The 57,280-nt window shown below is 56.4% G+C and carries 54 protein-coding genes, 1 tRNA gene and 1 pseudogene (2 of these 56 cut by a window edge); 28 read left to right on the plus strand and 28 right to left on the minus strand.

All coding sequences use genetic code 11. The annotated features are described in order from the left end of the window. Together R8G34_18900 and R8G34_18905 are read left to right on the plus strand one after the other, a co-directional pair. A protein-coding gene (locus R8G34_18900; protein ID MDW3224922.1) for a hypothetical protein crosses the window boundary here: on the plus strand, positions 1-568 show its final stretch. Its footprint begins 686 nt before the window's first position; only the last 568 of its 1,254 coding nucleotides appear in the window; its start codon lies beyond the left edge, outside the window; the stop codon is at positions 566-568. Positions 569-575: 7 nt separating this feature from the next. After that, the gene (locus R8G34_18905; GenBank protein MDW3224923.1) at positions 576-911 is read left to right on the plus strand and encodes an EamA family transporter; all 336 of its coding nucleotides are present in this window, start codon (positions 576-578) and stop codon (positions 909-911) included. 1,669 nt (positions 912-2,580) lie between these two features. Here the strand turns inward: R8G34_18905 and R8G34_18910 are convergent. The 4 genes from R8G34_18910 to R8G34_18925 all read right to left on the minus strand — a co-directional run bounded on the left by R8G34_18910 (position 2,581) and on the right by R8G34_18925 (position 7,093). After that, positions 2,581-4,173 carry an amidohydrolase family protein gene (locus R8G34_18910; protein ID MDW3224924.1) on the minus strand — a complete coding sequence of 531 codons (1,593 nt, stop codon included), beginning with the start codon at positions 4,171-4,173 and terminating at the stop codon, positions 2,581-2,583. Positions 4,174-4,195: 22 nt separating this feature from the next. After that, positions 4,196-5,485: a TRAP transporter large permease gene (locus R8G34_18915; protein ID MDW3224925.1), complete on the minus strand. Its 1,290-nt coding sequence runs from the start codon at positions 5,483-5,485 to the stop codon at positions 4,196-4,198. A 3-nt stretch (positions 5,486-5,488) separates the two neighbouring features. After that, positions 5,489-6,013 carry a TRAP transporter small permease gene (locus tag R8G34_18920; protein ID MDW3224926.1) on the minus strand — a complete coding sequence of 175 codons (525 nt, stop codon included), beginning with the start codon at positions 6,011-6,013 and terminating at the stop codon, positions 5,489-5,491. A gap of 87 nt (positions 6,014-6,100) precedes the next feature. Continuing rightward, entirely contained in the window at positions 6,101-7,093 is a 993-nt protein-coding gene (locus R8G34_18925) for a TRAP transporter substrate-binding protein (GenBank protein MDW3224927.1), read from the minus strand. A 115-nt stretch (positions 7,094-7,208) separates the two neighbouring features. On the opposite strand from R8G34_18925, the gene R8G34_18930 reads away from it, so the two are divergent. After that, positions 7,209-8,117: a LysR family transcriptional regulator gene (locus R8G34_18930; GenBank protein MDW3224928.1), complete on the plus strand. Its 909-nt coding sequence runs from the start codon at positions 7,209-7,211 to the stop codon at positions 8,115-8,117. A 611-nt stretch (positions 8,118-8,728) separates the two neighbouring features. Here the strand turns inward: R8G34_18930 and R8G34_18935 are convergent. From R8G34_18935 to R8G34_18945, 3 genes are all read right to left on the minus strand, one after another. After that, a complete protein-coding gene (locus tag R8G34_18935) occupies positions 8,729-11,128 on the minus strand; it encodes an arylsulfatase (protein MDW3224929.1) in 2,400 nt (799 codons plus the stop codon). Positions 11,129-11,146: 18 nt separating this feature from the next. Then, positions 11,147-12,103, minus strand: coding sequence for a transporter (locus R8G34_18940; GenBank protein ID MDW3224930.1), 957 nt, complete (start codon positions 12,101-12,103; stop codon positions 11,147-11,149). A 242-nt stretch (positions 12,104-12,345) separates the two neighbouring features. Next, complete coding sequence (locus R8G34_18945; protein MDW3224931.1) at positions 12,346-12,492, minus strand: hypothetical protein; 147 nt, start codon at positions 12,490-12,492, stop codon at positions 12,346-12,348. Positions 12,493-12,627: 135 nt separating this feature from the next. On the opposite strand from R8G34_18945, the gene R8G34_18950 reads away from it, so the two are divergent. Then, positions 12,628-13,029, plus strand: a complete 402-nt coding sequence (locus R8G34_18950; protein MDW3224932.1) for a hypothetical protein — start codon at positions 12,628-12,630, stop codon at positions 13,027-13,029. 119 nt (positions 13,030-13,148) lie between these two features. Here R8G34_18950 and R8G34_18955 read toward each other — a convergent pair whose 3' ends face one another. The 5 genes and pseudogenes from R8G34_18955 to R8G34_18975 all read right to left on the minus strand — a co-directional run bounded on the left by R8G34_18955 (position 13,149) and on the right by R8G34_18975 (position 18,670). Beyond that, on the minus strand, positions 13,149-13,310 hold the full coding sequence (locus tag R8G34_18955; protein MDW3224933.1) for a hypothetical protein: 162 nt from the start codon (positions 13,308-13,310) through the stop codon (positions 13,149-13,151). A gap of 1,315 nt (positions 13,311-14,625) precedes the next feature. Next, the gene (locus tag R8G34_18960; GenBank protein ID MDW3224934.1) at positions 14,626-15,858 is read right to left on the minus strand and encodes a lytic murein transglycosylase; all 1,233 of its coding nucleotides are present in this window, start codon (positions 15,856-15,858) and stop codon (positions 14,626-14,628) included. A gap of 721 nt (positions 15,859-16,579) precedes the next feature. Beyond that, positions 16,580-17,071: pseudogene (locus tag R8G34_18965) on the minus strand (transposase). Between the two features lie 312 nt (positions 17,072-17,383). Continuing rightward, positions 17,384-17,458 (minus strand) — tRNA-Gln (locus R8G34_18970). Positions 17,459-17,677: 219 nt separating this feature from the next. Next, a complete protein-coding gene (locus R8G34_18975) occupies positions 17,678-18,670 on the minus strand; it encodes an NADPH:quinone reductase (protein MDW3224935.1) in 993 nt (330 codons plus the stop codon). 96 nt (positions 18,671-18,766) lie between these two features. Here R8G34_18975 and R8G34_18980 point away from each other — a divergent pair, with 96 nt between their 5' ends. Continuing rightward, on the plus strand, positions 18,767-19,672 hold the full coding sequence (locus R8G34_18980; GenBank protein MDW3224936.1) for a haloalkane dehalogenase: 906 nt from the start codon (positions 18,767-18,769) through the stop codon (positions 19,670-19,672). A gap of 18 nt (positions 19,673-19,690) precedes the next feature. Here the strand turns inward: R8G34_18980 and R8G34_18985 are convergent, their stop codons facing one another. Continuing rightward, entirely contained in the window at positions 19,691-20,194 is a 504-nt protein-coding gene (locus tag R8G34_18985; protein ID MDW3224937.1) for an SH3 domain-containing protein, read from the minus strand. A 118-nt stretch (positions 20,195-20,312) separates the two neighbouring features. Here R8G34_18985 and R8G34_18990 point away from each other — a divergent pair, with 118 nt between their 5' ends. The 4 genes from R8G34_18990 (at position 20,313) to R8G34_19005 (ending at position 27,209) form a co-directional block, all read left to right on the plus strand. Then, positions 20,313-21,299: a D-glycerate dehydrogenase gene (locus R8G34_18990; GenBank protein ID MDW3224938.1), complete on the plus strand. Its 987-nt coding sequence runs from the start codon at positions 20,313-20,315 to the stop codon at positions 21,297-21,299. Between the two features lie 25 nt (positions 21,300-21,324). Further along, positions 21,325-23,103: a gamma-glutamyltransferase gene (ggt, locus tag R8G34_18995; protein MDW3224939.1), complete on the plus strand. Its 1,779-nt coding sequence runs from the start codon at positions 21,325-21,327 to the stop codon at positions 23,101-23,103. A gap of 24 nt (positions 23,104-23,127) precedes the next feature. Continuing rightward, on the plus strand, positions 23,128-24,522 hold the full coding sequence (locus R8G34_19000; protein MDW3224940.1) for an FAD-linked oxidase C-terminal domain-containing protein: 1,395 nt from the start codon (positions 23,128-23,130) through the stop codon (positions 24,520-24,522). A gap of 194 nt (positions 24,523-24,716) precedes the next feature. Then, positions 24,717-27,209: an FAD-dependent oxidoreductase gene (locus R8G34_19005; GenBank protein ID MDW3224941.1), complete on the plus strand. Its 2,493-nt coding sequence runs from the start codon at positions 24,717-24,719 to the stop codon at positions 27,207-27,209. On the opposite strand, the gene R8G34_19010 is transcribed toward R8G34_19005, so the two are convergent. Genes R8G34_19010 through R8G34_19020 form a run of 3 tightly spaced genes read right to left on the minus strand, consistent with a single transcriptional unit; the run spans position 27,206 to position 29,858 of the window. Beyond that, positions 27,206-27,856, minus strand: coding sequence for a DUF938 domain-containing protein (locus R8G34_19010; protein ID MDW3224942.1), 651 nt, complete (start codon positions 27,854-27,856; stop codon positions 27,206-27,208). The two genes, R8G34_19005 and R8G34_19010, sit on opposite strands and share 4 nt — an antisense overlap. After that, complete coding sequence (locus tag R8G34_19015; GenBank protein MDW3224943.1) at positions 27,853-28,923, minus strand: FAD-binding oxidoreductase; 1,071 nt, start codon at positions 28,921-28,923, stop codon at positions 27,853-27,855. Before R8G34_19015 ends, R8G34_19010 begins: the two co-directional genes overlap by 4 nt. Further along, a complete protein-coding gene (locus R8G34_19020; GenBank protein MDW3224944.1) occupies positions 28,923-29,858 on the minus strand; it encodes an aldo/keto reductase in 936 nt (311 codons plus the stop codon). The genes R8G34_19015 and R8G34_19020 overlap by 1 nt, the downstream gene beginning before the upstream one ends. 75 nt (positions 29,859-29,933) lie before the next feature. On the opposite strand from R8G34_19020, the gene R8G34_19025 reads away from it, so the two are divergent. Further along, positions 29,934-30,320, plus strand: coding sequence for an ectoine synthase (locus tag R8G34_19025; GenBank protein MDW3224945.1), 387 nt, complete (start codon positions 29,934-29,936; stop codon positions 30,318-30,320). Here the strand turns inward: R8G34_19025 and R8G34_19030 are convergent. The 5 genes from R8G34_19030 to R8G34_19050 all read right to left on the minus strand — a co-directional run bounded on the left by R8G34_19030 (position 30,305) and on the right by R8G34_19050 (position 34,152). Next, positions 30,305-30,592 (minus strand): hypothetical protein, encoded by a 288-nt coding sequence (locus tag R8G34_19030; protein ID MDW3224946.1) that lies wholly within the window; start codon positions 30,590-30,592, stop codon positions 30,305-30,307. The genes R8G34_19025 and R8G34_19030 overlap by 16 nt on opposite strands. Beyond that, positions 30,589-31,197, minus strand: coding sequence for a glycerol-3-phosphate 1-O-acyltransferase PlsY (gene plsY, locus R8G34_19035; GenBank protein MDW3224947.1), 609 nt, complete (start codon positions 31,195-31,197; stop codon positions 30,589-30,591). The genes R8G34_19030 and plsY overlap by 4 nt, the downstream gene beginning before the upstream one ends. Beyond that, a complete protein-coding gene (pyrC, locus tag R8G34_19040) occupies positions 31,197-32,480 on the minus strand; it encodes a dihydroorotase (GenBank protein ID MDW3224948.1) in 1,284 nt (427 codons plus the stop codon). The genes plsY and pyrC overlap by 1 nt, the downstream gene beginning before the upstream one ends. A 185-nt stretch (positions 32,481-32,665) precedes the next feature. Continuing rightward, positions 32,666-33,208, minus strand: coding sequence for a hypothetical protein (locus tag R8G34_19045; protein ID MDW3224949.1), 543 nt, complete (start codon positions 33,206-33,208; stop codon positions 32,666-32,668). Next, positions 33,205-34,152: an aspartate carbamoyltransferase catalytic subunit gene (locus R8G34_19050; protein ID MDW3224950.1), complete on the minus strand. Its 948-nt coding sequence runs from the start codon at positions 34,150-34,152 to the stop codon at positions 33,205-33,207. The genes R8G34_19045 and R8G34_19050 overlap by 4 nt, the downstream gene beginning before the upstream one ends. Before the next feature lie 117 nt (positions 34,153-34,269). On the opposite strand from R8G34_19050, the gene R8G34_19055 reads away from it, so the two are divergent. The 5 genes from R8G34_19055 (at position 34,270) to R8G34_19075 (ending at position 41,386) form a co-directional block, all read left to right on the plus strand. Beyond that, entirely contained in the window at positions 34,270-35,049 is a 780-nt protein-coding gene (locus tag R8G34_19055) for a uracil-DNA glycosylase (protein ID MDW3224951.1), read from the plus strand. Beyond that, positions 35,042-35,653: a LysE family translocator gene (locus R8G34_19060; protein ID MDW3224952.1), complete on the plus strand. Its 612-nt coding sequence runs from the start codon at positions 35,042-35,044 to the stop codon at positions 35,651-35,653. Before R8G34_19055 ends, R8G34_19060 begins: the two co-directional genes overlap by 8 nt. Position 35,654: 1 nt before the next feature. After that, positions 35,655-36,197 carry a molybdenum cofactor biosynthesis protein B gene (gene moaB, locus R8G34_19065; GenBank protein MDW3224953.1) on the plus strand — a complete coding sequence of 181 codons (543 nt, stop codon included), beginning with the start codon at positions 35,655-35,657 and terminating at the stop codon, positions 36,195-36,197. Positions 36,198-36,289: 92 nt separating this feature from the next. Beyond that, positions 36,290-37,747 carry an HlyD family efflux transporter periplasmic adaptor subunit gene (locus R8G34_19070; GenBank protein ID MDW3224954.1) on the plus strand — a complete coding sequence of 486 codons (1,458 nt, stop codon included), beginning with the start codon at positions 36,290-36,292 and terminating at the stop codon, positions 37,745-37,747. A 6-nt stretch (positions 37,748-37,753) separates the two neighbouring features. Beyond that, a complete protein-coding gene (locus R8G34_19075; GenBank protein MDW3224955.1) occupies positions 37,754-41,386 on the plus strand; it encodes an efflux RND transporter permease subunit in 3,633 nt (1,210 codons plus the stop codon). Here R8G34_19075 and R8G34_19080 read toward each other — a convergent pair. Then, a complete protein-coding gene (locus R8G34_19080; protein MDW3224956.1) occupies positions 41,383-42,189 on the minus strand; it encodes a protein-disulfide reductase DsbD family protein in 807 nt (268 codons plus the stop codon). The two genes, R8G34_19075 and R8G34_19080, sit on opposite strands and share 4 nt — an antisense overlap. Positions 42,190-42,307: 118 nt before the next feature. On the opposite strand from R8G34_19080, the gene R8G34_19085 reads away from it, so the two are divergent. Continuing rightward, positions 42,308-42,892, plus strand: a complete 585-nt coding sequence (locus R8G34_19085; protein ID MDW3224957.1) for a YqgE/AlgH family protein — start codon at positions 42,308-42,310, stop codon at positions 42,890-42,892. Positions 42,893-42,922: 30 nt separating this feature from the next. Here R8G34_19085 and R8G34_19090 read toward each other — a convergent pair whose 3' ends face one another. Next, positions 42,923-43,894 (minus strand): L-threonylcarbamoyladenylate synthase, encoded by a 972-nt coding sequence (locus tag R8G34_19090; GenBank protein ID MDW3224958.1) that lies wholly within the window; start codon positions 43,892-43,894, stop codon positions 42,923-42,925. Positions 43,895-44,020: 126 nt separating this feature from the next. Here R8G34_19090 and R8G34_19095 point away from each other — a divergent pair, with 126 nt between their 5' ends. The 5 genes from R8G34_19095 to R8G34_19115 all read left to right on the plus strand — a co-directional run bounded on the left by R8G34_19095 (position 44,021) and on the right by R8G34_19115 (position 48,103). Then, complete coding sequence (locus R8G34_19095) at positions 44,021-45,736, plus strand: acyl-CoA dehydrogenase (GenBank protein ID MDW3224959.1); 1,716 nt, start codon at positions 44,021-44,023, stop codon at positions 45,734-45,736. Beyond that, on the plus strand, positions 45,736-46,782 hold the full coding sequence (locus tag R8G34_19100) for an MBL fold metallo-hydrolase (protein MDW3224960.1): 1,047 nt from the start codon (positions 45,736-45,738) through the stop codon (positions 46,780-46,782). Before R8G34_19095 ends, R8G34_19100 begins: the two co-directional genes overlap by 1 nt. 3 nt (positions 46,783-46,785) lie before the next feature. Beyond that, the gene (locus tag R8G34_19105; GenBank protein ID MDW3224961.1) at positions 46,786-47,247 is read left to right on the plus strand and encodes a DUF6173 family protein; all 462 of its coding nucleotides are present in this window, start codon (positions 46,786-46,788) and stop codon (positions 47,245-47,247) included. A 99-nt stretch (positions 47,248-47,346) separates the two neighbouring features. Further along, positions 47,347-47,481 carry an aa3-type cytochrome c oxidase subunit IV gene (locus R8G34_19110; protein MDW3224962.1) on the plus strand — a complete coding sequence of 45 codons (135 nt, stop codon included), beginning with the start codon at positions 47,347-47,349 and terminating at the stop codon, positions 47,479-47,481. Positions 47,482-47,506: 25 nt separating this feature from the next. Next, a complete protein-coding gene (locus R8G34_19115; protein MDW3224963.1) occupies positions 47,507-48,103 on the plus strand; it encodes a hypothetical protein in 597 nt (198 codons plus the stop codon). Positions 48,104-48,113: 10 nt separating this feature from the next. Here R8G34_19115 and R8G34_19120 read toward each other — a convergent pair whose 3' ends face one another. Further along, positions 48,114-48,440 carry an AzlD domain-containing protein gene (locus tag R8G34_19120; GenBank protein ID MDW3224964.1) on the minus strand — a complete coding sequence of 109 codons (327 nt, stop codon included), beginning with the start codon at positions 48,438-48,440 and terminating at the stop codon, positions 48,114-48,116. Then, complete coding sequence (locus R8G34_19125) at positions 48,433-49,167, minus strand: AzlC family ABC transporter permease (GenBank protein ID MDW3224965.1); 735 nt, start codon at positions 49,165-49,167, stop codon at positions 48,433-48,435. Before R8G34_19125 ends, R8G34_19120 begins: the two co-directional genes overlap by 8 nt. 48 nt (positions 49,168-49,215) lie before the next feature. Here R8G34_19125 and R8G34_19130 point away from each other — a divergent pair, with 48 nt between their 5' ends. The 5 genes from R8G34_19130 to R8G34_19150 all read left to right on the plus strand — a co-directional run bounded on the left by R8G34_19130 (position 49,216) and on the right by R8G34_19150 (position 53,842). Next, the gene (locus R8G34_19130; GenBank protein ID MDW3224966.1) at positions 49,216-50,103 is read left to right on the plus strand and encodes a formate dehydrogenase accessory sulfurtransferase FdhD; all 888 of its coding nucleotides are present in this window, start codon (positions 49,216-49,218) and stop codon (positions 50,101-50,103) included. Beyond that, a complete protein-coding gene (gene mobA / locus R8G34_19135; GenBank protein MDW3224967.1) occupies positions 50,100-50,708 on the plus strand; it encodes a molybdenum cofactor guanylyltransferase MobA in 609 nt (202 codons plus the stop codon). Before R8G34_19130 ends, mobA begins: the two co-directional genes overlap by 4 nt. After that, positions 50,705-51,196 (plus strand): molybdopterin-guanine dinucleotide biosynthesis protein B, encoded by a 492-nt coding sequence (gene mobB, locus R8G34_19140; GenBank protein MDW3224968.1) that lies wholly within the window; start codon positions 50,705-50,707, stop codon positions 51,194-51,196. Before mobA ends, mobB begins: the two co-directional genes overlap by 4 nt. A 20-nt stretch (positions 51,197-51,216) precedes the next feature. Further along, positions 51,217-53,265: a molybdopterin-binding protein gene (locus R8G34_19145; protein ID MDW3224969.1), complete on the plus strand. Its 2,049-nt coding sequence runs from the start codon at positions 51,217-51,219 to the stop codon at positions 53,263-53,265. Between the two features lie 73 nt (positions 53,266-53,338). Then, positions 53,339-53,842 carry an aggregation factor core gene (locus tag R8G34_19150; GenBank protein ID MDW3224970.1) on the plus strand — a complete coding sequence of 168 codons (504 nt, stop codon included), beginning with the start codon at positions 53,339-53,341 and terminating at the stop codon, positions 53,840-53,842. A gap of 2 nt (positions 53,843-53,844) precedes the next feature. Here the strand turns inward: R8G34_19150 and R8G34_19155 are convergent, their stop codons facing one another. From R8G34_19155 to R8G34_19165, 3 genes are all read right to left on the minus strand, one after another. Further along, a complete protein-coding gene (locus tag R8G34_19155) occupies positions 53,845-54,885 on the minus strand; it encodes a hypothetical protein (protein ID MDW3224971.1) in 1,041 nt (346 codons plus the stop codon). Between the two features lie 14 nt (positions 54,886-54,899). Continuing rightward, positions 54,900-55,370, minus strand: a complete 471-nt coding sequence (greA, locus tag R8G34_19160; GenBank protein MDW3224972.1) for a transcription elongation factor GreA — start codon at positions 55,368-55,370, stop codon at positions 54,900-54,902. 127 nt (positions 55,371-55,497) lie between these two features. Beyond that, positions 55,498-55,878 (minus strand): VOC family protein, encoded by a 381-nt coding sequence (locus tag R8G34_19165; protein ID MDW3224973.1) that lies wholly within the window; start codon positions 55,876-55,878, stop codon positions 55,498-55,500. 77 nt (positions 55,879-55,955) lie between these two features. Here R8G34_19165 and soxR point away from each other — a divergent pair, with 77 nt between their 5' ends. After that, a complete protein-coding gene (gene soxR / locus R8G34_19170) occupies positions 55,956-56,411 on the plus strand; it encodes a redox-sensitive transcriptional activator SoxR (protein ID MDW3224974.1) in 456 nt (151 codons plus the stop codon). Between the two features lie 152 nt (positions 56,412-56,563). After that, positions 56,564-57,280, plus strand: partial view of an electron transfer flavoprotein-ubiquinone oxidoreductase gene (locus R8G34_19175; protein MDW3224975.1) — the beginning only. Its footprint extends 933 nt past the window's final position; only the first 717 of its 1,650 coding nucleotides appear in the window; its start codon is at positions 56,564-56,566; its stop codon lies beyond the right edge, outside the window.

Consider the following 57,280-nt stretch of genomic DNA (forward strand, 5'->3'; position numbering starts at 1 on the left):
CAATGGCGGTAATGACCGCATTGCGCGACCAGTGATGCAAATGTTTGGCGCAGAAGAAAAGCCCAATCTGCCGACGGCCATGATCATTCAACTGGTTGACGCCTTATCGAGCACAGTGCCCTCCGGTGATCTGACTGGACCCTGTTATCATCCCGATGACTGGAACGCGTACCGTTTCATGCAATGCTTTCATGCTCAGCCGTTTCCGGGAATGAATATGCATGATTTACCGTCCAATTTAGAGGCAACCCGGGACTGGCTTGTCGCTTTCAATCGTGCTGAACGCCGTTCCACCGAAAGCACATACCCTGACCTTGGCCATGGGACCGGCGTTGATGGCGCGTTGACGGACGATACCATTGTTGTCAGACGCGATCATCGCGCAGATTCCATCGAGGGGAGCGCTCATGTCGCCGCGCTTACGATTGTAGGCGGTGGTCACGCGGTACCAGGTGCGCAGGGCAACTATGCACCCTGCGGGCTAACCCGGAGTTGCGACATTGATGCGCTGGAAGTGATACTTCAGTTCTGGCGGGCACATGCCGGCCTTCGAAATCTTTGGCCGTGAGGTTAAAATGTCAAACGTTCTGTTTGGAGTCAGTTTCACTTTTGCGACGGCGCTTATTGTCATTGTCGGCGACTATGCGTTGAAACTCGCCGCTGATGGCAGCAAAGGTATGAAATCATGGCAGATGGGATTTGGCGTATTGATGTATGCGTTCTCAGCACTCTTTTGGTTCTATGCCATCAAACATGTGACCTTGGCACAGGCAGGGGTCGCCTTCTCGATGATTACCCTTCTTGCGCTGTGTGTAATGGGCGCATTGGTTTTTGGCGAAACTCTTTCCGCAAGAGATTATTGCGGAATAGCCTGCGCCCTTTTGGCTATGGTCTTGATACTTAATGGATGAGCACCGATGCATGCGACCTGCACCACGAAAGGGCAGGTTGCGCTTTGGCATGGCGTAACGTGATTGCACCTCTACCTCTCCAGGCCTTGTTCCAGAGGTACTGCAATTAGCTCGATCTACAGGTAACGCCCTCTACCGCAAAGATAGTAGACCAAAATGGACTGTCGTTTCTAAAACCGGAGAATCCAGTAAATCCACAGCCGATCGCTTGTACCGGTGTGTGCTGCCGGAGTGACAGAACTAACACATCTGACCGGGAGGGAAGCGTTGGCTGTTTTGGATCTGTGGGGATTGCGGATAATCGATGGACAGAACCAATTGCTGCGATTGGACAGCCCGCGCAACGTCTTTGGGTTTCTGCAGGTGGTTTGGCCAAGGCGGATTTCTGCCTGCGGGTACAGACCAAATGTAGCGCAGGGTTCGTTGAGGTGCCCGTACGGATTGGTCCCGCGGCAGCCCTGGAAAGGGTCGGGTGTTTGTGTCCTATCCTGCAGCGGCCTTCCGAAACTGTGCACGGCCTGTCGGTGTTAAAACGTGCGGAAGGAATTTGGCGACGGCTAATTCTCCAGAGCTTTTCGGGTAAACCAGATGAAGAGGTGGAAGGTCGCGTTCGATTGTCGTGGCCTGCGAGTTTATTGCAACAGGTGCGGCGTGCGAGGCGTTGATCGTCGCGCTTGGTGCAAGCCTCGACTGCGCGTTACACCTTTGACGTTGTGCGCCAACGGGATCTTCTTCGCGGCAGGCTGATATTGCGTGTGCTGCTTCATCTCCGGACGCGGGGCGGGTCATCGCGCTAAAGGAACCCGGCACCGTTTGGCAGTGTTGAAGTGTGGCGCGCTCTTCCTCTCGCGTCGCGCAATCCGGCGCGTGCCCCGGAAACCGCGTCAAGTCGCGCATCGCCCGCACATACGTCGCATCGGTTATGAGCAGCAGTCCCTGGGTCCGTATACCTTCACGAAAGCGGGGGCGCCGATCAGGACCACATTGATCCGGCATTAAAACCTGCGGTCCTCAGATTGAAAGGGTCCCAAGCGTCCAACATGTCAGTCAGGTCGCAAATCACCGATCTCACGTTAGCAGAGGCCACACATCGAGCGCATCAATAGCGCAAATCGTCTTTGTCCGCATAGCTGACGTCCACCGACACTTTCATTGTTAATCGCTTTCTGCGCCGCATTACCACAAGGCCGATTTGAGACCAGCGTAGAGGCGTCAGACTCTCACTGCGCAGTTCAGCGCATTGTTAGTCATCACCGACCCAAAAAATGAGCTGCGCCGCAGTCAAGAAGCCGGATGTTCGCCTTTCGAGCGGACTGTGACGAACTTGCAAACCAAACCTGAACGCAGATTCTTGGCGGGCCACGAAGGCTCAAAACAGCGCTCTAAATGCAACGGGTGTTGGTCATTTTGCATTTGCCAAAAGTTTCGCCACATACCCGAAGCGAGCGCTCATTTGCATCCAACACCAAACGCAGTGTCATTCGATGGAACTGGCGGCAACACAATGTGCGTTGGACATCGCTGATGTAATTTTATCGCTCAGTAATGTCTGAACGCCATGTGCAGCAACCCAGATTACGGATGGAAAAAACCTTCTTCCTGCTTAACGGCCTTTGCCTTCGGAGCGATGCCTTCAGGTTCTTCTGGTTTGTGTGAGCCATTGAACTTGTCATTTTGACCGAAGTACTTTGCCACCATTGCCCTCGGTACGGACTCCGTCCAACATTGAGAAAACACCGTTGACCATCACATGTGCAATCCCCGTAGCAAAGCGGCGCGGTTCCTCGATGTTGCAATGGCTTTCAATTTGTTCAGCGTCAAAGACTGTAATGTCTGCCCAAGCGTTCTTTTTCAAGACACCACGATCGCTGACACCCAGACGGGACGCTGGAAGAGATGTCAGGCGACGCACGCCTTCTTGCAGCGAAATCACGTTATGGTCGCGGACGTAATGTTGCAGGAAGCGCGCGGCCCAGCCATAGCCGGAGAGTGATCCGATATGGTGCTTTAGACAGCCCTCCGGCGCCAGGGCCAGCGTGTCAGAGATGATTGCGCAATCCGGTTGCGAAATGGCCAGACGGATCTGATCCTCGGAAAAACTTTGGGACGTCCACATCAGATGGGCCATGTTCTCGCCTTCCTCAATCAGCAGATCGAACGCGGCGTCATAAGGATCAACACCGCGGCGGCGTCCGATCTCGGCAAACGTGAGGCCAACGAGGTCGGGATTCTGTTCCGATTGCATCAACACAATCTTGTCCCAGCCGTCGTCCAGAACAAGCCGCCACATGGGGCGACGATTGGCCTTTATCTTTGCGCGGGTGGTTTTGTCCTTCAAGCGCTTGATAACAGCCCCTACGCCGCCTTCTTGGGCCCATTGCGGCATAATCGCCATGATGCGCGTGTGCGACCAATCGTGCGGGATCACATCATAGGCGATGTCGCAACCGTGGGAATTGGCACTGTCCACCAACTCGATGGCATGCTCCATCGCCCAGTCCGGAGCGCCGTGTTTGGGTTGGATATGGCTGATCTGGAGTCGCGCACCGGCGGCCCGGGCACAGGAGATTGCCTCTCCGAAGCCGATGTCATAGTGGACGTCGCGATTGCGCACATGGGTCGCATAAAGAACGTCGTGCTTGGCGGCCACGCTAACCAATTCAGTGATCTGATCAGGCGAGGCCAGACTGCCGGGCCAGTATTCCAGCCCTGTTGAAAAGCCATAGGCGCCCTGATCAATGCTTTCTGCGACTAGGTCCTTCATCTGGTCAAGCTCATCGTCATCCGCCGCCCGCAGAGCATCGCCCAAAACGGCACGATGCACTGTCCCGTGCCCCACGAAGGCTGCAACGTTCACGCCCAATTGCATCCTGTCCAGATGGTCAAGGTAGTCCCCGAAGCTAGTCCAATCGACGTCGACCATGCCTTCGGTAAATCCGGGTGACATGATCTTGGCGTCCTCGAGTCGCCGCGCGGGTGCCGACGAAAACCCGCACTGGCCGATCACTTCGGTGGTAACACCCTGATGGACCTGGCTTTGGGCGCGCCCGTCTGCCATGAGGGTAAAATCGGAATGTGTGTGTAAATCGATGAAACCAGGCGCGACTGCCAGTCCCGCAAGCTCCAGCCGGTGGTCGACCACCGCGTCGCTCAGGTCGCCAATCTCGAAGATGCGACCGTCCCTGATTCCTATGTCGGCCTGCACCGGATCGGCGCCTGTACCATCGTAAACCGTTCCGCCTGAGAGAATTGTATCGCGCATAAGTGCCTCCGTTTGGTATGGGTCAGCGAGGTGGCCCGTAGACAAGGTTGGGCAGCCAAGTGACGAAGTCCGGGAAGAAAATCAGCGCCAGAAGGCCGATGCAGTAGGCAATAATGAAGGGTAAAACCGCAACGGAAACTGCCTCGATTGAAATGTTTGAGATACGCGCAGCCACATTCAAATTACCGCCCAGAGGTGGCGTCAAAAAGCCGATCTCGCATGTGATGACCGTAAAGACGCCGAACATCACGGGATCCACCCCAATTGAGGTCACCAGCGGCAGAAAAACAGCAGTGAACAGAATGATCTGCGCCAGACTTTCCATGAAAGTACCGATGATAATATAGAAAATGCCGATGAGAATGAGGACGGTAATTGGATTGGTCGTGATATTCGTTATCGCCGACTCTACCGCTGCGGGCACATCATAAAAGGCTGAAAGCTGCCCGAATGCGAGCGTGGGTGTCAGCAAGATCAGCAGACCGGTCATCAGCGCAGTGAACCGTAGCGCCTCGATGATCTTGCGAGAGTTCAACTCTCGGTGGATCACAAGACCGATGAACAGTGCGTAAAAGACAGCCACAGCGGCCGCCTCGGTTGGGGTGAATGCGCCTGAATAAATGCCACCCAATATCAAGACGGGTGCACCGATGGCCCATTTCCCATCCCAGGCCGCTTTACGAGCAGGGCCCCAGGAGAAAGCCGTTCCCGAGCCACCATAGCCCCGGCGTCGCGCGATGATGTATACCGTGATCATCAGCAGGGCGGTGATCAGGAATCCGGGTAGAAAGCCCGCCAGAAAAAGCCGAGGGATCGAGGTTTCCGACACCAGACCGTAAATGATCATCAGGTTCGAGGGCGGGATCAGGCTGCCCAAAGCTCCGGCCGCCGCAGCGATGGCCGCCGCAAAAGGCGTTTTGTAGCCGTCTTTTTCCATCGCCGGGATGGTGATTGAACCGATCGCTGCGGTCGTGGCCGGTCCGGAACCTGAGAGCGCGGCAAAGAGCATACAGGCAAATACGGTCACAAGGCCAAGGCTGCCGCGATAGGCTCCGACAAGTGATGTGGCCACACTGATCAATCGCGACCCCATGCCCCCGGTTTCCATCAGCCTTCCGGCCAGCACAAACAAGGGGATGGTCAGAAGCGGAAACGGTGTCAGCGAGGTATATCCCGTCTGCGCCATGAGCGTGTAGGGGATGTCGATCAGAAAGAGCGCCAGAAACGTCGTCAGGCCAACAGCGGCAAACAGGGGCGCCCCGATCAGGGTCAGACCAGTGAAGACAACAGCGAGAAGAGCCAGATCACTCACGGCTCAGATTTCCCCCAGATCGTCATGTTCGGCACGCATTCCAGGGATGCCAATTCGCCCTTTGACGACCCAATTCACATATACCTGAAGCAACCGTGCCAAGATCAGCGCATAGCCGATCACAAGGATCGATTGCGGGTAGAACTCGTCTATTCCCAGACTCGGCGTGCGGGAGGTGTAGCGCGCCAAAACCCCCAAATACTCCCATGAAACAAGTAACATCATCACGCAGTATGCTGCCGCGCAGGCGTCCGCGATCAACACGAATACGAAGGTAATCTTGCGTGGAAACAACATGATACCTGCCATGATGCGAATATGAAACCGCTCCCGCACGCAGAGTGAGGCTCCCATATAGACCGCCCAGACCATTCCAATCGCAGCGACTTCTTCGCTCCATTGCAGGGCCGTCGCAAAGACGTATCGCATGATGACCTGAAGAAAGACTGCCATGGCCACGATGCTGAGCGCCAAACAACATATGGCCTCCTCGAAATGCGCTTCGAGCAAGGCAAAGGTGCGTCGCATGGTGCGTCTCCGGTCCAAAATGGGGGCGTAGATCGGCATGGCGTATAAACTTGGGTACTACACGCCATGCCTGAGGGGCTTTAACTGCTATTCTGCAGCTGCGGTGATCCGCTCCAGCAAATCAACGAATTCGTCGCCACGTTCTTCGGCAAACTTCTGCTGCACGGTTTTGGCAGCGTCGATGAAATCGGTGCGATCAGGGCGCGTCATGGACATGCCACCTTCACTAGACAGCCAGCCCCGAACGTTCTCGATCCGGCTGATCATATGCTCTGTGTGGAATTTTCCTGCCTCGGTCGCAGCACGTTCGACAGCCACGCGCTGTTCATCGGTCAGGTTGCTCATGAAGCGGTCCGAGGCAAACATTGGTGCAAAGCCTGCAAAGTGATCGAGAACAGTCAGATACGGTGCAAATTCATAGAACTTCATTTCCTGAATAACGTTTGTTCCATTGTCGCCGCCGTCGATGGTTCCGGTTTGCAATGCAGTCGGTGTTTCCGACCAGGCCAGCGGCACAGGTTCTGCGCCGAATGCTTCGAATGTAGCCAGCATCACTTCGTTCTTCGGGACGCGAATTTTCAATCCGTCCATATCAGCCATTGTCTCGATCGGCCGCTCGGAGTTGAAAAAATCGCGGTAGCTCGGTCCCCCAAAGCTCAACAGGTGGACACCGGTATCGGCCTGAAGCTTTTGCTTGATAAAGTCGCCCACTGGGCCCTCAGCAACGGCGACCTGATGATCGGTGCTTTGGAATGTGTAAGGCAAAACAAAAACATCCATCAATGACCAGTGCGGCGAGACGTTGTTCTGGCTGACAAAGTAGCCGTCGACCGTGCCAAGCTGCATTGCTTTGAACGCATCGTCCTCTGAGGCGATTTGTCCGCAGCAACGCAGTTTCACTTCAACTGAACCATTGGTGTAGTCATCGACCAACTCTGCGAACTTCGTCGCGAAGACACCGTAGTCGCTTTCCAAGGGTGTTGACCAACCCAAATTCATGGTCGCGTCTTGCGCCCAGGCGTGTCCGCTGATCGCGGTCGCCAGGAAGGCGGCAAGTATTGCGCTATTGGATTTTTTCATCTGTTGTCTCCCTGTAATTTTTCTTGCTCAAGTTTAAAGCTTCCCCATTGATCTGCATAATGTAAACTTTGGTGTAGTTTGATGCTTTTTAGGCATCACTGGGGGAGTGCGCTCAATGCAGATGAAGACCGGCCTTCGCCGCTTGCGGTACTTTCACAAAGTTGCCGAAACGCTGAACTTTCGGCGCGCTGCCGCTGAACTCAATATTACCCAACCCGCCCTCAGCCGCGCAATTACAATTTTAGAACAAGACCTTGGCGTCAGTCTTCTCAATCGTTCCAACACAAAAGTGTCTCTCAGCCGCGCCGGACGGACTTTCGTTGTAGAATGCGACAGAGTTCTCAACACGCTTAATCATGCGGTCGAGGAAACCCGACGGGTTGCACGGGGTGAAATCGGATCTTTGGCAATCGGCTATACCGACACGGCCATTGTCGGCGTGATCCCCGATATTATCGAAACCTTTTGCCAGGCCGTGCCGGGTGTTACCATTTCATTGCGCCAGATGCCGACCTGCGCTCAGATTCAGATGTTGCGCGGTGGCCAGCTGGATGTCGGCCTTATGACAGGCCCCACTGACAAGGATATGTTCTCAACTGTGCCGGTGCAGCGTGACCGATTGGTTGCGCTGGTTCCCAAAGTCCACAAATTTGCCGGGCTGGGCAGTCTGCGATTGGTTGAACTCGCGCCGGAACCATTTGTTTTGGGGGATCCGAGTGACTGGGTCGTTTACAATCAAGCGCTGCTGCAAATCTGCGAGGACGCCGGGTTTGCGCCGCGTATTGTTCAGACGGCACCGGAGGTTCAGGCAATCATCGGGCTCGTCAGTTGCGGGCTTGGCGTGACTATCATGCCCGAGAGTCATGCGCTGTTCTTGAACACCCGAACCGTGGCCCTGGAAATCGAAGATACGATCCCGCCGATGCTGACCGAAGCTGTCTGGATTGAAGGTCGTGATCACCCTGCACTTGCGCGCTTTGCTGCACATTTGCGCGGTTATGACTTAGATGCCGCGCCGGTTTAAGAGGGTCGCTACGCAAAGTTCGTCCTTCTGTAACCGTCGCTGGATGTGTTCAGGGTGGATGACAGCCAATTTTGCGATCCTGTATGATCGCTTCCAGAAAACCAGGTCACGGTGATGCGACACCTTTATCGAATGGTGTAAGACGCAAGGGCCAATTTGTTGCGCCTGCATCTGGCCAGCCTTGTCTCGTGTGGTTGGGGTCTGTTTTGCATGTAGGTAACGTGTTGGAGTGCGCAGTTGGCTAATGCATTCCTGTGAGAGTTCATCGCCGCGAAGATGTCCGGAGGGCCTAAACCGTCACATGCCGCTTTTCGCATTGAATGTTGCAAAGCGCCGCAGACTGTCATTGGGCTGCCAAAAGGCAGCAGTTACCGCACGTTTTTTGGCATTGACGAATGCCGCAGCACAGCTTTGGCAAAGGCCGCCTTGCAAGACGGCGTCAAATCCGAAACTGGCGAATGATTGCTGCGCTGGCGTAAAGAGCGACTGCCACTCGGATCGTCACCAAGGCATCTTTGTGCGCGCGCTGCGCGGCGTCATAAAACGCCAGCTTGGTCCAACTCCTTCAGCCCTGGGGTAACGCTTCTCCTGTTACTTGTGTCACGATCCATCTAGTTTTCCAACGCAGCACCTTGTGACACTTGAACCGAATGAATTGTGCCGTCAAACGCGAAGGGGCGGGTTTCCTCATAAAACAAGGACACGGGCGAGCCCAAGTCGCGGCCAACGTCAAAGCTCTCTGTTGCGGTGAAGGCAGCCGGAACAGTTTCTGGCACCTGTCCCGTCGCTGCGACCTCGCCATCAACTGAAATAACGACATCCGCTGGAGCGCCGGGGCGCGCAATGGTCGTGTCAACAACGATTTCACGTCGTCCGGCGGCAATAGGCGCTGACTGAAGCTGTGTGTTCTGAATAATCAGCATATTGTATTCATAGGTCAAAACACCATCGTCGAGATAGACCGACAGTCCCCCACCAGAGCCGCCAACGGCATAGAGCACCCCATTCGCGGCATCGCCAAACTCCGCATCGATGGTTACGCGCGTTGACTGACGGCCAATACCCGGCGCTGCGAATTCTGGCATACGCTTGGTCTCGGGGCCGAAGGTCCAGTTGTCATAGGCGGTCGCGATGCGATCTTCGGGGTGGATACGCAGCCAGTTGCCTGCACCAATGGGAAAATCATTGTTGTCTTTCGCCAACTCCAGAAACCGCGCTTTCATCTCTTCCAGTTTGTCTGGCATAGTGGAGGCAAGGTCGTTTGCCTGACTGAAATCTTCTGCGATGTTGTAAAGTTCCCAAACATCCGCATCAGAATCCCAATCCTTGATTGTTGTTGCTGATGTGGCGGAGTCCCACGGGGTAAATGGGCCAAATGTGCCTGCGAACCATCCATCCAGATAAATCCCGCGACTGCCGTTGTTGTCAAAGAACTGTTCAACCTTTTGGGGTGTCGCATTTGCATCGTCAAAAGTGTAGGCAAAGCTCACGCCATCCATCTTCATCTGTGGATATCCGTTCACGGCTTCGGGCAATGGAATGTCCAAAATGTCGTAAATTGTAGGTGCGATATCGACCACGTGGTGAAATTGGTTGCGTTTTTCGGTGTCGTGGTCAATCCGCCCGGGCCAACTGATCACCATGGGGTTGCGCGTTCCTCCGAAATACGCGCCCATCAGTTTGGTGCCTTTGAAGGGAGTGCCCCCGGCCCACGCCCACCCCGCATGATACATATTGTCTGTGCGAGGACCACCTAGCACTTCGATGCCACCGATACGGTCAAGTGCATCCAATTGTTGTTCGATTGTGTTTGGAATGTTGTTTTGGGCCAAGAGTTCGCTTATCGACCCATGCTGCCCTTCTGCAGAAGAGCCATTGTCGCCAAAAATATAGAAAATCAACGTGTTGTCGCGCAAACCGCGTGTATCCAGCCCATCGATCAACCGTCCCACCTCGGTGTCCGTATGTTCGACGAACCCCGCAAAGATTTCCATCAACCGGGTTTGGAAGTCATGCTGGTCTTCGGGAATCTCATCCCACCCCTGCAAGGTTGCGTCGCGTTGGGTCAACTGCGTGCCTTCCGGGATTACGCCCATCTCCAACTGACGCTCAAAAGTGGCTTGCCTGTAAGCGTCCCATCCTTCATCAAACCGGCCGTCGTATTTATCGGCCCACTCTGGAAAAATGTGATGCGGCCCGTGTACGCCACCCGGCGCCCAATACATGAAGAAAGGCTGATCCGGATCAAAAGCCTGTTTGTCGTCCAGCCAGCCAAGCGCGTCGTCCACCAGATCGGTGGTCAGATGATAGGTGTCATCCCCAACAGGGGGTTCCACGGCATCTAGGTTGCGCGTCAATCTGGGCTCCCATTGCGATGTCTCACCGCCAAGAAAGCCGTAGAAGTATTCAAATCCGTAGCCAGTAGGCCAGCGATCTTTTGGGCCGATTGAAGTTGTCTCGATCGCAGGTGTGTTGTGCCATTTGCCGAAGGCAGCGGTGTGATACCCGTACTCTTTCAAAACCTCTGCGACAGTGGCCGCTTCTTTTGGGATGACGCCTGTATAGCCGTCAAAAGCCACGGCGCGTTCAGCGATGGTGCCGGAACCCACTCTCGTGTGGTTTCTACCGGTGAGAAGGGACGCCCGTGTGGGTGAGCAGATCGATGTGGTATGGAATTGCGTGAACGCGATCCCTTCTGCAGCAAGCGCGTCAAGCGTGGGTGTGCTGACGCCGCCTCCGAAGGTTGACGAAATCCCGAACCCGACATCATCCAGCAGAACGATCAGAATGTTCGGGGCGTCTTCGGGCAACCGTTGCATGGGATCGGGCCAGATCATTGTGCTGTCCTGCAAACGCCGTTCGGCCACACCGGCCATGGGTTCGGACGGGAAAGGCAAGATGGTGCCGTCTTCGGGTCGCTCGGAGGATTGCGCCAAGGCTGGACAAGCCAATTGGGTGCCGAAAAGCATAAGGGCTGAAACAAGGGTCAGGTTGCGTTTTGCTGAGGTCACGAAGACGTCTCCCATTCGTCAAAAAGCATACGTTAGAGATAGCATATAAAGGTCGCCGGACAAACGATTTGAGGCATCAATATCAAACAGAGCTTTGGCTATGATACCGATGGATTTATCGCCGACCGGTACATTCCATTGGACAACTGGCCCAAGCCCATAGCTCCAGGCTTTGATATCTGAAGCGCTGATTGGGCCGAAAACCGTGCCATTGTCCGCTTCGACTTGGCTGTAGAAGTATCCGCTTAGACCTGCCGTAAAAGACTTGGAAAAGTGCTGTGCGACGGTCCAGTCCAGATGCACCTCATCTCCGCTGCGATAGCCGGTGTCCGAATTTCTCTGATTGCTCAGATACCCGGCATTGGCAGACACTTCAAAGCCTGTCTGGGGGTCGAAATAGGTGTAACTTCCGCCGATTTCACCGGTCCAGTAATTGCGACTGGTGTTCAGCGCATTGTTAGCATCGAACGTGCCCGTTGGAGCATAAGCAGCCAGCTTGAATGTAAAGTGCTGTTTCTCACCTGCCCAATTCAACAAGAGCGGAGCAACAAACGCGTCTGAGAAACCGGAGATTGACGTGCCCCGCGTAAATCCGTTCGGACCCGTCACGACGGTGCCTGAAATGTCTGCGTCCAGCGCATAGGTCAAAGCGAGGGATGCGCCGTATCTCCCTCCCAAAATCTCATAGTCGGTTAGCCACGACAGTTTTGTTGTATTCAACGTCACCTTTTGCGAGGCCTCGCCGACCGCAACACCATTTCGGACGTGTGCGCCAACGTTGTAGTCATACGACCAAACATCGTTGCGAAGGTAAAACCCAGCAGGCCCAAAGACACCCAGCAAGAATTCGTTCTGCGTCCCGGGGACATAGTGGCTGCCGCCACCTTCGCCAGCCAGGGCAATCCCGGGCCAGAGAAGAAGTGCCAACGTCGCGTTACGGATCCGACGCTTAGATATGCATTCGAGTTCAGCCATTACTTAATACTCAGTCCAAGATCCTTGGGCGGAAACCGCGCAAAAGCCGCGGCATGTGCGTCAAGCTCTGCGCCGAGAAACGCTGTCCAGGCTTTCATACGATGACCAACCAGATATTCCTTTTTCGGATCAGCATACAAATTAAAGAGCGACGGAGCCAGCCCGCTCGGCACAACTGTTGCCATTTCGATCTACAAGAATTTTTCCTGCACGAAAGTCGCGCGCAAATGCGCTTCTTACGCTCACATCCGCACGGCTGCGAGCGTTGAGCCCAGCGAGAAATGCACCTGTTCGCGTTTGCTTTCGCCTTGATCTGTCAGCAGGTAGGGCATTTGATCAATGTCGTCCCAATAGCGGTCATCAGGCAGGGTCGTGGCGTGAAGGGCCACCAAGCGCGAGGGACGTGTCAAACGGAGCCAGCAGATCAAACAGTCCGTCAGAGATCTGCACCGGTTTGATCATGCCCCGCCAGTACGCGATGCCCGGAACGCGCCACCACCTTCCCAAGTGGTGCCCGTGGCCGCGTGAAACAGAGTTTGGCCACTGTCGGGCCAGCTGTCCATTTGTGGGCCATTATCAGACGTTATAGCGATAAAGGTGTTATCAAGTTCGCCCCCTGTGTCGAGCGCATCAACAATCTCGCCGATGTGGATGTCGATTTCGATGACATTGTCCTTTTAGGGGAATTTCGATCCACTGGTCCTAGGAAATGCTTCAGCCGTACAGTTATCCGCATGGACCTTAATGAAAGCGTGGCTGCTGCAAAACGGCTTGTCGCCCTCGGCCAATTCGCGGATCCGCTGGATGGTATAGCCTTTCAACTTCGCATCTCCCTGGTCCATCTGTTCTGGGGACGTAATGGTGTCGACCTTTTGCCTCGTGCCATCAGCCAAGCCATAGATCAGGTCCCGATCAGCATGGAGTAATATCCTGGATCGGACAACAGTCCAGCGACGGCCAGCTCTCCCTCCCACGGGGTCACCTTGATCTCGTTGCCAGCCAGAATGGACCGCGTCAGGTCCGTGCAAAATGGAAGCCGCCCCGTTTAGACCGCCGCCTTTGTAGATGTGCAAGTGTATTGCGGACAGGTTGATGTGAGCTTGACGCCCTCAGCTGCCAGCGCATCTATTTCAGGCGTTGCGGCCCCAATCGCGAGGCCCCCACCAACAGCACCGGGATCGTCATAGCCCAAATCATCAATGATCAAGATCAGGCTGTTGGGCCGTTGCCCTGTGCGCGCTGTGAAATCAACAAGTTTTGCATCGCCGTTGTTTCTTGATCCGGGCGCGCAATGCAAGGTTGGCGACTATTCGTGCTCGTTTCCGCCCGGCTCAGCTAAGAAACTGCAGCAAGTTCCTGCTGAGACACAACTTGGAGCGGACATAGCACTAGAGTAGTAGCCAGAATTACCGGGCGCATTTTTGTCTTCAAAAGAGTTTCGCTTGATGAACGCGGTTGACGCACACCATCTGGACGTCTGCCGCTGCATTTAGAAGCATAGTTTAGAAGTATAGTGTTGCTTTGTCAGGCCATTTCACTCTTTGCGATTATCACCCTAAGAACACATCGCGATAACCTCGCAATCATTCAAGAACACCGCCTTTCGCAACGGCGTTTGATCGCGTTGTTTACCGTATCAAGCGTCGGACGAGATGAAGAACGCGACCCGATTTCAGTCGCTTCAACGGGCAAATGGTCAAGCGAAATTGGTGACAAATTAGCTCACTGGACTTGAATTTGATTTTATTGCGATCCACGCAGTCGACGACCCTCAACCACACATAGTCTGTCACCAACTTTGGACGGGATGAATGGTTCGGTGCCGCCGTAAAACCGGGGAAAACACTGTTTTTGACCCGTTCGACCCTGATCTAAGCTAGCGCCCCGCCTGTATTGCGGTCCTGATGCGCGGCAACTGACGATCTTGTTGGCGAAAGTATCCCGCACAACCGCGACGCGGGCGCCCGCCTGCCAGGTCGGGACATAGGTGACGCACACCCGCTCTCCGAGGGGCGATTTGCATCGCCATAACCGCCCGGAATGGCCGGTTCACACGCGCCGCCGGGCGAACTTCGGTTATGTCCATTGCCCGGCAGACCCTACAGAGTTCCCGATGCTCCTTGATATAGTCGATCCTTTCCGAAACCGACGGTCGCGCTCTGCCGCGCGGCGCGGCAGTCCCCGCCTGCGGCGATGAGAGCGGGAGCAAAATATGCCTTTGCCACGGGCAACGCAGTGCTGCTTTTCTGAGCCTCTCGTGACGAGTCATGGCTGAATCATATGACCGAGTTCCAAGGCAAGCAGTTCAAATCTGTGACGCTGGGCAAGGACGTCCGTTTGTTGCAGACGTTGATCGGTCTCAATACGCCGGATTATTATAATGGGCCTGCCTATGTGTTCGGTCGCCGCCATCGCCCATGCGGTGCGCCATGTTGCAATTCCAGAGAAAGGCCGCCAGTGAAAGGTCACATGGGCAACGCAGACTGTTTCAGCAATTTGTGTGGTGACAAGGTGAAGCGAGTTTACTTTAAAGCCATGCTATTATTCGGGAAACAAGTTGCGCGTTGGCCCTTGGTTTCCTGCCAAAGCCCGATTGAACGTCTGGTTTTGTAACCGGGCAAGCCGTCCACGCCACCAACGTCGTGACCTTGTTGCACTAGTGTCTTTTGCATCGCCGCGATGTCGGAGCGGTACAATTTGCCAACAGCGCCCCATTTTGCTGAGAAATCCCCCACGCCATATTGGATGCGGTCCCCAACGTGCCCAACAAACAGAGCGTAGAGATCACTCATGTTATAATCCTTGAGCACGTAAAAATTTGGCGTGACAATGAAGGCAGGTCCATTGCGACCCGCGGGCATCAGTAGGTAACCCTCACCGCGCCTTTCATGTTCTGGGAATGGTTTCCCCGAAACACGGGTGATCCCCATGTCGACCCATGCAGAAATGCGCCGCCCTTGATCTGGTCCTTCGAGTGTACAGGAGACAGTTTCAGGAACGGTGACCTCGAAGCCCCAATCGCGTCCAGTAAACCAGCCATGTTGATCAAGATATGTCCCTATTGAAGCAATCGTATCAGCTTCCGATGTCCAGATGTCTGCGCGCCCGTCGCCGTCCCCATCGGAGGCATATTTCAAAAAGTTTGATGGCATGAACTGTGGCTGCCCCAGAGCACCGGCCCAACTGCTTTTCATTGCCCCCTTGGGGGCGTGCCCGGCTTGTGCGATTTCAAGAGCTGCGATCAATTCGCCTTCGAAGTAGTCTTTCCGCGTGCTCATGAAGGCCTTGGTACCAAGAACTTCAAAGACGTCATGCGGAATGGCTACTCTACCATAACCGCTCTCGCGCCCCCAGATTGCCAGGATGATGCGGCCGGGAACGCCTGTTCTGGTTTCAACGGATTTGAGGGTGCTGGCGTGTTTTCGTGCCATCTGTCGACCAACGGATGTCGCCCCATTCACAGAACTACGATTGAAGTACTTGCCGGGAGAGCCAAATTCAGCCTGTCGCTGTTTTTTTGGCACTTTGGCTTTTGACCCGGGTGGCACCAGATCTGGCAGCTTCCAGTTCAGGGTAACCGCTGAGAATGCCGCGTTGAACGTATCCGCCGAGACGCCGTTTGATCTGGCTTGGGGCCAGACCGTTTGCACAAGCCATGTCTGAAATTGTTTTTCTATGGCAGCTTTGCTCTGCGCGTGCGTTTGTGTCGCAGCCACGAGGGAGAGAACGATCAGAAACGTGGTAAAGGTTTTCATGCAAGATTTCTCATTTCGTGAGGGCAGGGCCCTTGCTGCAATTCGGGTCGGTTTTTGGCCGTCCGCATCTGAAAGAACCAACTGGCCGGATCATTAGATGAACTTTTCTGAGCATAAGCGTTTCGGAAAACATGCCAACACCGTAGAATTAAAACCAAAGCACCTTAAGCAATTTTTTTGCTGTTTGGCGACGCTGGGCAAGGGGAATTTACCTGAAGGACCGTACGTCCCGAAGATTGAAATTGCCGACTACAATCGATGTGAAGCCCGCGAGACAATTTTTTAAACGGTCCAGCGGCTTGTGGTGAATTCTTTTTTTGGATCGCTGTCTGCGTTGGTCGGGAGAGCAGCACTGTGTTGGCCAACGGGTGGCATTTCGGTTTTTTTGTAACTGGTTGGCCTGCGCCTGGTCCTCGACGGCGGACTGAAGTTGCTTGGGTATCGTCCAAAAGGTGCCACCGGTGGGGTTGGCCTTGTTACGATTCCAGTTGGATTGGTGTTGCTGATTTGGCCTGAAGGCATCGCATGCTTTGTTGTTACGCTTTTGGGCGGTTTGGACCTGTCAACTTGGAGGCAGTCTAGATGCTTAAATCCGAAACCTAACCGTCTTGGATTTTGGCTTAACACAGTTTTACTGCGGTGTCTTGAGTGCGACGACCGCGTCAACTCTATTGATCGCATCACTTCTTATCCTGTTTGCGGGAGCTTATGCACGAGAGGGGCGCTTGTCATTCACTTGCCAGCCTGCGTCCCTCAGCAAAGCAGTAACCCGGCGATAGCCATATCGACCATAGGGGCGCTTCGACTCAATCATATCCGCCATCGGGCGTTCTTCATCAGCACGACCTTTCGGCAAACGCCGCTGCGTGGATCGATGTTGCCCCAGAACGCGGCAAACCCGTCGCTCAGAAAACCTTGAACCGACCGCGTACATGATCAATGCAAGCCCGCCTACGCGAAGGGCTCAGATGTTTCCCCGGGCGGCTTCCGACAAAATCAGCTTGTCTAACGTCAAGTCTGATACGGCGCGCCGTACTCGCTTGTTTTCTTTCTGCAGACGCTTCAGTTCCTTGAGTTGTTCCATGCCCATTCCACCGTACTTCTTCTGCCAGCGGTAGGAGGTTTGTCCAGTCACACTGATCTGTCTGATCGCATCGATCCGGGGTATGCCTTGCCCCATCAGAACTTCAACCTGCCGTAACTTCACGACAATCTATTCGTGCTTGGGTCTCTTAATCACCATTATTGCTCCTCCGATTACCTAACTATAGGGGCGGACCAATCCAAAGGGGAGGCTCAAAAGCAATGTCGGATGGCAACACAATGATTCAATACGGACGGAATGAATGTGACCTGTCCGTCTCATTTCCAATTCGGTCCGCATTTCGCAAACAAAAAAGGAATGACGGACTAAACGACTCGCGCAGTTTACCGCTCAAAACGCGTCAAAACTGTTACGAAAACATGCTACGAACCCAGTATATTGAGTTCTGTAAGGCATTGTTTTTTATATAAAAATTCTATTTGGCTGGGATGGTAGGATTCGAACCTACGATCTACTGTACCAAAAACAGTTGCCCTACCGCTAGGCCACATCCCAACTACACGCTAACTAAGCCTGTCAGTGCAAACGTGCAATACCCGTTTTTGACAAAAACTGTGGATTTTCCGTTAATGAATATGGATTAGCTTTGTCCTGACACGCGACCGGCCCCCGATTTGGAGTGGGATCCGGGTCTTACTGGTTTTTTTGCACGATGACTGCTACCGCCGCACGCAATCCTGCTTTCCCAACAGCCAAAAAAACTCGCCGCGAGTACTACCGGGTCACCTCAATCAAAATCGCGCCATTGCGCCCGCCCGCTTCGACCAACCTATGTGCTTTGGCAGTTTGTGCCAGCGGGAAAATCGCCTCAATTGGGCAGTCCAATGCCTTGTCTTCAAGTGCGCTGTGCAAACGCTCTATTGCGGCCATGCGCTCAATCTTAGTGAGCAGGTATATAAGCACAATATCGATAGAAACTGCTTTGAAAAGAAGCGGATAGAAGGGCAACACAGGTGTCATGTTTTGGGCCGATCCGAAAGCTGAAATGATACCATTGGGTGCGATGACCGCCGTATCCGTTTCAATGTTCTTACCAAACTCTACTTCGATGATGCGTTCCAAGAATTCTCCGCCATTTGCCTCCAGGATTCGATCTGCCAGATCAGGGGCGGTATAATCCAAGACTGCATCGGCACCCGCTTTTTTGCATCGCTCGACACCGGCTCCCTGTGCAGTGGCAATAACGCGTGCGCCGCCCCACTTGGCCAATTGAACAGCGAGGTACCCCACAGTTCCCGCACCACCCTGCACTAGAACGGTTTTGCCCGAAATGTCGCCGCTGCCGAAAACGGTATGGGCTGCGGTCAAACCGGGGATGCCCAAAACAGCGCCGGTCTCAAGATCAGTGTTATCCGGCAGTTGCACGGCCTGCTCGGATGGCAGCACAATGTGAGTCGCAGCCGTTCCCGACGCGCGGTGCCACTGGCCATTCCAGATCCAAACCCTTTGGCCGATGCGTGCAGGATCGACATCATTCCCCACCGAGGTAATCAAACCTGAGCCATCGCTGTGCGGTATGATCTGTGGGTATGCTGGTTTGGTTACACCCGGGCGAGACCCTGCGCGGGCTTTGACATCAGATGGGTTAACGCCTGAAAAAACAAGCTCGACACAGACCTCGCCAGCGCCCGGTTTCGCGGTATCATGTTCCGTGAGCGACAATACATCATTCGCCGCGCCAAATCGATCATAGCTTATTGCACGCATGGTTTGCCCTCTTGGTGTTGGAACTGTCGTGCTATCCTAGGGGCAAGAATTCGGAATGCCATGGCATATTCGGAAAACGAGGAGAGACCTATAAAAGTGTTGCGAACGCCGGACACATGTTTTCAAGGTCTGTGCGATTTTTCCTTCGCGCCGCATTATATCAACATTGATGACACCGAAGGCGGTACGCTGCGTGTTCATTACCTTGATGAAGGGCCGACCACGGGGGCACCGGTCCTTCTGATGCATGGTGAACCCACATGCTCCTATCTCTATCGTCACATGATACCAATACTAGCGGCCAAGAGACACCGTATCCTGGCGCCAGATCTGATTGGGTTTGGTCGATCCGATAAACCGGCCCTGCGTATGGATTATAACTATCAACGCCATGTGGATTGGATGTCTGCCGTATTGGAACAGCTGGATTTGCGAGACATAACTCTTGTCTGTCAGGATTGGGGGGGCCTGATCGGACTGAGACTGCTGGCGCGCATGCCGCACCGGTTCGCCCGTTTGGTGGTCGCGAACACGGCCCTGCCAACGGGAGATCATACGCTCGGGCAAGCCTTTGCAGACTGGCGCAGTAATTCGCAGCAAGTGCCAGTGTTTCGCGCAGGAAAAATTGTGCAAGGTGGCACGCAGACCGATCTCACCGCAGAAGAAATGGCAGCTTATGATGCGCCTTTTCCCAACGAGACGTATCAAGCGGGCGCACGGCAGTTTCCGATGTTGGTGCCCAGTACGCCTGATGATCCGGCGGCGGAAGCAAATCGTCTTGCTTGGGATGTATTGCGAAGGCTCGATTTGCCGGTTTTGACGCTGTTTGGCGCGCAAGACAAAATCATGAAGGGGATAGATCGCATTTTTCAGCGCGAGATGCCCGGCGCTTCAGGTCAACCGCATCAAATCCTGGAGGATGCAGGGCACTTCTTGCAGGAAGACGCAGGCGCCAAGATGTCCCGCTTGATCGACCAGTTTGTGCGCGTTACCGGTGTGTAAACCTGTGCATCGGAGGGCTCAATCGCGGATTTCTGTCACAGCGACTCCCCACAATCGTGATTTCGGGGCCCAGCCGCGATAGCCGCCTGACTTCAACTGGCACCATTCCGGGCCGCATTTTCCCAACCGGGCGATCACACCACGTTCGAGGGCTGCCGTGACAGGGGCTTCTGGATCCGGGCGCATGCGAATCTGCAGCATGTCCTTTTCCACAATTACGGTGCGCACGCCCGATAGAAGTGAATAGTGCACCCATCCCCCCTGTCCCTCGCGGTCTTCCACACGCCGCCAATGGCCGTGCTCGGCGGTGATTTGCAAAGGCATATCACGATGCTTGAACACCCAGTCAATCCTGTGTGTCAGGGAGGGGCCGCGCCGGACATTGCCCTCCGAAGCTTTCATCGAGACATAACGCGGTAGCGGCAAATTGGTAACCGGACCGATATCACGCGCAATACCGGTTGTTGCAATTCCCACAATCGCCAAGGCGCCGCTCAGGACGGAAAGAAAGGTTCTTGTCATACAACTGCCCGTTATTCGTATTTTGCCCATTTGAATGCGCGAGGTTCTTGTGCCGCGTCGTCTTCTCGGCCACCATGCCATGAAAACGGTGCGCACGCCAAGTCCGGGGAGGTCGAAGATGCCAAAGCCAAAGCTAAGTGTTGTCGTAACGCGACGGTTGCCAGAAGCTGTGGAGACAAGGCTTTCCGAGCTCTTTGACGTATCCTTGCGTGATGATGACAACCCCATGAGCCGTTCTGATCTGGCGACAGCAATGAAATCTGCTGATGTTCTTGTGCCCACAGTAACGGATGAGATCGATTCCGCCCTGATCGGTCAGGCAGGGGATCGATTGAAACTGATCGCGAATTACGGGGCTGGCGTGGATCATATTGATGTGGCCACGGCACGCCAGCGTGGCATTCTGGTGTCCAACACGCCCGGTGTTCTGACCGATGACACCGCCGATATGACCATGGCACTATTGCTGGCGGTCTTGCGCCGCATTCCCGAAGGGTTGAGCGCGATGCAGTCGGATGCATGGGAGGGTTGGGCACCCACGGCATTTCTGGGCGGTCGCATTGGTGGACGGCGGCTTGGTATTCTGGGTATGGGGCGTATTGGCCAGGCGGTGGCGCGCCGCGCATCGGCTTTTGGGATGCAGGTGCACTATCACAACCGCCGCCGTTTGCGTCCGGAAATTGAAGAAGAGCTTGAAGCGACTTATTGGGAAAGCCTCGATCAGATGGTCGCCCGCATGGACGTCATTTCAGTTAATTGTCCGGCGACACCCTCCACTTTTCATTTGATGAATGCGCGTCGTTTGAAGCTGTTGAAGCCCGAAGCGGTGATCGTGAACACTTCACGCGGCGAAGTCATCGACGAAAATGCTCTGACGCGGATGCTTCGGTCTGGCGAAATCGCGGGTGCGGGTCTGGACGTCTATGAACGTGGCACCCGGGTAAACCCGCGTTTGCGTGAATTGGAGAATGTTGTACTGCTACCGCACATGGGCTCGGCCACGCGCGAAGGTCGGATCGAAATGGGCGAAAAGGTTATCATAAATATCAAGACCTTCGACGATGGTCACAGGCCGCCCGATCAGGTCGTGCCATCCATGCTTTAACCCTACCTTTCAGATTGGAGAATCCATGCGACTTTTCTTGACAGGACTGGCCCTTTTGGCGGCATCCGCTGCGACTGCGCAGCAAGCGGCAGATGCGGTGCAACCGGAGGCGGCGACACAGGGCGCGTTTCAGGCGATCTCCGAAGAGGTGGCAAGCGCGTTGGAAGCGAAGTTCGCAGGCACGCCGGTAGAGGCGGAAAACTGGATGGTGGCGGCGGCAAACCCATGGGCGGTCAAGGCCGGTGCAGATGTGCTGGCCAAGGGTGGCTCGGCGGCGGATGCATTGGTTGCGGTACAGGCCATGCTGGGGCTGGTGGAACCGCAATCCTCCGGGCTCGGGGGCGGCGCATTTCTGGTTTATTACGATGCGGCAACCAGCACGCTGACCACACTGGACGGGCGCGAAACCGCGCCACTGGCCGCGACACCGCGGTTGTTTCAAGACGGAGACGGCGAGCCGCTGGCGTTTTTTGATGCCGTTGTTGGTGGTTTGTCCGTTGGCACGCCGGGCACGCCCGCACTGATGGAAGATGCACATATCAGGTGGGGCAAATTGCCATGGGCGGACCTCCTTGCGCCAGCGGTTGAGCGCGCTGAGGCCGGGTTTGAGGTCTCGCCGCGTCTTGCTGGTCTGATCGCGGGGGATGCCGAGCGTTTGGGGCGTTTTCCAACCACTGCTGAGTACTTCATGCCGGGTGGCACGCCATTGGTGGCTGGTGATTTGCTGAAAAACGCGCCTTATGCCGCGACCCTGAGCGCAATGGCCGAAGGTGGCTCGCGTGCTTTTTACACTGGCGAGATTGCCGCCGATATCGTGGCAACCGTGCAGGGTGCTGAAGGCAATCCCGGCGTTTTGTCTCCGCTGGATCTGAGCATCTATTCGGTCAAGGAACGTGCGCCCGTGTGCGTATCTTACCGTGCCCATGATGTGTGCGGCATGGGGCCGCCATCTTCCGGTGCGCTGACCGTTGGGCAAATTCTGGGCTTGTTGGAGGGTTATGATCTCAGCGCAGGCCCGTCGGATATCGAGGTGCGCCGTCTCATCGGGGACGCATCCCGCCTGGCTTTCGCGGATCGGGGGCGTTATATGGCCGACAGCGATTTTGTGCCCGTTCCAAGCAAAGGTTTGCTTGATACGGCTTATCTGGAGGAGCGCTCCAAACTTCTGGCCGGTGACGATGCACTGCCCGAGGTCGCGCCCGGTACACCGACATTCGATCACGCGCTGAACTTCGCGGATGACCAGTCCATCGAACTGCCCTCCACATCGCATTTCGTTATCGTGGACGGCGATGGCAACGTCGCCTCCATGACCACCACGATTGAAAACGGTTTTGGCAGTCGTCTCATGGTGCGGGGCTTTTTGCTCAACAATGAACTCACCGACTTCTCTTTCCGCAGTCATGTGGATGGGGTGCCCATTGCCAATCGGGTGGAGCCGGGGAAGCGACCCCGTTCGTCAATGGCCCCTACGATTGTCATGAAAGACGGCGCGCCGGTTCTGGCCATTGGCAGCCCGGGCGGCAGTCGCATTATCGGCTATGTAGCGCAAAGCGTCATTGCACATCTGGACTGGGGCATGGATGTACAGCAGGCCCTGTCCGTACCACACGCGGTGAACCGCTTCGGCAAATACGACGTGGAAGAAGGCACCTCGGCCGAAAGTCTCACGGAGGGTTTAACAGCGCTTGGCTTTGAGGTTGGTGCCCGCGCCTTGACGTCAGGTTTGCACGCGATATCCATTGGTGGAACGCTGAAGGGTGGAGCGGACCCGCGCCGAGAAGGCATTGCGCTGGGCCAATAGCCGGCCCGAAGGAGATACAGGACAATGCAGCACGCGAGTATGCCGCGCAATGAAACGGGTATCGAGACCGCCCTTGGCGTTTTGAAACAGCAGTTTGGAGAGCGGTTTCAAACCGGTCAGTCGATCCGCGAGCAACACGGCCACACCACGACCTGGATAGAGAACCAACCCCCGGACGCGGTGGTATTTGCCACCAGCACGCATGAGGTGTCCGATATTCTCAAGGTGTGTGCTGCGCATCGGGTGCCGGTTATCGCCTATGGTACCGGTACGTCACTGGAAGGACATGTGAACGCACCCGCAGGCGGCATTTGCATCGACGTCAGCCAAATGGACAAGGTGCTGGAGGTCAACGCGGGCGATCTGGATTGTCGTGTGCAGCCCGGTGTGACCCGCATGGCTCTCAATACGCATTTGCGGGATCAGGGTTTGTTTTTCCCCATTGATCCGGGGGCCGATGCGTCGCTGGGCGGTATGGCCGCAACTCGCGCCTCTGGTACGAATGCAGTGCGCTATGGCACGATGAAGGACAATGTTCTGGCGGTCGAGGCTGTGATGTCAGATGGACGCGTGATCCGCACAGGCACGCGCGCGCGCAAATCATCAGCCGGGTATGATTTGACCCGCTTGTTGGTCGGTTCAGAAGGCACGCTGGGGATCATCACCGAAATCACGCTGAAACTGCAGGGTATTCCCGAAGCGATCAGTTCTGCCAGTTGCTCCTTTCCTTCGGTGGATGCTGCTTGTCAGACGGTGATGGCGGTGATCCAATACGGCCTGCCGGTTGCGCGGATTGAACTGTTGGACGCAACCACGGTTGCTGCGGTCAATGCCTATTCAAAGCTGGATTTGGCCGAAACGCCTTTGTTGCTTCTGGAATTCCATGGCACAGAAGCAGGTGTTGCGGAACAGGCCGAGATATTTGGTGCCTTGGCCGAGGATCATGGCGGGCAGGGGTATGCGGCCACCACGACAACTGAGGAACGCAACAAGCTTTGGCAAGCGCGCCATGATGCCTATTGGGCGATGCTGCAATACCGGCCCGGCGCAAAGGCGATTGCTACGGATGTATGCGTCCCGATCTCGAAATTGGCAGAATGTGTTGGCGCATCACAGAAAAAGGCTGAAGCATTGGGATTGGTAGCCCCAATTGTGGGGCATGCAGGAGATGGTAATTTTCATGTCTCGCTGCTTGTCGACATGGAGAATGCCGATGAGTTGGACAAGGCGGCTGGCTTTGTAAGCTGGCTCAACGGCGTTGCCATTGCCATGGAAGGAACCTGCACAGGGGAGCATGGCATCGGACAGGGAAAGCGCAAATACCTTGAACAGGAATTAGGCCAAGCCACCCAAGTCATGTCCGCAATCAAGGCAGCGCTTGATCCGGATGACATCCTCAATCCGGGTAAGATACTCTGAATCCTGCCGGGGAGGTAGGCCAATGCCTACCCAATGGTATGCCAAAGCGCCGCTGTGCCGCTGGGTTGGGTAGGCTTGAGGCTACCTTCGATCGGGATGTCGCTTTCCCATCATGACCGGTCGGGCGTGTTTTGCGAGATTTGTGCTCAAACGGTAAAGCTTGGCCGTCAACACGCGTCAGGGAGTCCCGCGTCATGAAAACCCAAGTCAAAGCCCTCGTTGTTGGTGGCGGTGCGGTCGGCACCTCTATTGCCTATCATCTTGCCCGCGCGGGGTGGAATGATGTGATGCTGCTGGAACGGGATGAATTGACTTCGGGGTCGACATGGCACGCGGCTGGGTTGTTGCCCTATTTCAACATGTCTTATGCCACCACGCACATCCACGATTACTCCATCCGGTTCTACAAAACGCTTGAGGAAGAAACCGGACTGAACGCGGGCTTTGCCGTAGTCGGAAACCTGCGCATGGCACAAACGCAGGAGCGTATGGATGAATACATGCTCTATGCGTCAACGGCAGAGACCTGCGGTGTACCGTACCAGTGGATGAGCCCGGATGAGATCAAAGCCAAATGGCCGCTGATCCGGACCGAAGACCTCAAGGGTGCGCTCTATCACCATACGGACGGCTATATTAACCCAGCTGATGTGACCATGGCGATGGCTAAAGGCGCGCGGCAACGCGGCGTGATGATCGAGCGCAAATGGCAGGCGGACGCATTTCACTGGAACGGCACCCACTGGGAAGTCACTGCAACCAAGATGGCGGAAAAAGGCGGCAATCTGGTGCCAACAGACGAACAGATCGTCATCACCGCTGAACATGTCGTCACGGCCTCTGGCAACCATGCACAGCGCACCGCCCAGATGTTGGGCATCAAGATGCCTGCCATCCCGGTAGAACACCAATTCATTGTCATGGATCAGGACCCTGAATTGGTCAAATTTCGCGCCGAGGGCCATGTCGAACACCCTGTGATCCGAGATGCTGATGCACAATCCTATGTGCGCGAAGAGCGTGGTGGCTGGATCCTGGGTGTTTATGAAAAACATGCGCCCGCCCGGTTTGAATACGGCGTACCTGACAGCTTTCGCGCGGATCTGTTCCAGCTCGATCTGGACCGGATCGAGGATCAGTATATGGCGATGAACCACCGCATTCCGTCCTGCGAAGACTGCGGCCTCAAGGACGATTTCAACGGGCCGATCTGTTACACGCCCGATGGTAACCCGCTGGTAGGGCCTGCGCCGGGCTTGCGCAATATGTGGTTGGCCGAAGGGTTCTCATTCGGGATCACGGCGGCAGGCGGAACGGGCTATTACCTTGCGCAATTGATGGTCGAGGGGGAGGCGGAAATCGACATGGCCAGCCTTGATCCCAAACGCTACGGCGATTGGATGACCACGGAATTTGCCGCGCGCAAAAATGAAGAGGCCTATGAGCATGTCTATATTTTGCATCACCCGGACGAGGAACGTCCCGCTTGCCGTCCGCTGCGCACGTCACCCGCCTATGACCGGCAAGCGACGCGCGGTGCTCAATTTGGCTGGGTGAACGGATGGGAACGTCCGAATTACTATGCGCCCGAAGGTTTCAATGATCATGACGCGCGCTCCTTCCGGCGCGGTGGCTGGTGGCAATATGCGGTTGAGGAGGCCAAAGCCATCCGTGAAGGCGTTGGTTTGATTGACGCTACAGCCTTTACCAAACATCTGGTGCGCGGGCCGGGGGCGACCCAGTTTCTGGATTGGTTCACCTGCAACAAATTGCCCTCCGTGGGCCGGATCAACCTGACCTACGCGCTCACCGGAAACGGTACGACGCGCACGGAATACACCATCGTGCGATTGGCGCAGGACGAATATTACCTTGTCTCTGCGGGGGCTTGGACGGCCTATGATGCGGATTACCTGCGTAAGGCGATCGAAGATAAGGCCGCTGAATTTGGCTATATCGAATGTCATGACGTGACCACTCAATGGGGCGTTTTTGCGATCGCGGGGCCAAAATCCCGCGATGTCTTGAACGAAATCGTAAAGGATGCAGATCCCGCCACAGCTCTTTCCAATAAGCGGTTTCCCTGGCTGACCATGCGCAACGTTGAGCTGGGCATGTGCCCGGTGCGCGCAATCCGCGTGGCCTATACGGGTGAGTTGGGTTGGGAATTGCACCATCCTATCGAGATGCAAAACTACCTTTTCGACCAGTTGGAAAAAGCGGGCGAAAAACATGGCATGAAATTGGTGGGCGCGCGTGCGCAAAACTGGCTACGCCAGGAAAAATCCTATCGTGCGTTTGGCAATGAATTGGGTCGGGATGCGACGCCGCTGGAGGCCGATTTGCCGCGATTTGTGGACCTGAACAAAGAGTTTCACGGTAAAAGCGCTTTGCAAGAAACTGGCGTGCGGTCAAAATGTGTGACCGTTCTGATTGACGGGCCGTCGGACGCGGACCCTTGGGGTCGTGAGGTGCTTTATCATGGGGATACCCGTGTCGGGCGCCTGACATCGGGTGGCTATTCGGTGGCTTTTGGCAAGAGCATCGGCATGGGCTATGTGACGCCGGATCTGGCAGTCAAAGGGACAAAACTCAAAGTCAAAATGCTGGATCAGCTTTGGGATGCAGAGATCGTAGAAGACAGCCCCTATGATCCAAAAAACGAACGCATCCGCGTGGATGGCTAAGGTTTCGTTGCGGTAAATGCGAGGTTGTTGGAAGGCATTTCTGTGATCTGCACAGATGCCGCGCCTGCTTGCCGCAGCAAAGCCATCACGTCCGCGTCGTTCTTATATCCAATGCGTGGATCGGCCTCGCGAAGGTCCGCATCAAAGCTTGCGTCCCCGGCGCTGGTGAGAATGCCGTCTCTCTTGAAGGGCCCGTAGAGAATAAACTTACCACCACTGGCGAGCGACAGCATGGCTTCTTTGAAAACGGATTCAGCTGCAGGATCCGAGATCAGATGCAACAGATTGACCAACACGATCAGATCTTTGTCGGCGTGCTCCCGGTGCCATCCGACCTGAGTAGCATCCAGCATCGCGGCGGGTTTCAGGTTGGCCAAACCGGCGTGCGCCGCATAAGCGTCAATACTGGCCAGACGCGCCCCGTCTATGTCAGTGGGTTGCCAGATGAGATCTGGCAGGGCCGTTGCAAATGACATCACATGCTGGCCGGTGCCGCTGGCAATTTCCAGTGCTTGTCCAACCTGCGGCGCGTTTTTCAAGAGAAAATTGCACAAGGCGTCGGTGTTACGGGCGGCAGAGGGGGCATGCAGCTTTGCGCCCCCAAGGTTGGATGCGACGCTGGCGCTGGGCGGTAATTTAGCCGTCATCTCAGGCGGTCCGGCATCAGAGCCGCGATGGTTTGTGCCCCAAGTTCGGGCGTGCGACCCTCGACCAAATTGGTCAACAGGCGCGCAGCGGCGGGTGCTGTTTGAAAACCATATCCGCCCTGACCTGCGCACCACACAAACTCGGGGTGTTCAGGATCGCGGCCCAAAACAAGCGTCCTGTCTGGCGCAAAACTGCGCAAACCTGCCCAGCTCGACAGCAATCGTGTGACTGGTTCCGTCACCATTTCCTCATAGAGCGCGAGACCTTGAGCAAGCGTCAGGTCTTCGGCCCAAGCGTCATGGGGTTCTACAGGGTCCTCATCAGCGGGGGAGACCAGCATACAACCGGCATCTGGTTTGGCATACCATGTCTCATTGACCCCAAAAAACATGGGCCACTTGCTGATATCATGACCGCCCGGCGCCGGGATGCGTGCCATAGAGCGGCGGTGGGGCGTGATGCCCAACGGCGCGACCCCGGCAATTTGGGCGACCTGATCGGCCCAAGCCCCGGCGGCGTTGACCAAAATTGGGGCCTCGAAAGCCTTGGTGCTTGCTGTGACCTGCCAAGTGCCCGCGTCACGCTGGATTTTGTCAACCCGGCTTCCGGTTTCTATTGTGCCGCCGTTCTGGCGCAGGGTACGGGCGAAATCCTGTAACAACAGGTCGGTATCAATGTCTTGCGCATCCTCGTGATAGGCAGCAAAGGCGAGTTTTTCTGCATCCAGCACCGGCACAAACGCGAGGGCCTCTGCTATGGAAATAGGCGTGGTGCCCAACACCGCGATGTCTTTCTCATAGGACTCGCGTTCATGGGCTTGCGCGAGGATCATCAAACCGCGCGGGCTGAGATATTGGCCATCGCTCAAGTAGTCGACGCTGGCACGGTTCAAAGCCTGAACACTGGGCGCACCATAATTCTGTTCGATCAGCGCAGCGGAGCGACCAGAGGCATGATACCCGATGGATGTTTCGGCCTCGATCACCGTGACATTGGCGGTTTCAGAAAGTCGCGCAGCCGCAGATAAGCCCGCGATCCCCGCACCAATGACGAGGATATCTGGCATTATTGCTCTTCGATCCGGTCGGTTGCGGGCGGTGGCGTTGGGCTGAGATCGGCAAGACGGGCATAGAGTTCCGGGTTGAGCGCGAAATCCATCGCGGCAAGCGAGGGCTTCAGTTGCTCCGCGTTTCGCGCCGAAATGATGGGCGTTGGCCCCATGGGATGAGCAGCAGCCCAAGCCACGGCAAGCGTTGCTGCATTCACGCCAACGTCTTCGGCGACCTCGCTCAATCCAGCTGCGGCAGTATGCATCCAGTCCAATCCATAACGCGCGGCGTAACGCTCATCTTCACTCAGACGCCCGGCGGATCCTGTGTTGTATTTTCCCGTCAGCAACCCGCCCCCAAGTGGAGAATAAGGCGCACAAGCAACGCCTTGATCCGCGCACATGGGTAGAATTTCCACCTCGGCCTGACGTTTTACCAAATTATACATGGGTTGAAGGATATCCACCTTCAGGTCAAATTTGGATGCAATTCCAATGGCTTTGACTACCTGCCAGGCCGCGAAATTCGACACACCAACATACCGGATCAACCCTTGGTGTTTGAGTTCCGCAAGGGCCTCCATGCTTTCGTGCAAATCGGTGTTCGGATCGAAACGGTGCATATAAAGCACGTCAATCACATCGAGATTCAGACGTTTGCGCGAAATCGCGAAAGAGTCCTGAATGTTCTTTTTCGAACCGCCCCCCGTGTAGGCCGCTTTGGTGGCGATAATCAGACGGTCGCGCTGATCCCCAAGCAAGGATCCCAAAATCTCTTCTGAAGCGCCGTCATTATAGACAAAGGCAGTGTCAAAATGCGTGATGCCCCCGGCGATGGAGGCTTCAAACATCTGGCGCGACGCAGCCTCATCCGCGCGGCCACCAAATTGCATGGTGCCAAAAGCAAGGCGGCTCGCGGGGGTGCCATCGGGGCTGGTCAGATGTGTATTCATGGCCACAGAAGTGGCATGACACGCGGCGCCATGCAATATTCAATGCATCCGAGAGCAGACACAAAAAGGGTAATCATGATTGTTGCAAGAAAAACGGAACTCACAGGAACACCGCGTGATGCGTCCGGCCCGGGCTGGACCAGTCTGCGGTTGCTGGTGAAGTCGGATGGGATGGGATTTTCCATGACCGAAACACGGGTGTTGCCCGGTGCTGCGATGACGCTGGAGTACAAAAACCATGTTGAGGCCTGCTATTGCATTGGCGGAGCGGGCATCATCACCGAGTTGGACAATGGGCAGGTGCATCACATTACGCCCGGTGTCCTATATGCGCCGAATTTGCATGACCGACATGAGGTACGCAACGACGGGACGGAACCCTTTCATCTGATCTGTGTGTTTTCGCCAGCCTTGCAGGGGGATGAAACGCATGGTCCAGATGGCAGTTACGCGTCCTCCTGAACGGGATCAAGGCGCAGGGCGTGAACAAATTCGGTGACTTTTTCGACGCTCATTTCACATGGAAACAGGCGTGATCCCTTGTCCAACCGGTAGAAATTCAGGCTGATGTAATCAGAACCTCCCAGCTCTTCGGCGACAAGTTTCAGTGATTTTCCGGAGTTGAAGATCGTCTTTGTCACGATGTAACGGCGCTGGTGTGCTTTTCCCGTGAAAGTTCCGAGAGGCAGTGACAAAAGGGCAGTTTCAAACGCTGCCGTTGAGGGAAGGGTCACGATTTTTGGCCAATTTTTGGCTCTGTTCCGGCCCGTATCCGCGCGATATTGCCACGGTGTCGCCAGAACACGATCAGCGTGAGGATCACAGCGAGCACCAGACCGTTGCCCGCCCCCAGCAAGATCATAAGAGGGGGGGATGCGGCTGATGCCACTAGTGCGCCCATGGATGATATGCGTGATGTCAAAGCGCCGATCAACCAGGCGATACAGCACCCGATGCCAACGGGCAGGCTGAGCGCCAGCATGATCCCGAGGAACGTGGCCACGCCTTTGCCGCCCGCAAATCGGAGCCATACCGGGTAACAGTGACCGATCATTGCCATCAGCCCTGCAATCTGGGCCGTGTCTTCGCCGCCGAATGCGCGCGCGAGCAAAACCGCAACCGCACCTTTGCCGCCGTCCAGAATGAGCGTCAACGCTGCGGCTGTTTTATTGCCCGTGCGCAGGACGTTGGTCGCCCCAATGTTGCCAGACCCGATATTGCGAAGGTTTCCCAACCCCATAACGCGTGCGAGTACCATGCCAAAGGGGATTGACCCGAGCAGATATCCGATCACGGCCCAGAGTGCCAAGAGAGTCGCAGAATGTTCAATGATGGGCATCAGGTCCTCTCAAAGACGCAGTTTCCCGCGACAAATGTTGAAAGAACGCGGCCTTGCATGCGCGCCCCATCAAAGGGGGTGTTTCGCGATTTTGACTGAAGCGTCGCGCGGTCCATCAGAAAGGGCGTATCAGGATCAAACAATACAAGGTCAGCAGGAGCACCAACGCTCAAACGACCGCTTGCAAGCCCAAGACGTTTTGCAGGATTGAACGACATTGCCCGCCAGAGTGCCGGAAGCTCGATCAGCCCGGCGTGATAGAGCCGCATGGCCGCGGGCAGCAGGGTTTCCAGCGCGACTGCCCCGGAGGCGGCTTCCTCAAAGGGTAGGCGTTTGCTTTCTTCATCTTGCGGCGTGTGCATGGAAGAAATCACGTCAATCAAGCCGGATTTTACGGCCTCCGCGACTGCAAGGCGATCCTGTTCATCGCGCAGAGGTGGTTTCAATTTGAAAAACGTTCGATAATCCGCAACGTCCAGCGCATTTAGCGTCAGGTGGTGGATTGAAGTGCCAGCCGTGACGTCTAACCCGTTTGCCTTGGCACGTTCGAGGGCAGGCAGGGCGCGCGCGCAGGTAATTTGATCGGCATGATAACGCGCGCCTGTCATCTCAATCAGCGCCAGATCGCGGTCCAGCGCCATCCGCTCCGCCATCGGTGATACTGCCGGAAGCCCACGCAACGATGCAAATTTGCCCGACGTGACAGCAGCCCCTTTGCTCAATATGGGATCTTGTGGATGAGCGATAACCAGAGCGCCCAGGCTGCGGGCATAACTGAGCGCACGCGAGAACACTTTGGTGTCGGTCACCACACGGTCGCAATCGGTAAAGGCCACCGCGCCCGCGTCCATTAAAAACCCGATCTCGGTCATCTCGCGCCCTGCACGTCCTTTTGTCAAAGCGGCCATGGGCATCACATTGACGGGGGAGGCCTCATTCGCCCGTCGCGTGACAAATTCCAGGGTTTCCGGGCTGTCGATGGCAGGTTCCGTGTCTGGTCGGGTGATCATCGTGGTGACACCCCCAGCGGCTGCGGCAAGTCCGGCCGATCGATAGCTTTCCTTGTGACGTTCTCCGGGCTCACAGACCTTGACGCCCAGATCAACGATGCCGGGGGCGAGATACTTCAGATGGCAGTCAATCACGCGACCGGAAGTCAGGCGGGGGGCATCTTTAGGCAGGTGTTTGGTGATGCGCCCGTCTTCGACGACCAATCCGCCCACAATGATATCGTCTGTCTCAGGATCAACAATGCGGGCATTCAGAAACGTCAGTTTTGTCATTAATACAGGCTCCGCCGATTAAGGGCTCCCTGAGCGTGCGCGAGATGGGGAACGACGGAGATCATGCGCCGACCCAGAACATTAACCCGACCACGAAGAAAGCCACCAAGAGGGCGATCATGGCAATCCGGCCTGACATCTTGGGATCCTTGGGCTCGTTCATAGATTTGTTTCCTCATGTGTCATCACAGCAACCACCACAAACCAATCCCGACCAGCACCGCAAAAATCAAAACGGTGATCGCGCTACCAGATGGGGTCTTTTTCGGTGCCTGATTTTGTTGCGCCAAACCGCCACTGTAGAGTTTTGCGCTATCGGTCTTGAGGCTCCCGGAAGGAGTCGAAGGTTGGTATTCAGTATAGGTGCCAATGAGCGTCAGCGCTTGTCCGAGTGCCAAACGCGTTGCGGCACCGGCAAAACTGTCTGAAAACAGCAGCAGAACGTAGCCCTCCAAAGCGTCCAACTTGTTGCGATCCTGTGCAATCTGGTCGGTCTGAACTGCATAGCCTTCGCTCAGGTACGCGCTCAATCCCATTCCTGTCAGATCCGCGACCGGGAAAATCTCGGCGCTGGCCGTATTGAGATGCGGATCACCGAGAAGTTGGCGCGCCACATCCGCCTTTGGTGCTACCTTCAGCGCTTCCACAACCTCTGTCGCGGCTTTATTGATGGCGAAAACACGGATCGTGTCGCGTTCATGGGCTTTTATTTCGATCGGCTTGTTCATGCTGGTTCCGCGCGGATCAGGCGCAGGTTGCGCGCGAGCAGATCCATAGTTGCCATGCGCACAGCGACACCCATTTCCACCTGATCCTGAATGACGCTTCTATTGATGTCATCCGCCAGTGTGCCGTCGATTTCAACGCCCCTGTTCATTGGACCGGGATGCATCACGATGGCATCAGGTTTGGCATGAGATAACTTCTCCGCATCCAACCCGTATCTGTGATAATATTCACGCTCGCTTGGGATAAACCCGCCATCCATGCGTTCTTTTTGCAAGCGCAACATCATGACGACATCAACGTCCTTCAGTCCTTCACGCATGTTATCAAATACTTCGACGCCAAATTCCGCGATGCCTGATGGCATCAGGGTAGGGGGGCCGATCAGTCGGAGGCGGTTCTCCATTTTGCCCAGAAGCATGATGTTGGAACGCGCGACGCGGGAATGGGCGATGTCACCACAAATGGCAATCGACAGGCGATGCAACCGACCCTTGGCGCGTCGTATCGTCAGCGCATCCAGCAGCGCCTGTGTCGGATGTTCGTGCCGGCCATCACCTGCATTCAGAACCGCGCAATTGACCTTTTGCGCCAACAGATCGACAGCGCCGGAGTGCGGATGCCGCACGACCAGCAAATCGGGATGCATGGCGTTCAGCGTCAGGGCGGTATCAATCAGCGTTTCACCTTTTTTGACGGAGCTGGCCTGCATGGCCATGTTCATCACATCCGCGCCAAGACGTTTGCCAGCGATTTCGAAACTCGCCTGCGTGCGGGTTGAGTTCTCAAAGAACATGTTGATCTGTGTGAGGCCGGCAAGGGCGTCTGAATGCTTGTCAGGTTGCCGGTTAAGACCCGCATAGGTGTCGGCCAAATCAAGTAGTGTTGTGATTTCTTCGGGGCGCAGGGCCTCGATACCAAGCAAGTGTCGGTGCGGAAACGTCATGAGAGGGAACCTATCTTGATTTGACACCTTATAAGGACCGTGACCGGGACGGGCAAGCGTGGGTTGAGTCTATAAGTCGCTGTTCATTTCATCCCACGGTCCGCATAAGCTGACCCTATGGAATCAGCAGAATTTCACAACGCTTTGGCGCTCTTGGAATGGCAGATCGAGCTTGGTGCGACCGAGGCGATTTGTGACGCACCGATCAATTGCTATGACTTGCCTGACACGTTGGCCAGGCCCAAGGCTGACTCAGCCTTCCCTGCTGCGGCGCCATCAGCAAGCGTGGCTTCCGAGGTCGACGCGGTTGCGCAGGCCAAACAATCTGCCGGCACAGCGCAGAGCCTTGAGGCGCTCAAAGATGCTTTGACCGCATTTGAGCTGTGTGATCTGAAACGCGGCGCGCGCTCGCTGGTGTTCTCGGATGGTGTGCCAGGAGCACCCGTCATGATCATCGGTGAAGCTCCGGGGCGCGATGAAGACCGCGAAGGCCGCCCCTTTGTCGGGCGTGCCGGACAATTGTTGGACCGGATGCTGGCGGCGATTGATATGGGGCGCGATCATGGCGATGCGCCGGTCTATATCACGAATGTTTTGCCCTGGCGGCCGCCGCAGAACCGGGATCCTCATCCCGATGAGATTGCAATGATGCGTCCGTTCCTGGAACGCCATATTGCGCTTGCGAAACCAAAAGTCCTTGTAATCATGGGCAACATTAGTGCACAGGCCTGTCTTGGCAAACGCGGCATAACGCGGTTGCGCGGGAATTGGGCGGAGTGTTTTGGCCTGCCTGCGCTACCGATGTTCCATCCGGCATATCTGTTGCGTCAGCAAGCCGCCAAACGCGAGGCATGGGCCGATTTATTGAGCCTGAAAGCGCGTCTCTCTGATGGTTGATCCGATCATACTTGCCGCCTTCATACCTGCGGCTTTGGCGCTGAACCTCACACCCGGCGCTGATATGATGTTTTGTCTGGGCCAAGGGGTGCGCTCGGGACCACGGGCTGCCTGGCGCGCCAGTGCAGGTATCGCGACCGGTGGCATCATTCACGTCCTGCTGGCCGGTGCCGGGCTTGGCGCCTTGATCGCCTCGATCCCGATCGCCTTTGATGTGATCCGCTGGATTGGCGTTGGGTATCTGTTGTGGTTGGCATTTTGTGCGCTGCGCCGCACGTCAGAGGTGGATCAGGGCCTGCCCACCGCGCGCGACCGGGCTTTTCGGCAGGGGTTACTGGTCAATCTGAGCAATCCAAAAGTGATCCTGTTTGTTCTTGCTTTCGTGCCGCAATTTGTTCGACCGGATGCTGGACCCGTTCTTGTGCAATTCGCAATCCTTGGGGCCGTAATGGCCATCGGCGGATTCGTGATTAACGGATTGGTGGGCGTTTTTGCAGGGTCTCTCGGCCAGCAACTTGCCCGGGGCAACCGTGTGCTGGATTGGATCACAGCGGGCATTTTCACCGCCCTTGCCGGTCGTCTTGCCCTGTTGGAGAGGACTTGAAATGAGCCGAATTGACGAAACCAAGGACTTCATGGCCGTGCGCATTGCCGTCCTAACCGTATCTGATACGCGCGCAATGTCAGAGGATCGTTCGGGCGACGTGCTGGTCAAACGGCTTCTGGATGCGGGCCATGAATTGGCGGATCGACGTATACTGCCCGATGAGCGCACAGACATCGCCGCGCAATTGAGCGCCTGGTGCAAGGACAGCGGCGTGGATGTGGTGATTTCCACGGGCGGAACCGGGCTGACCGGGCGCGACGTGACCGTTGAGGCGCACCGCGACGTCTATGAAAAGGAAATAGACGCATTCGGCACGGTGTTCACCATCGTATCCATGCAGAAAATCGGTACCAGTGCCGTCCAGAGCCGCGCAACGGGCGGTGTGGCCAACGGGACATACCTTTTTGCGCTGCCGGGCAGTCCGGGGGCCTGCAAAGATGCGTGGGACGAAATTCTCGCCAAACAGCTGGATTTCCGTCATCGCCCCTGCAATTTTGTGGAGATTCTGCCCCGCCTGGACGAACATCAGCGACGGAAATGACGTTTTGGTGCGTATCACCTTTTCAGGTTGGTATGCACTGTGATCGAACTAGGTTATACTCGAACGTGTTAAGTTATTAGGATAGCGGCGAAATGCGGTTTTTGCGCCAAAGCATGATTGGTCTGTTTCTGGCGGCGGTGACGCTGGGCCTTCTGGCCTATGCGGGTCAATTAGTTGGCGTGGCCATTCAGGATCGGCTGGCGGACAAACCCAGAGCACCAGAACCAAATGAGCGCGTCTTTGCGGTAAATTTGATCCGTGCAGAAGCGCAGACGATCAGTCCGCTTCTGGAAACTTTTGGCGAAATCAAATCGCGGCGCACCCTTGAACTGCGCGCGGCCATCGAGGGCCGGGTGATCGCTTTGTCGGACAGGTTTGAGGATGGTGGACGTGTGCGTCGTGGGGACGTTTTGGCGCGGATCGACCCATCGAATATGCAATCCGCACTGGACCGGGCGAAAGCTGATCTGGCGGATGCGCAAGCTGAAGTCAGTGATGCGGCGCGCTCCCTTGAGCTTGCGCGCGATGAAGAAGCAGCGGCTGAGGACCAAGTCGCTTTGCGCCAAAAAGCATATCGCCGTCAGCTTGATCTGGCAGCGCGTGGGGTTGGGACATCTGCCTTGGTGGAGACTGCCGAGTTGGCTGAAGCTGCAGCCCGCGCGACCGTTTTGGCGCGCAGACAGGTCGTTACGCAGGGCGAAGCACGGATCGATCAGGCCGCCACGCGGCTGGATCGCGCGCGCATCGCATTGGATGAGGCACAGAGGGACCTTGATGATACGACCGTGCGCGCGCCATTTGATGGAACCCTCAGTGAAACCGCCGTGGTTGAGGGGCGTTTGGTATCGACCAACGAGCGTCTGGCAGATTTGATCGACCCCGAGGATCTCGAAGTCGCGTTCCGCGTTTCGACGGCACAATACGCGCGCCTTCTTGATGCAGAAGGCAATCTGGTGGCTGCCCCCGTCTCCGCCACACTTGATGGAACAGGGGCTGACTTGCGCGCCACGGGCGTGTTGAGCCGTGTCAGCGCAGCCACCACGGAAAACCAGACTGGCCGTTTGGTTTTTGCACGTCTGTCGCGCGCGCCCGGATTTCGCCCCGGTGATTTTGTGTCCCTCGCTGTGACGGAGCCGCCGCTGGAAAATATCGTACGCCTGCCTGCCGCCGCCCTGAATGCACAAGGCGAAGTTCTTGTGCTGGGTGAAGACGACCGTCTCGTGACGATGAATGTTACGCTTGTTAGGCGTCAAAGCAACGACGTATTGGTGCGCGGCGAAGGGCTGGTCGGGCGCGACGTCATTAGTGCCCAGACACCGCTTCTGGGCCCGGGTATTTCAGTGCGTCCAATGCGCCGCGAGAGCGAACAGCGCGCGATTGTTCCGGATTTGCTGGAATTGAGCGCTGAAAGGCGCGCCCGATTGGTTGCTTTCGTGCAAAGCAGCAACGCCATGCCGGGAGAAGCCAAAGCACGGGTATTGGCGCAATTGGCGGAACCGTCGGTTTCTGCATCCGTCGTGGCGCGCATCGAAAGCCGCATGGGGGGATAGGTCGCTATGGCGCGTCGGTTCTCTGGCAATACGCGCGGTGTGCTGTCCTATTTTGCGCGCCATCGCACGCTTGCCAATCTCATTCTGGTCATGATGGTTGTTGCGGGTCTCGCCGCACTGCCCAACATGCGCACGCAATTCTTTCCCGATACAGTACTGGACCGGGTTACGGTCAATACAACCTGGAAAAACGCTGCTGCTGACGACGTGGACAAGGGTATTGTGCAGGTTCTGGAACCGGCTTTGCGCGTCGTGGATGGCGTGGAGAGCACGTCGTCTACGGCGCGGCAGGGGCGCAGTACGATTACGCTGCATTTTGAACCAAATTGGGACATGACCCGCGCGGCGGGTGAGGTTCAGGATGCGGTCGATGCCGTGACGGATTTGCCAGAAGGGGCAGAGGAATCGGTAGTGCGCCGCGCGGCCTGGCGGGACCGGGTCACGGATGTCGTAATCAGCGGCCCGGTGGGGCCGCAGCAATTAGCGCTTTTTGCTGATGAATTCGTCAACCGGTTGTTTGAGGCAGGCATAACGCGGGCTTCCATCCGCGGTGTTGCTGCACCACAATTGACGGTTGAGGTGCCGACGCTTCAACTCATTTCATATGATGTGACAATGGCCCAGATCGCTGCTGCGATTGCGGCAGAAGCAGACACCTCACCGGCTGGCAGCGTGAGTGGTGCAAATGCGCAGGTGCGCACAGGCACTGAAAAGAGAAGCCCGGAACAGATCGCGGGGATCGTGTTGCGTTCCAATCCGGATGGCTCAAAGCTGACGATAGGCGATGTGGCAAACATCACCGAGGAAAGCGGCGACCGTAACCGGGCGTATTTTGTCGGGGAGAACCCGGCAATCTCTGTGCGGGTAGATCGCTCAGCCAAAGGCGACGCCATTAAAATTCAGGCGAGCGTTGAGGAAATCGCAGCTGATCTGCAGGCAACCCTGCCCGCAGGCACTACGCTTGACCTGATCCGCACCCGATCTGCCGCCATCTCAGGGCGTCTCGACATTTTGATGGACAATGGCTTGGTTGGGCTGGGCCTTGTGTTGGGCCTTTTGTTTTTGTTCTTGAACGCCCGCACGGCCTTCTGGGTGGCTGCGGGTATTCCGGCGGCGATGATGGCGGCCATTGCCTTGATGTACGCTGGCGGGATTACCCTCAACATGATCTCGCTTTTTGGGTTGATCATCACTCTGGGCATCGTTGTAGATGATGCGATTGTGGTGGGTGAGCATGCCGATTACCGGGCGCGCCACCTTAAGGAAGACCCGTTCGTGGCGGCTGAATCGGCGGCGCGGCGCATGTCGATTCCTGTCTTTGCCGCAACGCTTACAACGGTGATCGCGTTCTTCGGACTATTGGCCGTAGGCGGTCGATTTGGCACCCTCATTCGCGATATTCCCCTGACGGTTATTGCCGTGTTGATTGCCTCGCTGGTCGAGTGTTTCCTGATTTTACCGCACCATATGGCGCACTCAATCGCGCGCGCCAAGAACACCGGGTTTTCGCGTAGCAAGCTTGCTGGCGCATTTGTCGCCCTTTTTGCTCTGGTGGGAGGCGTGACCGCTTTTGCACGCAGATTGTGGCTGGCACCCGAGGATGCCATGATCGCGGACCTGACCTATTCCAGTGATGTGATCACCGCCGTATTTGCTCTGGCCGCAGTTGCTGCCGTTTTCCTCTTGCTGCCCCGCGGGCGAAAGCTGTTTGTGATTGAATGGATGGGCATGCGCGGCATCGACTGGCCGTCAACGCTTGTGAATTATGGATTCAATTGGTTCAAGGACAGGCTCTTTCGTCCCTTCATGGCAGGAGTGATCGCCGCGCGATATGTCGTGCTGGCGGGCTTGGTTGCTCTGCTTGCAGGGCAGGCCGCTGTTTTCATAAAAGGCGATGTGCAATGGCGTTTTTTCAATGCGCCCGAACGCGGATCTGTCACAGGCAATTTTGCGATGAGCGAAGGTGCCACACGCGAAGACTCTCTGGCAATGATGCGAGAGCTGCAACGCGCGACACAGGAAATTGGTGCCGAGTATACTGAAAAATATGGGGTGAGCCCGATTTCATTTGTCCTGTCGGAAGTCGGCGGCAACGCCGGGCGCGGGCTCGACGGTGCTGAGCTCAAGGAAAAGGACCTGTTGGGCGGGATTTCGATCGAATTGATCGATGCGGATCTCAGACCCTATTCCAGTTTTGCTTTTACGGCGGATTTACGGGATCGGGTTGTTAATCACCCGTTGGTTGAAGCCGTCTCCTTTCGCGGTTGGCGCTCCGGCCAGGGAGGGGATTCGCTGGCAGTCGAGTTTTCCGGCGGGAATACCGAGACCCTGAAAGCGGCCAGCGTTGATTTGCAAAACGCGCTTCTGAAATATCCCGAAGTTCTCGCCATGCAGGACGATCTGGCTTTTGGCAAGGAAGAGTTGATCCTGGATCTGACGGCCAAAGGTCAGGCCCTGGGGTTCAAGATCGATGCCTTGGGGCGCGTGTTGAGCGACCGTCTGGGTGGGATCGAAGCTGCCAAATATCCCGATGGTACGCGAAGCGCGACGATAGAGGTCCAACTGCCCGAAGACGAACTAACCTCGGATTTTCTGGAACGCACATTGATGCGCACCCCGGACGGCATCTACGTGCCACTGGCGGATATTGTCAGCGTGCAAAGCCGCGACGGTTTCCTCTCACTCAAACGTCAAAATGGCATTCGCATCATTTCGGTCACTGGCGATATATCCGAAGATGACCCTGAACGGGCCGCAGAAATCCAGCGCGCCCTGTCTGATGAGATCTTGCCGCGCATTGCCAGTGAACGGCAGATATCATGGGAATTGTCGGGGCTAGCCGAGCAGGAGCAGGAATTCCTGAATGATGCTGTGACGGGATTGATCCTTTGCCTTCTGGGAATATTCCTGGTGCTGGCATGGGTCTTTGGCAGTTGGTCACGCCCGGCTTTGATTATGGCGATTATTCCCTTTGGCCTGATCGGAACGATTTACGGGCATTTTGTCTGGGACGTGCCGCTGAGCATGTTCACTGTCGTCGGCCTCTTGGGAATGACCGGGATCATCATCAATGATTCCATTGTGTTGATCACAACCATCGACGAATATGCTCAGGATCGCGGGTTGATCCCGTCCATCATAGACGGCGCGGCAGACAGGTTGAGACCGGTGATGCTCACAACAATGACGACGGTGCTGGGCATGACGCCTTTGCTCTATGAAAGCAGCCGTCAGGCGCAGTTTCTCAAACCCACTGTCATTACACTGGTCTATGGGCTGGGTTTCGGCGTCGTTCTGGTGTTGCTCATGGTGCCGGCGCTGGTTGCGGTCTCCCACGATATCTCGCGCCAGATCAGGGCGATGCGCCGCGGTCTCAAGGCGCCGGTGCTGGGCGTTCGTTTGGCATTTCTGACCCTCTGGGGCCTCGTTTTAAGCTGGGCAGGGGTGACACTCGGTGTTGCGATTGTCAGAGGAGCGCTGGCACCCGCCGTTGTTACCGCCATTCCTGCACTGCAGACTTGGCCAGTGATGTCGGCGGCACTGGCGTTGTTTATCGCAGGATCAGCGATGCTTGTCGTTTTGGCCTATTGCCTCGCAGCACTGACCCTGTTCATCGGGAACCGCCGTCTTGCCGTTTAACCGGCGCGACATCCCCGTATATCGATTGCGTGGCTGCTGCCCAAGACGGTCAGTCTTACGGAGGAACGATCCAAGGCGATGGTGCCGCCATCGACATGGATCATTTCCGATACAGCGACGACGTCATTGCCGGTGCGTCGGGTGATGGCTTCGCTGACCCATACATCCCGCAGGCCCGGCTCAATCACCATGACTTCCTGTCCACCAGCGGAGGGCGCCGTTACACGCGCCTCGATGCGCAGGCCATCTTTGGTCGGTTCAATTCTGCAGGTTGCGCTCGTGACGCCCGCCTCGCGCGCGGAGTAGGGACGCGCTGCCAGCGCAGCGGCAATCGAGGGTGTCGGCTTTGTACCTGCGCTGTCGAGCATGGCCTCAAGAGTGAGGCTATGGGGTACGCAAATATCGGAACAAATGCCTATGCTCATCTCCAGATCGACATCAATCGGTTGTCCGGCCTCAGAGGGCGCAAGTGCCAGAGGAATGACCAACTCGTCGGTGTAACCTATCGAGCGCATGCCGTTTTCATCAAAAACGATCGGCGTTGGCCAGGTCACAGCAACGGAGTAGAGGTTGCGCGATCCGGACCAGTCAAATTCCGGGGGTATGCCCGCGTCTCCTGGTGCGCGCCAGTATGTCTTCCACCCCGGATCAAGGGACAGGCGCACGGCTGCGACGCGCGTGCCATCCGCGCGCACCCATCCGGGCAGCATCTCTGCGGTGACCGGCATGGCGAATTTGTCCTGTGCCAGAGCAGGGAGGGCGAGAAAACAGGCGAAGGCGGCGGCAACAGTTCTTTTGTTCATCCACCCGATATGGTCGAGGTAGCCTGAAATGCCAAGTCACGTTCCGGTTAGCCATGTTTCGCCATCCGCGTTGTGATCCCTCTTGCACCCTTAAGTTCCTCAGGTCAGACTGAACACTATGGGGTCCTCTGATGTTCAGTCTGACGCGCTTGATTTGACCGGCTCACTTTTGGTGGCGATGCCGTCCATGGGAGATGTCCGTTTCGAGCGTGCGGTGATATTGCTCTGCGCCTACTCCAGTAAGGGGGCAATGGGACTGATCCTGAACAAGCAAAGCGCGGATGTGCGCATGAGCGATGTGCTGGATCAGTTGGAGATTGAACCCTCCAGACGTGCCGCGGCAATGCCAGTGCATTTTGGAGGACCTGTGGAAACCGGTCGTGGTTTCGTGCTGCATTCGGATGACTATCAATCGAGCCTTCATACCTTGGCTGTTCCTGGCGGGTACGGCATGACGGCGACTTTGGATATCCTCGAAGAGATTGCACAGGATCAGGGTCCCGCGCGCGCTCTGATGATGCTGGGCTATGCAGGGTGGGGCCCGGGACAACTGGAAAACGAGATCGTCAATAATGGCTGGCTGACAGCTACGGCAACGCCCGATTTGGTATTTGAGACAGCTGCCACAGACAAATGGTCCGAAGCGATCAAAAGCCTCGGGATCGACCCCTTGGGTCTATCGGCAACGGCTGGTCATGCCTGACAAGCAATAAGGGAGCCCTGAAAGCACGCCCTATCGTTCTGTAGATTTTGGGCGCGGTGCCGCAGCGCGGGTCAGCCTGTCATTGATGGCCCGGCCGAGCCCCTGTGCAGGGATGGGCGCTACGGCGATTCTCCGGTTGTGTTTATCGAGGCGATGCAGGTGACTGAACAGGTTTGCTGCCGCCTCATGCAAGTCTCCGGTCTCAGAGAGGTTCAAATCGCAGCTCATTGTGCCAAAACCAAGAAAAACCTCGTCTACGTCGGGGCTTGTTGCATTTAGTCTAACCGGGGCATGCGGGGCATAATGGGACGCCAGTTGACCTGGTGCGGTTACTAAATCGCTTTGATCTGAATGCGCACGGGCCGGGAGAGGGCGGCCAATTGCGGCTTCTATCGCTTCTGTTGGTAACCCCCCGGCGCGCAACAGCATAGGCGTCGGGGTCACAGCGACAATCGTACTTTCCAATCCTACCGCGCATGCGCCGTCATCTACAATTGCCGCGATGCGCTCGCTTAACCCTTCTAACACATGCTCAGCGGTGGTCGGACTGATCCGTCCCGAAGGATTTGCCGAAGGGGCAGCGACCGGGCCTCCAAAGGCCTCCAGCAGGGTTCTGGCGGATCTTTTCGCAGGCACACGCAGCGCCAGAGTCGGCAGGCCAGCGGTGACAAGCGGCGACAAACCATGATTTGAGATCAAGGGCAAAATGAGTGTCAGAGGCCCGGGCCAGAAAGCCTGCGCAAGTATTTCGGCCGCATCACACCATACGACATACTGCCGCGCGGCTTCGATGGTAGGGACATGCACGATCAGCGGGTTGAAACTGGGGCGGTTCTTGGCGGCAAAGATCGCGGCTACGGCCTTGCTGTTACGCGCATCCGCGCCAAGCCCATAGACGGTTTCGGTCGGGAAGGCGACCAGATCACTCCGATCCAGCAAAGCCGCCGCGCGCATGATACCTTTGCGATCAGGTTGCAGGATCTGTGGCGAGGTCGTATTCATCACGCTCCGTGACGCCGCGTTTTGGTTGCCGGGAACGGCGAAGCGGCACATGTTTGAACGCGTGGACCCATATAGGGTCACGTCTTGCTTGCCAAGACCGTCGCACAGTCAACCGGAGACGATCAGATGCCTTTTCATGCCCCAGTGGATGATTTTTCTTTTTTGTTCAAACATGTTGTGAACTATTCAAAACTGCACGAAACGGATCGTTTCGCCGATGCAACCGACGATGTGACGCAAGCCATCCTGTCCGAAGCGGGTAAACTGTCAGACGAGGTATTAGCCCCACTGCAAAGATCGGGTGACTTGCATCCGGCTCGATTGGAAAATGGCGTTGTGCGAACGTCCCCGGGATACGGCGATGGGTGGAAAGCAATCGCCACAGGCGGATGGGTTGGCATGGCTGCGGATCCCGAGTTTGGCGGTATGGGGTTGCCGATGACCCTGACGTCGGCAGTGAATGAAATGATGAGCGGCGCATGTCTGTCTTTGCAACTCGCGCCTTTGATGAGTCAGGGACAGATCGAAGCGCTTGAACATCATGCCTGCGATGCGATCAAGGCACTGTACCTGCCCAAACTGACCGCCGGTGAGTGGACCGGGACAATGAATCTGACTGAGCCGCATGCGGGCTCGGATGTGGGTGCCTTGTCGACCAGGGCTGAGGACAATGGTGATGGCACCTATTCGTTGACGGGGCAGAAAATCTACATCAGTTGGGGCGATCATGATGTGGCTGAAAACATTTGCCACCTTGTTCTTGCGCGATTGGCCGGCGCGCCTGCAGGCACCAAAGGCATAAGCCTGTTCCTTGTGCCGAAGTACATCCCAAACCAAGATGGAACACTTGGCGCTGCTAATGATTTGAAAGCGGTCAGTCTGGAACACAAAATGGGCTTGCACGGCTCACCCACCGCTGTGATGCAGTTTGAAGGCGCGATGGGTTTGTTGGTCGGGCAACCGAACGGGGGTATGGCAGCGATGTTCACCATGATGAACAACGCGCGCCTTGGCGTCGGAGGCCAAGGTATTGGGGTGGCGGAGGCCGCCTATCAACACGCTTATGAGTATGCAAGCGAACGCAAGCAGGGTCGCACAGCTACGGTGGGCGGGTCCGGCACCATCATAGAACATGCAGATGTGCGACGGATGTTGATGACGATGAAGGCGGATATTCTCGCCGCTCGCGCTATTGCGCTGAGTTGTGCAATGGCGATTGATATGGCGCACGCAACGCAAGAAGCCGACTGGCAGGCACGCGCGGCGTTTCTGACACCGATTGCCAAGGCTTTTGGCACAGAGACGGGTATTGACGTTGCAGAAATGGGACTTCAAGTTCACGGCGGTATGGGTGTAATCGAAGAAACAGGCGCAGCACAATTCAGCCGCGACGTGCGCGTGACGGCCATTTACGAAGGCACGAACGGGATTCAGGCAATGGACCTTGTGGGTCGCAAGATGATGGATGGGGGCGAGGCCGCAGCGCGTCTGCTGGATGAAATGGAAACCTGTGCGGAAGAAGCGCGTGCCGCGCTGCCTGATCTCGCAGAACCGCTTTGGCAAGCTTGTGAAACCCTGCGGGAGGCGACGGAATGGGTGGTGTCGGAAACTGACATGAATATGCGTTTTGCAGGTGCTATGCCCTATCTGCGCGCCTTTGCACGCGTCATGGGCGGGCATATGCACCTCAAAGCCGCCTTGGCTGATAGGGGTGGTAAGCATGAAGCCTTAGCGCGGTTTTACATCAAGCGGTTACTGCCGGAACACGTGGGGCTTCTGGTCCATGCTCAGGCGGGCGCGGAAGATCTTTATGCGCTGAGCGCGGATGAGTTGGCTGCCTGATGAAAGATCAACCGCCGGAAGGTTTGAGATATCCGTGGGAGCAAGCCCCGACTGAGGGCGAAGCAATAGAAGTCGCCCCCGGCGTGCTGTGGATGCGCCTGCCGCTGCCAATGAAACTGGATCATGTAAATGTCTACGCATTGGATGATGGTGACACCTGGACAGTGATTGACACAGGGTTTGCCTCCAAGCGGAGCAAGGCAATCTGGCAAACCATCATGGCGGGCGCGCTGGGCGGAAAACCCATCGGGCGCGTGGTGGTCACGCACCACCATCCTGATCACATCGGTTTGGCAGGATGGTTGCAATCGGAGTTTGATGCAGAGTTACTCACCACGCGCACGGCGTGGCTTATGGCGCGGATGCTGACCTTGGACGAACAGCCCGTGCCGTCCAATGAGACGCTTGCGTTTTACCGCGACGCAGGAATGGACGCAGAAATCTACGCCCAGCGTGCTGAAGAACGCCCGTTCAATTTTGCCGATGTGGTGGCGCCAATGCCGTTGGGCTACACTCGGATCAAACAGGGCGATAGCATCAAGATGGGCGGGCGCGTCTGGGACGTGCATATCGGCAACGGACATGCCCCGGAACACGCAACCTTCTGGAGCAGGGATGATCATCTGGTACTGGCGGGGGATCAGATCCTGCCCTCGATCAGCCCCAATATCGGCGTTTACGCAACCGAACCCATGGCTGATCCGATTGCCGATTGGCTGGAGGCTTGTGAGCGGCTCGCCGGGCTGGCGCGCCCGGATCATCTGGTGTTGGGTGGACATAAACTGCCCTTTACCGGTCTGCCAATGCGCATGCGACAACTGATTGACAACCATCACGGGGCGTTGGCACGGTTGCTTGAGTTCCTTGAAACCCCAAAATCTGCGGCAGAGTGTTTTGCGCCGCTTTTCAAACGCCGGATTGGTCCGGCGGAATATGGTTTGGCTCTGGTTGAATCAGTCGCGCATGTCAGCCATCTCCATCAGGATGGGCTTGCCAGCCGTCACAGACGCGAGGATGGTGCATGGGTGTATCAATGCAAAGGGTGAGCCATGGGTGAGAACATCGCAACCGCCGCGGAAGCCATCGAAGCGGACGCTTTGCCACGTGTCCACGAGGTTCATTGCGATCCTGATACCCCTGCGCGTGCTGGTCCAAATCTACCAGATACGTTGAAATCAAAGCCCACAGCACAAAAGTCGCCTGCGCAATGGGCATATGAGCGTATTATATTATATCTCAAGAACTTCGAAGAGCAACTTGATGCGTCACATGAAGTGGCGATGGGGTTTACCGGTGGCCAGGTTGGTGTCCTGCGCATAGAGGGCATGGGCTATTTTGACCCTGATATCATCACCTTCTACGGTACAGATGATGCAGGAGGTAAAACCCAACTCGTCCAGCACGTGAGCCAATTGAATGTGATGCTGCGAGCGCTGCGCAAACCGGATGAAAAGGTCGACGCGCGTCGCATCGGGTTCCGGTTGGCACAAGACATCGAAGACAGCGGATGATCAAGACCGGATCAATCGTCGCGGTTGGTCAGCGGATGGGTGACATCGCCCGACGAATCCACTAGTTCTTATCGCGACACTAGAAAAAGGGCTGCGGCAATGGCAGATCACAAACACGGTGACATGGATGTCACTGATCAAGAGAAAACATTTAACGGCTTCATGAGCTGGACCACGCGGATCGTGATTGGGATCATAGTTTTGTTCGTGTGGATGGCGATTTTTATCACGTGAGATTTGATCTTTCGGGGCGCGCGTGATGCGCCCATTCCTGTTGCTGGTCTTTCTGACGTTTGTGTCAGGATGTGCGGTATCCTCTGGGCTGGAAGCAACCCCGGAGGAGATCGCGGCAAAGGCGTATGTTTCGGACGGTCCACCCAAGTTGACGCTTTTCACGGTGATCAACAACACCACGGGAAGCGGTGGGCATACGGCCCTGATGGTATCGGGGTCCCAGCGTGTCATTTTTGATCCCGCGGGATCGTTTTATCATGCAGATGTGTCCGAACGCGGTGATGTGTTGTTTGGGATGACGCCCGGGTGGGTACAAGCCTACAAAAGTGCGCATGCGCGCAGCACCTACCATGTTGTCAGTCAGGAATTCGTTGTGACGCCGGAACAAGCTGAGCGCGCATTGCAGTTGGTCCTGTCCAATGGCGCGGTGGCAAATGCATTTTGCACCCAGGCTACGTCTTCAATATTGCGCCAGGTTCCCGGGTTTGAGGACGTGAATAACACATTCTACCCTGTCAAGCTGATGGAGCAGCTTGAAACTCGACCTGGTGTCGTGACTGATCGCTACTATGAAAACGACGCGGGCGACGTACGCGATGGGATCGTCGCGGCGCAAACCTGAGGTTTTGGTCTTAGCCCATCAGATAGAGCAGGCAAAAAAGCGTTGCGGCGCCTGAGAAAACGGCGGCCAGGACGTTTTTTGTGAGAAGCCCAATCACCAAGGTGACGGCAGCTGCGGACACTCTGGGCAGATCTGGATCACCAGAGGTTGCTGCGGGCCAGACGACCTGTGGGGCGACCAATGCTGGTAACATGGCAACCGCGGTGTAACGCAGGTGGCGCAACAACCATGCGGGCATCGGTCGACTGCCGACAAAGCCGAGGAAGGCAAATCGCAACGCATAGCTGCCAATCCCGAGACCAATGATGACGGTCCATAGTGTGACGGGGTCAATCATATCGTCCCCTCCTGCGTTCGATGATCAGCTCTGCCCGCGCGCCTGCCATCATGCCCACGGTGCCCGCGATGATCAGGCCAAGCGAATATGGAACCCATGCGGTAAGAAGGCTGGTGGCAATCGCGACGATTGCGGCAATGACATGGGCGGGGGTGCGCAGCATTGGCGCGACCATTGCCAGAAAGGTAATCGGCAAGGCAAACTCAAGCGCCCATGTGTCGGGAACCTGTGTGCCGACCAGGGCCCCAAACAGCGTGCAGATATACCATGTGGGCACGATTGGGCTGAGCACACCGGAGAAATACGCCATGCGTTGTGGCACGCTCATCGTCGGTTCCTTTTCAAACTGCATGACCGAACAGGCATAGGATTGATCCACCGTGAAATACGCCGCAATCGCGCGTTGCCACAGGGGAGCGGCCCCGATCCACGGAGTCAAAGACGCCGAATACATGGCTACGCGCAGGTTCACGGCCAATGCTGAGGCCAAAATGATGGCAGTCGGGGCGTTTTCCTGCATCAGTTGCAGGGCGGTGAACTGCGCGGCACCTGCAAAGACCACAGCGGAAAACAGGAGTGTTTCCAGAACATTGAGCCCTGCCTCGGTTGACAGAACACCGAATAGCATGGCGAAGGGGGCCACAACCAACACAAATGGTGCGCCATCGCCAGCACCTGTCCAAAAGGCCTGTGCCTTTGTGCTTATTTTCGGTGTGGTGGAGGGCATAATATGCTTCTAAAGTTGCCGTCAAGACGTAGCGCAGCCTTGAAGGGGATGCAATTGGCCAGACTTGACGATACCAGCGATTATCTGATTGCGCCTGATCCCGGTGCGGCGCGCCTGACGCGCGCTGTTGAGGGCACGGATCAAGCCGGCAAAAGTGTTTCAGCGAATGTGGTTGAGGAGAGACCGCTGACGATTTTCCTGAACGGACAAGAGATCGTGACTGCCATGACCATTGGCGATTATCCGGATTATCTGGCGCTGGGATTTTTGCGCAATCAGGGAATGCTCAGCGCGTCGGATGACATCACCGGCGTGGATTATGACGAAGAACTCGAAACTGTCGTCGTGCGGACAGTGCATAAAACCGATTTCGAAGAAAAAATGCGCAAGAAAACCCGTACCAGTGGCTGTGCTGTGGGCACCGTGTTTGGCGATATGATGGCCGGGCTCGAAGGTGTCAGCCTGCCTGCAACGCCCGTCAGGACGTCATGGCTTTACGCGTTAAGTTCAAAGATCAACCGGACGCCATCGCTGTATCTGGAAGCGGGTGCGATCCACGGGACCGTATTGTGTTGTGAGGATAAGCCACTGGTCTATATGGAAGATGTGGGTCGCCATAACGCCGTGGACAAGATCGCAGGGTGGATGCTGTCAGAGCGTGTTCCTGCGCGAGACAAGATTCTTTATACCACGGGGCGTTTGACATCCGAGATGGTGATCAAAACGGCGATGATGGGCATTCCGGTACTGGCATCGCGCTCGGGTTTCACGGCTTGGGGCGTGGAAATTGCGCAGCAGGTCGGGTTGACGTTGATCGGCCGCATGAAAGGTCAGCGCTTTTTGTGTCTCGCCGGAGAGGACCGGCTGATCCGCGATGCTGACCCGGCCGCAGTACCTGACGAACCACGTCGCGCCGGACGGAAGGGTGGGGCATGAAACAGCCATTAGGGGTGATCCTTGCCGGGGGGCAAGCCACGCGCATGGGTGGCGGTGACAAGGGGCTTTTGAAGCTTGGGGAACAGACCCTGTTGGCGCGGGTCATTGACAGGCTGGCCCCGCAAGTCGCCGGTCTGGCTCTCAACGCAAATGGCGATCCCACGCGCTTTGGGGGGTTTGGTCTGCCAGTACTGGCGGATAGTATCGAGGGATTTGCCGGGCCTCTGGCGGGTGTGCTCGCGGGGTTGGATTGGGCGGCCTCACAAGGTGCGGATACAATTGTGACTGCCGCTGCTGATACGCCGTTTTTCCCCGGTGATCTGGTGCCCCAACTGTTGCTGGCCAGTGAGGGCATGGCGCACCCGCTGGTGTTATCCGCAACACCTGACCCGAAACGAGGGCAGGTGCGCCATCCGACATTTGGTCTTTGGCCGGTTGAGTTGCGTGATGATCTGCGTGCGGCCCTAGAGGGTGGTTTGCGCAAGGTGGTCATGTGGACGGACAAACACAACGGGCGTGAAGCCTTGTTTCCAGTCGCGACAATTGATCCGTTTTTCAATGTCAATACACCCGAAGATCTGGCAAAGGCGGAGGCATACCTATGAATGTCTATGGTGTGGTGGGCTGGAAAAATGCAGGCAAAACCGGGCTGATGGAGCGGTTGGTGAGCGAGATGGCGGGCCGCGGGTTATCCGTTTCCACCATCAAACACGCCCATCACGTGTTTGACGTTGATCAGCCGGGCAAGGATAGTCATCGCCACAGGCAGGCGGGCGCGCGCGAAGTTCTGCTGGCCTCGCACAAACGTTTTGCATTGATGCATGAATTGCGCGACGCCCCGGAACCCGCTTTGGAAACCCTGCTTGAGAAGCTGAGCCCCGTAGATCTTGTGCTGATCGAGGGGTATAAGCGCGATGCCCATTTCAAGATCGAAGCGCATCGGGCAGAGACAAAGAACCCTTTGATCGCTCCCAATGATGCAACTATTCGCGCCGTGGCAAGCGACACAACTGTTCAGCTGGACAGGCCGGTTTTTGATCTTGATGACACCGCTTCAATCGCAGACTTCATCCTTGCCGAGGTGGGCTTGTGAACACGTTCGACACAGTCGTCATGGTGGATTGGTCAGGGGGCAATGATACCGGTAAAACGCCGCGTAAAGATGCGATTTGGGCCTGTGTCGCCCGGACTGGGCGGGCGGAGGACCCGGTGTACCTGCGCAATCGGGATAAAGCTGAGATCTGGCTGACCGCGCTGTTTGAAAATGAGACCTGCATGGGAAACCGGGTGCTGGCAGGGTTTGATTTCCCATTCGGCTACCCCAGCGGTTTTGCCAAAGCTTTGACAGGGAGCAGTGATCCCTTCGCTGTGTGGCAGTGGCTGGCCGCGCATATCGAGGATAGCCCGCACGCCAACAATCGGTTTGATCTGGCGGCTCAGATAAACCGGACATTCGGCGGGCATGGCCCTTTTTGGTTCAATGGCCTGAAACGCGACATTGACGGATTACCCCGTCACAAAGAGACCTATCAAAATCCTTTCCCCGAAAAACGCGCCGCCGAAGACGCTGCAAAAGGCGCTTTTTCATGCTGGCAACTCGGCGGCACCGGGGCGGTCGGATCGCAGGTCTTGATGGGGCTGCCGGTCCTGTCCCGTTTGAGGAAAAGATTTGATGTCGCGGTTTGGCCCTTTGAGCCACTGACAAAACAAATCTCTTTCATCGAGATTTGGCCCTCTCTGACGCTGGGATCCGGACCCGAAAATGGCATCAAGGATGCCTGGCAGGTGCGCGAAGTTGCGAGGACGGTTTCGAATCTGGAGCCGGATGTGCTCCAAGGACTTTTGGACGTGGATGCCCCGGAGGAAGGGTGGATTTTCGGTCTCGGGCTTGAGGCAAAACTGAACCATGCAGCGTCACAACCCCCGCAGTTGACAAACGACTGTTTTGCCTTGCCGCCCGGAGTGCATTGGACCCCGGTCCGCGATGCTCTCGACTTGCTACAAGAGCGTCTTTCACCGGTGACTGCGGTGGATGTGGTCCCGATTGCAAAGGCAACCGGCCGATTATTGGCCTGGGATGTCATTGCGTTGCGGTCCAACCCGCCGTTGCCGAATACAGCCGTGGATGGATATGGTTTTGCAGGCGGCAAGGAGGGCGGCGTGCATAGGATGCCGCTGGCAGACGGGCGCGCTGCAGCTGGGGATGCGCCGGGTTCCTTGCCCGCGGATGCTGCCATGCGCATTTTGACCGGTGCGGCGCTGCCCCAAGGCGTTGACACGGTGGTGCTGCAAGAAGACGTCACGATCAATGCCGATCACATTGCCTTCAGAGGTCCAATAAAGTCGGGCGCAAATACGCGGCGCGCAGGCGAGGATGTCAAAAAGGGCGAGACTGCGTTAAAACAGGGTATCCGTGTCGGTCCGGCGGAGGCGGCTTTGCTGGCGGCAATCGGGGCAAAGGACGTAGCGGTTCATACCCCGCTACGCGTTGGTGTGCTGTCCACGGGAGCCGAGTTGGTCGAGGCGGGCGCTGAGGCATCCCCGGGACAGATTTTTGATGCGAACCGGCCCATGTTGCTGGAACTGATACGCTCCTTTGGGCATGTTCCGATCGATATGGGCCGGGTGGCGGATGACCGCGATGATCTGAGCAGAAGGCTCGACGAGGCCGCCGGGAAATGTGATCTGATCCTGACAAGCGGCGGGGCTTCAGCCGGGGATGAGGATCACGTCTCTGCACTTTTGAGCGAGGCCGGTGCCATGACCCTGTGGCGAATTGCTGTAAAACCCGGACGCCCTTTGGCATTGGGGATGTGGTCGGGCACGCCGGTTTTTGGTTTGCCCGGCAACCCTGTCGCTGCGATGACCTGTGCGATGATCTTTGCAGCCCCGGCCATGGCGCGCCTGGCAGGCCAAAACTGGCCGCACCCGCAAGGTTTCGATGTGCCAGCGGGGTTTTCAAAAAACAAGAAGGCGGGTCGCACCGAATACCTGCGCGCGCGGATGCGCAACGGTCATGCGGAGATCTTTGTCTCGGAAGGTTCGGGTCGGATCAGTGGGCTGTCATGGGCTGAAGGATTTGTGGAACTCCCGGAGCCCGCCGCGCAGATTGGGGTTGGGACGATGGTCAGATACATCCCATTTGGCAGTTTCAGGTTTTAGACGGGGTTTTACGATGGCAGCGCAGGGACAATCGAGATAGGCTGCAAAGATCAACACAATCAGGTGGGTGGAAATGTCCAAGTTCAAAATAGCCGCTGTGGTCTGCGCGATGTTCTGTGCGCCGGCAGCTTATGGCGAGTGCATGCAGGCCCTGACCGTCAAATTCGTGGAAAGCGCGCCGAAAGACCGGTTTGATATCATTCACACGGCGACGGGCGTCTTTGTCACCGGGTTGCGCATTGATTTGAACGGGTCTGCCGGAAATCTGGTGTTTGATACCGCAGCGGGTGGCGATGGTGTCGAGGTTTTCCAGCCTTTCGAGCCGCAGGGAGAGATGCAGCATATCAACGTGGCGGACGGCGCGGATCAACTCGCTGTCTCCCTGAACGATATGTCCAACGGACAGCGAGCAGGGTTCACCATCGACGTCGATGACCGCCAGGTTCAATCTGATTTGGGCCAGATCCGAGTGACAGGCGGAGAAATGGAAGGGGCTCAGGTGTTTTTCACGCTTGCGGATGGATCGGTGTTGGAGGCGCGTTTTGATACGTCCAATCGCGCCAAGGTTTGCACCTGACCCTAGTCGAATGTTCCTGCAACGCGGCCCAAAAGCATAAAGGCGCGGGCGGTTCGGGTCTCGGCAAGCGCTGAGATTTCGCCGTCGCTTGCGTTTTGTTCGAACTCGGAAAACGTCTTGTCGAACCGGCGCAGAAAATGATGCGCCGCATCTCGGAAAATCGGATCTTGTTTCATCCGGCCGGATGCCAGTGCAAGCGACGAACGATCGCGCACGCCACCAAGCCCTGCGACGGCCCTCCCGCGCGCGCCCTGTCCAAATTGCCGCCAGATTTCCGGTTTCGCGCGGTCTGGCCGCAAGTCATCCATATAGATGCCATCCTGACTGAGCAGCGTCAGAATATCCTGTGCGGCCTGTATAAGCTGTGCGGCGCTGCGGTCTTTCAGGGCGCGGCGCAGCGCCGAAAATCCGGCCTCGTCCTCTGCGGTCTCAGGAAAATGCAAGGCGCGAATGAAATCCTCGTTCGCCAGCGGGGGGGCCATGTCTGCCGCCTGTGTTCCCAAAGCCAGTACCGGTTGATCTTCTGCCTCCGCAGCTTGCTTTTTTGCGGCCAATGGCGCTACCGGATGGTCTGGATCTCTGCGGGAGGTGAATGTCGCCAACACATTCTCCGTCTTGCGGGTTGCGGCAGCGATTTCGTCCAGCTTGCGTGCAACACTTGCCGGTTCATGTCCCATTGCGCCGCCCTGGCTTTGTGCGATGTAGGCTTGGCGGATCGCATCAATGGCGGCTTGCAGGCGCTGACTTTCTTCGCGCATGACACGGCTGGACCGTGCGGCGGTGGCGGCCACCCAGATCATTGCAACCGGCATGAAAATCGCCAACATCACCATCAGAAACTGCACGCTGCCGCCCGTATCGTCCGCGGCGCTCGGCACAAATACGAAAAAAACGATGGCGCCGAGCAACCAGATGCCCGACAGCGCCAGCGCGACGATCTCTATGCTTGTGATCCCCTCCGATTGTGGCCGGTCATAAATACCAAGAGGTGTCGGGCGGGCCCGTTCCTCAGCATTTTCAGATTGTTCACTTGCATCAGCCATGTCCGAAGATCCTGTCAGGCATAGACGATTTTGAGCACCTCATAAGACTTCTCACCGCCCGGAGTGCGCACTTCTACGCTGTCGCCTTCATCCTTGCCAATCAGGGCGCGCGCAATAGGCGATTTTATGTTCAGCAGCCCTTTTTCAACACTCGCTTCATGTTCGCCCACGATTTGCCATGTCTTTTCTTCGTCAGTGTCTTCATCTACCAAAGTGACCCGCGCACCGAATTTGATAGTGCCGGACATTTTGGATGGATCTATCACTTCGGCCAGTCCAAGCACGCCCTCCAACTCCTTGACGCGGCCCTCGATGAAGGAATGCTTTTCGCGCGCAGAATGGTATTCCGCGTTTTCGGACAGATCGCCATGTTCGCGCGCTTCGGCGATGGCTTGAATGATGGCTGGCCGTTCCACGGACTTCAGGTTTTTCAGTTCCGCTTCAAGATCGGCGTGGCCCTTGCGGGTCATGGGGATTTTGTCCATCGGGTTCGTCCACGAAAAGGTGCGGCCCGCCGGACAAAACCGTGGGCCGCAGGTGAGAGTTGGCAATGATCAGACCGAAAGGTGAGGCAAATTGCAAGGAGAACCGTATAGCATAGATGCCTGCGGCCTAATCGTATTGAACGACCTCATACTCGATGTTGTCGTGATCGTGGAAGTAAAACCGTCGCCCGGGTTCGTAATCTGCGTGATTGCCCGTGACAAAGCCTGCGTCTTTGATCGCCCGCTCCACTGCGTCGATGTCCTGTACCGTTACTGCGATATGATTGAGCCCGCCGCGGGTGTTGTAGCTGTCGGGCTTCTGTGTGGTGCCCTTGCCGGGTGTGTAGAGCGCCAGATATTGTGTCTGCGTGCCCACATGGATGGATTGACCGCCGTCAATGGAAGGACCCTTCCAGCGGATGTGCCAGCCAAACAGATCGCACATCCAGGCGGCTGTTGCGTCGTTGTCTGAAACGGTGACATTTGCATGCTCAAGCATCGCGGCCATTAATTTTCTCCTGTCCATAATTTGAATTCCAGTCTATCATAATTTCTAAACTTAACTTTAGGTCAAGGAAATTTTTCATGCCGCTAAATGACGGACTTTCCATTGGCGCGCTGGCGGCTCGCACCGGATTGGCCGTTTCCGCCATTCGCTATTATGAGGCGCAGGGTTTGATCAAGCCCTGGCGAAATGGCGGGGGGCAGCGCCGTTTTGAGCGCTCGGATCTGCGCCGTCTGAGCTTTGTGATGATCGCGCAGCAGTTTGGGTTTACCCTGCCGCAGATCCGCGCGGAACTGGACAGGCTACCCGGCGGACGTACGCCGACCAAAGCGGATTGGGCGAAAATCAGTGCAGGGTTTCGCGCCAGTCTGGACCAAAAGATCGAAACGCTGACCCGGATGCGGGATAATCTGGACGGCTGCATCGGTTGTGGGTGCCTCAGCCTGCCCAATTGTGCGCTTTATAATCCGACCGATCGTGCCGGTGAAAAAGGTCAGGGACCGCGTTATCTGATGGGCGATCACCCCGAAATGTGACGTGAAACAGGGCGGTGCGGCGGCCATGCGTCGCTTTCACTCACATTTGACGTGCCGTTGCGATTGCATTGCGCTATCGCGTGGTTTAGCCAATCGCGAACGATTGTTGCGCAGCAAAGCCAGTGCTGCGAAGAATGTTAGGGGAGCTGGAAATGTCCGAGATCGAACGCGAAACCATGGAATACGATGTTGTCATCGTTGGCGCCGGCCCGGCCGGGCTCTCGGCAGCGATCAGGCTCAAGCAATTGAACGCCGATTGTGAAGTGGTGGTGTTGGAGAAAGGCTCCGAGGTGGGTGCGCATATCCTGTCGGGCGCTGTGCTCGACCCAGTGGGTCTGGATGCGCTGATCCCGGACTGGAAGGAAAAGGGCGCACCGCTGAATGTGCCGGTGACCGAAGATAAATTCTACATGCTTGGTGAGGCGGGTCAGTTGCGTATCCCCAACGCGCCGATGCCGCCGCTGATGAACAACCACGGCAATTACATCGTTTCCATGGGTAATGTCTGCCGCTGGATGGCGGAGCAGGCCGAAGAATTGGGCGTCGAGATTTTCCCGGGGATGGCCTGTTCGGAACTCGTTTATGGCGAAAACGGTGAGGTTAAAGGTGTTGTCGCCGGTGAGTTTGGCAAGAACCCCGATGGATCACAGGGCGATGGGTATGAGCCGGGCATGGAGTTGCACGGCAAATATGTTTTCCTCTCTGAAGGTGTACGTGGCAGCCTGTCCAAACAGGTGATCGACAAATACGACCTTACCGCAGGGCACGAGCCGCAAAAATACGGTCTCGGTATGAAAGAGATCTGGGAAATTGATCCCGCCAAGCACAAAGAGGGTTCTGTAACCCACACAATGGGCTGGCCTCTGAAC

This window comes from Paracoccaceae bacterium (genome assembly GCA_033344815.1).
GTDB lineage: Bacteria > Pseudomonadota > Alphaproteobacteria > Rhodobacterales > Rhodobacteraceae > Roseobacter.

What these genes read in the sequence shown, in the direction of transcription:
- R8G34_19165 (MDW3224973.1), bottom strand. Translation starts at nt 55,878, where the DNA reads ATGGCCGCGATGCTTGAGCATGCAAATGTCACCGTTTCAGACAACGAC.
- R8G34_19125 (MDW3224965.1), bottom strand. Translation starts at nt 49,167, where the DNA reads ATGCCCTCCACCACACCGAAAATAAGCACAAAGGCACAGGCCTTTTGG.
- R8G34_19005 (MDW3224941.1), top strand. Translation starts at nt 24,717, where the DNA reads ATGAAAACCCAAGTCAAAGCCCTCGTTGTTGGTGGCGGTGCGGTCGGC.
- R8G34_19095 (MDW3224959.1), top strand. Translation starts at nt 44,021, where the DNA reads ATGCCTTTTCATGCCCCAGTGGATGATTTTTCTTTTTTGTTCAAACAT.
- R8G34_19150 (MDW3224970.1), top strand. Translation starts at nt 53,339, where the DNA reads ATGTCCAAGTTCAAAATAGCCGCTGTGGTCTGCGCGATGTTCTGTGCG.
- R8G34_18905 (MDW3224923.1), top strand. Translation starts at nt 576, where the DNA reads ATGTCAAACGTTCTGTTTGGAGTCAGTTTCACTTTTGCGACGGCGCTT.
- R8G34_19060 (MDW3224952.1), top strand. Translation starts at nt 35,042, where the DNA reads ATGGTTGATCCGATCATACTTGCCGCCTTCATACCTGCGGCTTTGGCG.
- R8G34_19085 (MDW3224957.1), top strand. Translation starts at nt 42,308, where the DNA reads ATGGGGTCCTCTGATGTTCAGTCTGACGCGCTTGATTTGACCGGCTCA.
- R8G34_19145 (MDW3224969.1), top strand. Translation starts at nt 51,217, where the DNA reads ATGGTGGATTGGTCAGGGGGCAATGATACCGGTAAAACGCCGCGTAAA.
- R8G34_18920 (MDW3224926.1), bottom strand. Translation starts at nt 6,013, where the DNA reads ATGCGACGCACCTTTGCCTTGCTCGAAGCGCATTTCGAGGAGGCCATA.
- R8G34_19050 (MDW3224950.1), bottom strand. Translation starts at nt 34,152, where the DNA reads ATGACGTTTCCGCACCGACACTTGCTTGGTATCGAGGCCCTGCGCCCC.
- R8G34_19115 (MDW3224963.1), top strand. Translation starts at nt 47,507, where the DNA reads ATGCGCCCATTCCTGTTGCTGGTCTTTCTGACGTTTGTGTCAGGATGT.
- R8G34_18910 (MDW3224924.1), bottom strand. Translation starts at nt 4,173, where the DNA reads ATGCGCGATACAATTCTCTCAGGCGGAACGGTTTACGATGGTACAGGC.
- R8G34_19080 (MDW3224956.1), bottom strand. Translation starts at nt 42,189, where the DNA reads ATGAACAAAAGAACTGTTGCCGCCGCCTTCGCCTGTTTTCTCGCCCTC.
- R8G34_19020 (MDW3224944.1), bottom strand. Translation starts at nt 29,858, where the DNA reads ATGAATACACATCTGACCAGCCCCGATGGCACCCCCGCGAGCCGCCTT.
- R8G34_18975 (MDW3224935.1), bottom strand. Translation starts at nt 18,670, where the DNA reads ATGCGTGCAATAAGCTATGATCGATTTGGCGCGGCGAATGATGTATTG.
- R8G34_19090 (MDW3224958.1), bottom strand. Translation starts at nt 43,894, where the DNA reads ATGAATACGACCTCGCCACAGATCCTGCAACCTGATCGCAAAGGTATC.
- pyrC (MDW3224948.1), bottom strand. Translation starts at nt 32,480, where the DNA reads ATGACAAAACTGACGTTTCTGAATGCCCGCATTGTTGATCCTGAGACA.
- R8G34_19105 (MDW3224961.1), top strand. Translation starts at nt 46,786, where the DNA reads ATGGGTGAGAACATCGCAACCGCCGCGGAAGCCATCGAAGCGGACGCT.
- R8G34_19025 (MDW3224945.1), top strand. Translation starts at nt 29,934, where the DNA reads ATGATTGTTGCAAGAAAAACGGAACTCACAGGAACACCGCGTGATGCG.
- R8G34_18985 (MDW3224937.1), bottom strand. Translation starts at nt 20,194, where the DNA reads ATGACAAGAACCTTTCTTTCCGTCCTGAGCGGCGCCTTGGCGATTGTG.
- R8G34_19000 (MDW3224940.1), top strand. Translation starts at nt 23,128, where the DNA reads ATGCAGCACGCGAGTATGCCGCGCAATGAAACGGGTATCGAGACCGCC.
- R8G34_19100 (MDW3224960.1), top strand. Translation starts at nt 45,736, where the DNA reads ATGAAAGATCAACCGCCGGAAGGTTTGAGATATCCGTGGGAGCAAGCC.
- R8G34_19110 (MDW3224962.1), top strand. Translation starts at nt 47,347, where the DNA reads ATGGCAGATCACAAACACGGTGACATGGATGTCACTGATCAAGAGAAA.
- R8G34_19055 (MDW3224951.1), top strand. Translation starts at nt 34,270, where the DNA reads ATGGAATCAGCAGAATTTCACAACGCTTTGGCGCTCTTGGAATGGCAG.
- greA (MDW3224972.1), bottom strand. Translation starts at nt 55,370, where the DNA reads ATGGACAAAATCCCCATGACCCGCAAGGGCCACGCCGATCTTGAAGCG.
- R8G34_18990 (MDW3224938.1), top strand. Translation starts at nt 20,313, where the DNA reads ATGCCAAAGCCAAAGCTAAGTGTTGTCGTAACGCGACGGTTGCCAGAA.
- R8G34_19155 (MDW3224971.1), bottom strand. Translation starts at nt 54,885, where the DNA reads ATGGCTGATGCAAGTGAACAATCTGAAAATGCTGAGGAACGGGCCCGC.
- mobB (MDW3224968.1), top strand. Translation starts at nt 50,705, where the DNA reads ATGAATGTCTATGGTGTGGTGGGCTGGAAAAATGCAGGCAAAACCGGG.
- plsY (MDW3224947.1), bottom strand. Translation starts at nt 31,197, where the DNA reads ATGCCCATCATTGAACATTCTGCGACTCTCTTGGCACTCTGGGCCGTG.
- R8G34_19015 (MDW3224943.1), bottom strand. Translation starts at nt 28,923, where the DNA reads ATGCCAGATATCCTCGTCATTGGTGCGGGGATCGCGGGCTTATCTGCG.
- soxR (MDW3224974.1), top strand. Translation starts at nt 55,956, where the DNA reads ATGCCGCTAAATGACGGACTTTCCATTGGCGCGCTGGCGGCTCGCACC.
- R8G34_18940 (MDW3224930.1), bottom strand. Translation starts at nt 12,103, where the DNA reads ATGGCTGAACTCGAATGCATATCTAAGCGTCGGATCCGTAACGCGACG.
- R8G34_19130 (MDW3224966.1), top strand. Translation starts at nt 49,216, where the DNA reads ATGCAATTGGCCAGACTTGACGATACCAGCGATTATCTGATTGCGCCT.
- R8G34_19070 (MDW3224954.1), top strand. Translation starts at nt 36,290, where the DNA reads ATGCGGTTTTTGCGCCAAAGCATGATTGGTCTGTTTCTGGCGGCGGTG.
- R8G34_18925 (MDW3224927.1), bottom strand. Translation starts at nt 7,093, where the DNA reads ATGAAAAAATCCAATAGCGCAATACTTGCCGCCTTCCTGGCGACCGCG.
- R8G34_18930 (MDW3224928.1), top strand. Translation starts at nt 7,209, where the DNA reads ATGCAGATGAAGACCGGCCTTCGCCGCTTGCGGTACTTTCACAAAGTT.
- R8G34_19120 (MDW3224964.1), bottom strand. Translation starts at nt 48,440, where the DNA reads ATGATTGACCCCGTCACACTATGGACCGTCATCATTGGTCTCGGGATT.
- R8G34_19075 (MDW3224955.1), top strand. Translation starts at nt 37,754, where the DNA reads ATGGCGCGTCGGTTCTCTGGCAATACGCGCGGTGTGCTGTCCTATTTT.
- ggt (MDW3224939.1), top strand. Translation starts at nt 21,325, where the DNA reads ATGCGACTTTTCTTGACAGGACTGGCCCTTTTGGCGGCATCCGCTGCG.
- moaB (MDW3224953.1), top strand. Translation starts at nt 35,655, where the DNA reads ATGAGCCGAATTGACGAAACCAAGGACTTCATGGCCGTGCGCATTGCC.
- mobA (MDW3224967.1), top strand. Translation starts at nt 50,100, where the DNA reads ATGAAACAGCCATTAGGGGTGATCCTTGCCGGGGGGCAAGCCACGCGC.
- R8G34_19045 (MDW3224949.1), bottom strand. Translation starts at nt 33,208, where the DNA reads ATGAACAAGCCGATCGAAATAAAAGCCCATGAACGCGACACGATCCGT.
- R8G34_18960 (MDW3224934.1), bottom strand. Translation starts at nt 15,858, where the DNA reads ATGAAAACCTTTACCACGTTTCTGATCGTTCTCTCCCTCGTGGCTGCG.
- R8G34_19010 (MDW3224942.1), bottom strand. Translation starts at nt 27,856, where the DNA reads ATGACGGCTAAATTACCGCCCAGCGCCAGCGTCGCATCCAACCTTGGG.